General features: G+C 69.2%; 50 protein-coding genes and 2 pseudogenes (1 of these 52 cut by a window edge). 21 read left to right on the forward strand and 31 right to left on the reverse strand.

Annotation, left to right across the window (positions count from 1 at the left end; translation table 11 throughout):
* Positions 1-22: 22 nt before the first annotated feature.
* The 3 genes and pseudogenes from NOCJ54_RS30285 to NOCJ54_RS24965 all read left to right on the forward strand — a co-directional run.
* Positions 23-295 (forward strand): annotated as a pseudogene (locus tag NOCJ54_RS30285) (leucine zipper domain-containing protein); the annotation flags it as partial.
* A 141-nt stretch (positions 296-436) separates the two neighbouring features.
* Positions 437-1753 carry an IS256 family transposase gene (locus NOCJ54_RS0109995; RefSeq protein WP_028655392.1) on the forward strand — a complete coding sequence of 439 codons (1317 nt, stop codon included), beginning with the start codon at positions 437-439 and terminating at the stop codon, positions 1751-1753.
* Positions 1754-1806: 53 nt separating this feature from the next.
* Positions 1807-2528, forward strand: a pseudogene (locus NOCJ54_RS24965) (IS481 family transposase); the annotation flags it as partial.
* Here NOCJ54_RS24965 and NOCJ54_RS24970 read toward each other — a convergent pair.
* The 12 genes from NOCJ54_RS24970 to NOCJ54_RS24980 all read right to left on the reverse strand — a co-directional run bounded on the left by NOCJ54_RS24970 (position 2525) and on the right by NOCJ54_RS24980 (position 13272).
* Positions 2525-5551 (reverse strand): LysM peptidoglycan-binding domain-containing protein, encoded by a 3027-nt coding sequence (locus NOCJ54_RS24970; RefSeq protein ID WP_036517449.1) that lies wholly within the window; start codon positions 5549-5551, stop codon positions 2525-2527. The pseudogene NOCJ54_RS24965 and the gene NOCJ54_RS24970 sit on opposite strands and share 4 nt — an antisense overlap.
* Positions 5548-5970, reverse strand: coding sequence for a TadE/TadG family type IV pilus assembly protein (locus tag NOCJ54_RS0110010; RefSeq protein ID WP_028655393.1), 423 nt, complete (start codon positions 5968-5970; stop codon positions 5548-5550). The genes NOCJ54_RS24970 and NOCJ54_RS0110010 overlap by 4 nt, the downstream gene beginning before the upstream one ends.
* On the reverse strand, positions 5967-6389 hold the full coding sequence (locus NOCJ54_RS0110015; RefSeq protein WP_028655394.1) for a TadE/TadG family type IV pilus assembly protein: 423 nt from the start codon (positions 6387-6389) through the stop codon (positions 5967-5969). The genes NOCJ54_RS0110010 and NOCJ54_RS0110015 overlap by 4 nt, the downstream gene beginning before the upstream one ends.
* Entirely contained in the window at positions 6386-6820 is a 435-nt protein-coding gene (locus NOCJ54_RS0110020) for a TadE family protein (RefSeq protein WP_028655395.1), read from the reverse strand. The genes NOCJ54_RS0110015 and NOCJ54_RS0110020 overlap by 4 nt, the downstream gene beginning before the upstream one ends.
* Complete coding sequence (locus NOCJ54_RS0110025) at positions 6789-6983, reverse strand: hypothetical protein (protein ID WP_028655396.1); 195 nt, start codon at positions 6981-6983, stop codon at positions 6789-6791. Before NOCJ54_RS0110025 ends, NOCJ54_RS0110020 begins: the two co-directional genes overlap by 32 nt.
* A 29-nt stretch (positions 6984-7012) precedes the next feature.
* Positions 7013-7915 carry a type II secretion system F family protein gene (locus NOCJ54_RS0110030; RefSeq protein ID WP_036517451.1) on the reverse strand — a complete coding sequence of 301 codons (903 nt, stop codon included), beginning with the start codon at positions 7913-7915 and terminating at the stop codon, positions 7013-7015.
* Entirely contained in the window at positions 7912-8772 is an 861-nt protein-coding gene (locus NOCJ54_RS0110035) for a type II secretion system F family protein (protein WP_028655398.1), read from the reverse strand. Before NOCJ54_RS0110035 ends, NOCJ54_RS0110030 begins: the two co-directional genes overlap by 4 nt.
* On the reverse strand, positions 8769-10241 hold the full coding sequence (locus tag NOCJ54_RS0110040) for a CpaF family protein (RefSeq protein WP_036517453.1): 1473 nt from the start codon (positions 10239-10241) through the stop codon (positions 8769-8771). Before NOCJ54_RS0110040 ends, NOCJ54_RS0110035 begins: the two co-directional genes overlap by 4 nt.
* On the reverse strand, positions 10234-10452 hold the full coding sequence (locus NOCJ54_RS30690; protein ID WP_157514862.1) for a hypothetical protein: 219 nt from the start codon (positions 10450-10452) through the stop codon (positions 10234-10236). Before NOCJ54_RS30690 ends, NOCJ54_RS0110040 begins: the two co-directional genes overlap by 8 nt.
* Before the next feature lie 549 nt (positions 10453-11001).
* Positions 11002-11568, reverse strand: a complete 567-nt coding sequence (locus tag NOCJ54_RS24975) for an SAF domain-containing protein (RefSeq protein ID WP_036517455.1) — start codon at positions 11566-11568, stop codon at positions 11002-11004.
* 136 nt (positions 11569-11704) lie between these two features.
* Positions 11705-12664, reverse strand: a complete 960-nt coding sequence (locus tag NOCJ54_RS0110055) for a hypothetical protein (protein WP_028655401.1) — start codon at positions 12662-12664, stop codon at positions 11705-11707.
* Positions 12649-13272: a hypothetical protein gene (locus NOCJ54_RS24980; protein ID WP_084255034.1), complete on the reverse strand. Its 624-nt coding sequence runs from the start codon at positions 13270-13272 to the stop codon at positions 12649-12651. Before NOCJ54_RS24980 ends, NOCJ54_RS0110055 begins: the two co-directional genes overlap by 16 nt.
* Positions 13273-13632: 360 nt before the next feature.
* Here NOCJ54_RS24980 and mobF point away from each other — a divergent pair, with 360 nt between their 5' ends.
* Positions 13633-17154: a MobF family relaxase gene (gene mobF / locus NOCJ54_RS0110065; protein ID WP_028655402.1), complete on the forward strand. Its 3522-nt coding sequence runs from the start codon at positions 13633-13635 to the stop codon at positions 17152-17154.
* A gap of 482 nt (positions 17155-17636) precedes the next feature.
* Positions 17637-17963 (forward strand): hypothetical protein, encoded by a 327-nt coding sequence (locus tag NOCJ54_RS0110075; RefSeq protein WP_028655404.1) that lies wholly within the window; start codon positions 17637-17639, stop codon positions 17961-17963.
* 15 nt (positions 17964-17978) lie between these two features.
* Here NOCJ54_RS0110075 and NOCJ54_RS0110080 read toward each other — a convergent pair whose 3' ends face one another.
* From NOCJ54_RS0110080 to NOCJ54_RS0110100, 5 genes are read right to left on the reverse strand one after another with little or no spacing between them, the layout of a single operon-like run.
* Positions 17979-19148, reverse strand: coding sequence for a DNA cytosine methyltransferase (locus NOCJ54_RS0110080; RefSeq protein ID WP_157514852.1), 1170 nt, complete (start codon positions 19146-19148; stop codon positions 17979-17981).
* On the reverse strand, positions 19145-19588 hold the full coding sequence (locus NOCJ54_RS0110085) for a very short patch repair endonuclease (protein WP_028655406.1): 444 nt from the start codon (positions 19586-19588) through the stop codon (positions 19145-19147). The genes NOCJ54_RS0110080 and NOCJ54_RS0110085 overlap by 4 nt, the downstream gene beginning before the upstream one ends.
* Positions 19585-20187, reverse strand: coding sequence for a hypothetical protein (locus tag NOCJ54_RS28185; RefSeq protein ID WP_157514853.1), 603 nt, complete (start codon positions 20185-20187; stop codon positions 19585-19587). Before NOCJ54_RS28185 ends, NOCJ54_RS0110085 begins: the two co-directional genes overlap by 4 nt.
* A 20-nt stretch (positions 20188-20207) precedes the next feature.
* Positions 20208-21869, reverse strand: coding sequence for a DEAD/DEAH box helicase family protein (locus NOCJ54_RS0110095; RefSeq protein ID WP_036517457.1), 1662 nt, complete (start codon positions 21867-21869; stop codon positions 20208-20210).
* Positions 21866-24196: an ATP-binding protein gene (locus tag NOCJ54_RS0110100; RefSeq protein ID WP_051485682.1), complete on the reverse strand. Its 2331-nt coding sequence runs from the start codon at positions 24194-24196 to the stop codon at positions 21866-21868. Before NOCJ54_RS0110100 ends, NOCJ54_RS0110095 begins: the two co-directional genes overlap by 4 nt.
* Before the next feature lie 267 nt (positions 24197-24463).
* Here NOCJ54_RS0110100 and NOCJ54_RS0110105 point away from each other — a divergent pair, with 267 nt between their 5' ends.
* The 3 genes from NOCJ54_RS0110105 (at position 24464) to NOCJ54_RS0110115 (ending at position 28574) form a co-directional block, all read left to right on the forward strand.
* Positions 24464-25255: an FRG domain-containing protein gene (locus NOCJ54_RS0110105; protein WP_157514854.1), complete on the forward strand. Its 792-nt coding sequence runs from the start codon at positions 24464-24466 to the stop codon at positions 25253-25255.
* Positions 25252-26406 (forward strand): DUF262 domain-containing protein, encoded by a 1155-nt coding sequence (locus NOCJ54_RS0110110; RefSeq protein ID WP_028655411.1) that lies wholly within the window; start codon positions 25252-25254, stop codon positions 26404-26406. Before NOCJ54_RS0110105 ends, NOCJ54_RS0110110 begins: the two co-directional genes overlap by 4 nt.
* A gap of 404 nt (positions 26407-26810) precedes the next feature.
* Positions 26811-28574, forward strand: coding sequence for a hypothetical protein (locus NOCJ54_RS0110115; RefSeq protein ID WP_028655412.1), 1764 nt, complete (start codon positions 26811-26813; stop codon positions 28572-28574).
* Positions 28575-28743: 169 nt separating this feature from the next.
* On the opposite strand, the gene glnA is transcribed toward NOCJ54_RS0110115, so the two are convergent.
* Together glnA and NOCJ54_RS0110125 are read right to left on the reverse strand one after the other, a co-directional pair.
* Positions 28744-30165 carry a type I glutamate--ammonia ligase gene (gene glnA / locus NOCJ54_RS0110120; protein ID WP_028655413.1) on the reverse strand — a complete coding sequence of 474 codons (1422 nt, stop codon included), beginning with the start codon at positions 30163-30165 and terminating at the stop codon, positions 28744-28746.
* A 228-nt stretch (positions 30166-30393) separates the two neighbouring features.
* Positions 30394-32574, reverse strand: a complete 2181-nt coding sequence (locus NOCJ54_RS0110125) for a glutamine synthetase III family protein (RefSeq protein WP_028655414.1) — start codon at positions 32572-32574, stop codon at positions 30394-30396.
* 167 nt (positions 32575-32741) lie between these two features.
* Between NOCJ54_RS0110125 and NOCJ54_RS24990 the strand changes: the two genes are divergently transcribed.
* Positions 32742-33170 carry an RDD family protein gene (locus tag NOCJ54_RS24990; RefSeq protein ID WP_036517459.1) on the forward strand — a complete coding sequence of 143 codons (429 nt, stop codon included), beginning with the start codon at positions 32742-32744 and terminating at the stop codon, positions 33168-33170.
* A gap of 76 nt (positions 33171-33246) precedes the next feature.
* On the opposite strand, the gene NOCJ54_RS24995 is transcribed toward NOCJ54_RS24990, so the two are convergent.
* The 8 genes from NOCJ54_RS24995 to lipB all read right to left on the reverse strand — a co-directional run bounded on the left by NOCJ54_RS24995 (position 33247) and on the right by lipB (position 40382).
* On the reverse strand, positions 33247-34203 hold the full coding sequence (locus NOCJ54_RS24995) for a DUF559 domain-containing protein (protein ID WP_051485684.1): 957 nt from the start codon (positions 34201-34203) through the stop codon (positions 33247-33249).
* Between the two features lie 188 nt (positions 34204-34391).
* Entirely contained in the window at positions 34392-35120 is a 729-nt protein-coding gene (locus NOCJ54_RS30695; protein ID WP_157514855.1) for a PKD domain-containing protein, read from the reverse strand.
* Positions 35117-35692 carry a DUF6318 family protein gene (locus tag NOCJ54_RS0110145; protein ID WP_157514856.1) on the reverse strand — a complete coding sequence of 192 codons (576 nt, stop codon included), beginning with the start codon at positions 35690-35692 and terminating at the stop codon, positions 35117-35119. Before NOCJ54_RS0110145 ends, NOCJ54_RS30695 begins: the two co-directional genes overlap by 4 nt.
* Before the next feature lie 108 nt (positions 35693-35800).
* Entirely contained in the window at positions 35801-36517 is a 717-nt protein-coding gene (locus NOCJ54_RS0110150) for a DUF4191 domain-containing protein (protein WP_028655416.1), read from the reverse strand.
* Between the two features lie 28 nt (positions 36518-36545).
* Positions 36546-37490 (reverse strand): lipoyl synthase, encoded by a 945-nt coding sequence (gene lipA / locus NOCJ54_RS0110155; protein WP_028655417.1) that lies wholly within the window; start codon positions 37488-37490, stop codon positions 36546-36548.
* A gap of 89 nt (positions 37491-37579) precedes the next feature.
* Positions 37580-38575 carry a hypothetical protein gene (locus NOCJ54_RS0110160; RefSeq protein WP_028655418.1) on the reverse strand — a complete coding sequence of 332 codons (996 nt, stop codon included), beginning with the start codon at positions 38573-38575 and terminating at the stop codon, positions 37580-37582.
* The gene (locus NOCJ54_RS25005; protein WP_084255036.1) at positions 38572-39585 is read right to left on the reverse strand and encodes an ABC transporter ATP-binding protein; all 1014 of its coding nucleotides are present in this window, start codon (positions 39583-39585) and stop codon (positions 38572-38574) included. Before NOCJ54_RS25005 ends, NOCJ54_RS0110160 begins: the two co-directional genes overlap by 4 nt.
* 56 nt (positions 39586-39641) lie before the next feature.
* A complete protein-coding gene (gene lipB / locus NOCJ54_RS0110170) occupies positions 39642-40382 on the reverse strand; it encodes a lipoyl(octanoyl) transferase LipB (RefSeq protein ID WP_198020179.1) in 741 nt (246 codons plus the stop codon).
* Between the two features lie 71 nt (positions 40383-40453).
* Between lipB and NOCJ54_RS0110175 the strand changes: the two genes are divergently transcribed.
* On the forward strand, positions 40454-41008 hold the full coding sequence (locus NOCJ54_RS0110175) for a hypothetical protein (protein WP_028655420.1): 555 nt from the start codon (positions 40454-40456) through the stop codon (positions 41006-41008).
* A 9-nt stretch (positions 41009-41017) separates the two neighbouring features.
* Here NOCJ54_RS0110175 and NOCJ54_RS29860 read toward each other — a convergent pair whose 3' ends face one another.
* The gene (locus tag NOCJ54_RS29860) at positions 41018-41923 is read right to left on the reverse strand and encodes a TIGR01777 family oxidoreductase (protein WP_051485686.1); all 906 of its coding nucleotides are present in this window, start codon (positions 41921-41923) and stop codon (positions 41018-41020) included.
* Positions 41924-41986: 63 nt separating this feature from the next.
* Here NOCJ54_RS29860 and NOCJ54_RS29865 point away from each other — a divergent pair, with 63 nt between their 5' ends.
* Complete coding sequence (locus NOCJ54_RS29865) at positions 41987-42958, forward strand: hypothetical protein (RefSeq protein ID WP_028655422.1); 972 nt, start codon at positions 41987-41989, stop codon at positions 42956-42958.
* A 430-nt stretch (positions 42959-43388) separates the two neighbouring features.
* On the opposite strand, the gene sucB is transcribed toward NOCJ54_RS29865, so the two are convergent.
* Complete coding sequence (gene sucB, locus NOCJ54_RS0110190; RefSeq protein ID WP_028655423.1) at positions 43389-45263, reverse strand: 2-oxoglutarate dehydrogenase, E2 component, dihydrolipoamide succinyltransferase; 1875 nt, start codon at positions 45261-45263, stop codon at positions 43389-43391.
* 112 nt (positions 45264-45375) lie between these two features.
* Between sucB and NOCJ54_RS0110195 the strand changes: the two genes are divergently transcribed.
* On the forward strand, positions 45376-45720 hold the full coding sequence (locus NOCJ54_RS0110195; protein ID WP_157514858.1) for a hypothetical protein: 345 nt from the start codon (positions 45376-45378) through the stop codon (positions 45718-45720).
* Positions 45721-45750: 30 nt separating this feature from the next.
* Here NOCJ54_RS0110195 and NOCJ54_RS0110200 read toward each other — a convergent pair whose 3' ends face one another.
* A complete protein-coding gene (locus NOCJ54_RS0110200) occupies positions 45751-47265 on the reverse strand; it encodes a leucyl aminopeptidase (protein ID WP_028655425.1) in 1515 nt (504 codons plus the stop codon).
* A gap of 42 nt (positions 47266-47307) precedes the next feature.
* On the opposite strand from NOCJ54_RS0110200, the gene gcvT reads away from it, so the two are divergent.
* From gcvT to NOCJ54_RS0110215, 3 genes are read left to right on the forward strand one after another with little or no spacing between them, the layout of a single operon-like run.
* Complete coding sequence (gcvT, locus tag NOCJ54_RS0110205) at positions 47308-48441, forward strand: glycine cleavage system aminomethyltransferase GcvT (protein ID WP_028655426.1); 1134 nt, start codon at positions 47308-47310, stop codon at positions 48439-48441.
* A 3-nt stretch (positions 48442-48444) separates the two neighbouring features.
* A complete protein-coding gene (locus NOCJ54_RS0110210; protein WP_051485687.1) occupies positions 48445-48702 on the forward strand; it encodes a hypothetical protein in 258 nt (85 codons plus the stop codon).
* Positions 48703-48720: 18 nt separating this feature from the next.
* The gene (locus NOCJ54_RS0110215) at positions 48721-49566 is read left to right on the forward strand and encodes a PhzF family phenazine biosynthesis protein (RefSeq protein WP_036517462.1); all 846 of its coding nucleotides are present in this window, start codon (positions 48721-48723) and stop codon (positions 49564-49566) included.
* A 99-nt stretch (positions 49567-49665) separates the two neighbouring features.
* Here the strand turns inward: NOCJ54_RS0110215 and NOCJ54_RS25010 are convergent, their stop codons facing one another.
* On the reverse strand, positions 49666-50259 hold the full coding sequence (locus NOCJ54_RS25010) for a hypothetical protein (RefSeq protein WP_157514860.1): 594 nt from the start codon (positions 50257-50259) through the stop codon (positions 49666-49668).
* Between the two features lie 269 nt (positions 50260-50528).
* Here NOCJ54_RS25010 and NOCJ54_RS0110225 point away from each other — a divergent pair, with 269 nt between their 5' ends.
* The 6 genes from NOCJ54_RS0110225 to NOCJ54_RS0110250 form a co-directional block, all read left to right on the forward strand.
* Positions 50529-51332 (forward strand): thymidylate synthase, encoded by an 804-nt coding sequence (locus tag NOCJ54_RS0110225; RefSeq protein WP_028655430.1) that lies wholly within the window; start codon positions 50529-50531, stop codon positions 51330-51332.
* A gap of 22 nt (positions 51333-51354) precedes the next feature.
* Complete coding sequence (locus NOCJ54_RS25015; protein ID WP_036517464.1) at positions 51355-51879, forward strand: dihydrofolate reductase; 525 nt, start codon at positions 51355-51357, stop codon at positions 51877-51879.
* A gap of 88 nt (positions 51880-51967) precedes the next feature.
* Positions 51968-52906 carry an LLM class F420-dependent oxidoreductase gene (locus tag NOCJ54_RS0110235; protein ID WP_028655431.1) on the forward strand — a complete coding sequence of 313 codons (939 nt, stop codon included), beginning with the start codon at positions 51968-51970 and terminating at the stop codon, positions 52904-52906.
* A 138-nt stretch (positions 52907-53044) separates the two neighbouring features.
* A complete protein-coding gene (gene dapA, locus NOCJ54_RS0110240; protein WP_028655432.1) occupies positions 53045-53932 on the forward strand; it encodes a 4-hydroxy-tetrahydrodipicolinate synthase in 888 nt (295 codons plus the stop codon).
* Positions 53932-55617, forward strand: a complete 1686-nt coding sequence (locus tag NOCJ54_RS0110245; RefSeq protein ID WP_028655433.1) for a ribonuclease J — start codon at positions 53932-53934, stop codon at positions 55615-55617. The genes dapA and NOCJ54_RS0110245 overlap by 1 nt, the downstream gene beginning before the upstream one ends.
* A gap of 165 nt (positions 55618-55782) precedes the next feature.
* Positions 55783-57114, forward strand: the 5' portion of a protein-coding gene (locus NOCJ54_RS0110250) for a DNA translocase FtsK (RefSeq protein WP_028655434.1). Its footprint extends 1293 nt past the window's final position; the window shows 1332 of its 2625 coding nt (coding positions 1-1332); the start codon lies at positions 55783-55785; the stop codon falls past the right edge of the window.

The following is a 57114-nucleotide window of genomic DNA, read 5'->3' on the forward strand; positions in this document are numbered from 1 at the left end:
GCTTCACCGACCGGAGGCCCTCGTGTCCCACGCTAACGCTGCCCTGACCCCGCGCGCCCGTTTGCGGCTCGCCCAGCTCGTCGTCGACCGCGGCTGGACCTACGCCGCGGCAGCCAAGATGTTCATGGTCGCCCCGCGCACCGCGAAGAAATGGGCGGACCGCTACCGGGCTGACGGGCCGGCCGGGATGGCTGACCGAAGCTCGCGGCCGCACTCGAGTCCGACGAGAACCGGTCCAGATCAGGTCCGTCAGATCGTGCGGCTGCGATGGCGTCAACGGCTCGGTCCAGCGCAGATCGCCGGCCGGGGGTGTCAGATGGTCTGTGTAAGGGGTCGGTCTCAGCAAAGGAACGAAGATGAGTGCTGTGACCGAGGGAACCGGGCGACCGGACTACAAGAGAAGGCGGCCGCCGCTCGGCGGGCTGACCGCGCTGATATGCCGGGCGCGAAGGCTGCTGCCGAGCTCGCTGCGTCGGGAGCGTTGGACGGGCTGTTCGCGAAGATCGATGCTGGTGAGATCGAGCTGACCGGCGACGGTGGCTTCATCCCCGGGCTGATCAAGGCCACCCTCGAGCGCGGGCTCCAGGCCGAGCTCACGGGCCATCTGGGCTACGAGAAGGGCGCTCCGGAGGCATCGGCGGTGTCGAACAGTCGGAACGGGACGACGCCGAAGACGGTCGCCACGACGGCCGGTGATGTCGAGCTGGCGATCCCGCGCGATCGTGACGGGAGCTTCACCCCGCTTCTGGTGCCGAAGGGCAGCCGGCGGCTGAACGGGCTGGACGAGATGATCATCAGCCTCTACGCCGGCGGGATGACGGTCCGCGACATCGCCCACCACCTTGCCTCGACGATCGGGACCGAGCTCTCCCACGAGACGATCTCGAACATCATCAATGCGATCACCGAGGAGATCCTGGAGTGGCAGGCCAGGCCGCTGGACGCGTTCTACCCGGTGGTCTACCTCGACGCGATCGTGGTCAAGGTCCGCGACGGCGGGCACGTGATCAACAAGTCCGCCCACATCGCCGTCGGCGTCGACATGGACGGCGTCAAGCACGTCCTGGGGATCTGGATCCAGGACAACGAGGGCGCGAAGTTCTGGGCCGGTGTGTGCGCCGAGCTGGCCAACCGCGGCGTCCGCGATGTCCTCATCGTGTGCTGCGACGGCCTGACCGGGCTCCCGGAGGCGATCGAGGCGACCTGGCAGCAGGCAACCGTGCAGACCTGCGTGGTCCACCTGATCCGTGCGTCGATGCGGTTCGTGTCCTACAGCGACCGCAAGGCCGTGGCGAAGGCCCTGCGCCCGATCTACACCGCGTCGAATGACAAGACCGCCCGGGAGGCGTTCGCGGACTTCGCGAACTCCAACTGGGGCAAGAAGTACCCCCACGCCGTGGCGACGTGGGAGGCGGCCTGGGAGCGGTTCATCCCGTTCCTGGCGTTCCCGCCCGAGCTGCGGCGGGTGATCTACACGACCAACAGCATCGAGTCGCTGAACTACCAGCTACGCAAGGTCACCAAGAACCGCGGTCACTTCCCCAACGACGAGGCCGTCGTGAAGCTGCTGTGGCTGGCGATCTGCAACATCGAGGACAAACGGGCCCGCGAGCGAGCCAAGGAACGCGGCAAGCCGGCTGCGCAGCGGAAGGCCAAGCCCCGACTCGTCCAGGGGCAGGTCGTGACGAACTGGAAGCAGGCACTGGGCCAGCTCGCCATCGCCTACCCCGACCGCATCAACCCCTACCTGTAAGAGAAACCCACCACGAGGGACCGATCGCTTACACAGAAATCTTGACAAGCTCCGCCGGCCGGCTCGGCATGCAGGCCTCGACCGTGCACGCAGTGCTCGTGCGCTGCCGGATCAACCGGCTCTCCCACATCGACCGGGTCACCGGCGAACCACTACGCCGCTACGAACACCCCACCCCGGCTCACTGATCCATGTCGACGTCACCAAGTTCGCCAACATCCCCGACGGCAGCGGCCATCGGTTCTTGAGCAGGCAGCAGAGCAAACTCAACGCCCGCGCGACGGCTCGAAGGACCGGTGAACGCGGCAAGCGCTCCCGCCCCGCGATCGGGACCGCGTTCGTGCACACCGTGATCGATGACCACTCCCGGGCCGCCTATGCCGAGATCTGCCCCGACGAGAAGGCCGCCACCGCGATCGGAGTGCTGCAACGAGCGACCGCCTGGTTCGCCGACCACGGCGTCACCATCGAGGGAGTGCTCTCCGACAACGGCTCGGCCTACCGCTCCTACGCCTGGCGCGACGCCTGCGTTGACCTCGGGATCACCCCCAAGCGGACCCGGCCCTACCGACCGCAGACCAACGGCAAGATCGAACGCTTCCACCGCACCCTGGCCGACGGCTGGACCTACGCCCGGCTCTACGACTCAACCGCGCAACGCGACGACGCGCTGCCGGGATGGCTCCACTTCTACAATCACCACCGCGCCCACTCAGCAATCGGAGGCAAACCGCCGATCACCCGGCTGACCAACCTCCCTGGACATCACAACTAGCCGGTCTGCCGAGGGCGCGGTGGGCGTCTTCCCCAGTCCTTGCCGTGGACGATCTGCGCAGTCCGCCCCGGGAGTTCGATCGGCGGCAGCTCGTCGTCGCGGCGATTGATGACCTTGTCGTTCAGGTCCCGGTCTGCCTCCCCGTCATGACCGTTGGCCCTCTCCGCCTGGATCATGTCGAGTTGCGCGACCTCGTCGTACGGCGCCGCGGTGTAGGCGACCTGAGCAGCCCACATCGCGAGTGCAGGCTCGCCGGCGGCAAGCGCGTGGGTGGTGACGATGTGTCCGACATCGACGATGGCGCTGGTCATGATGTGGTCCCACCGGTCACCGTCGAGAAGCCAGTTCCAGTGGTCCTTGCGCAGTTCCGTGAACGGTTCACCGGTGACCAGTCGAAGCGCCGCGATCAGATCGTCAATGCCGTCGGCCCCGCGACTCTGGCCTCGCGCGCGGAGACGCCGGAAGAGATCCAGGTCGCACAGGACGCCGTCGAGCCTGTAGAGGGCCGGCGCCTCGGTACCACCGGCAGAAGCGGCCTTCGGCAGGTACGGCTCGCCGGTTCGCGGGTTCGTACCCAGCCATCGGCGCAGTTGGCTCATGTCGACCCGGACCCGCTCCGGGCGGATCCCGAACGCGTCGGCGACGTCATGCGCGGTGACCCCGTTGGGGTGGAGGGCGAGGTACGCCAACAGTTCGACGTAGAACGGCCGTCGGTGTGCCGTTGCCTTTGTGTCCCCGGTCGTCCGGGCCCCGACTGGTCCGAGGAGCACCAGCTTGGGCGATGACAGCGCGGGCGACTCCCAGCGGGCGAGATCCTCGTCCAGGCCCGGGTCCGCGGTCTCAACAGCCGTGCGAGCCTCACGCGTTGCCTTCGGCGCGAGCACCTCGACGTCCTCCACGGTCGTCGCGGCGGACTCGGCGTAGACGAGTGCATCGAGAGGCAGCAGGGACGCCTCGCCGACCGCCCCCTCGGAGCGTGGCTCGGTCAGTTGGTCAACCAGCGCACCCCCGAGGTCCGAGACCACGTTGTCCTCCTCGCGGTCTGGGACGGGAACGACGGTCTCGTCGAGCGTGAGGTCGAGGAGTAGGGCACACGCGCGGGCCTCGTCCGCACTCAATTCCGCCGCGAGAACATCGACTCCGAGGTTGGGCGACTGGAGGCGCCCGTCGCCGGTGAGCTGCAGGTGAGCGCTCGAGGAGCGAGGCTCGCCGTCGAGATCCACCAGCACTGCCGCCGAGCGACCGGGGACCGCCTCGATCGCCTCTGCGAGCGCATCGAGACCCGATGTGGTGGCGTCCGCCGAAGCAATGATCACCGCGTGGAAGTCGTCGGGGTCGACCGGCTCGTTGCTGGACGACAAGTTGCGCGTGAGCTCGGCGATGAAGCCAGTGTCTCCGGGAGAGTGCGTGCGTAGGCGTCCGAGGTTGAAAGATGCCAGGTCGGCGCCGAGGCCGAGGAGGTCGACCGTCGTGACGATCGACCACGGGTTGACGGCCAGTTCAGCCGCCACGTGGCGTGCGAACGAGGCCTTCCGGTCGGTGTCGCCCGTGACGGTGACCGTGCGGAGCTCCTCGAGGTTGAGGAACAGGAAGGAGCCGTCGTTGCCTTGCCCGACGCTCACCAGGAGTGGGTAGGGCGGGAACGAGTTCTCGGGGCGCTCGGGCACCGCGGCCAGACCGATTCGCCACTCGGTGCCTGCCCCCGACCATGGCTCTGGCAGCTGGGCTGGCTCGCCAAGAACGAGGGAGATCTCGTCGGCAGAGAGCGTCGCGGTGACCAGGCGCAGCGCCGGCAGAGATCGCATTGCGGCGTCGAGTGCGTCGATCCGGGGCGCGACCACCGATGCGGTGGCCCGTGCCGTCTTCTCGGCTGGAACTAGCTCGGCGGGCGGGGGAGGGATGACCCTCCCCGGACGTCGATGGCGCAGTTGGGTTCGTCGTTGCGCGCGCAGCGCGATCCAGAGCGCGCCGCCGAGGACCGCTCCCGCCCCGGCGAGGCCGGGAACGAGCCAGCTGGGCACGACGCTGTCATCCGAACTCTTGCCTGGCGCGTCGGAGTCAGCCTCCGCTTCGCCGACCGGTTCAGAAGGCGTCACCTCGGGCGGGGGTGGGCTTGTATCGGGAGCCTTCTCGGGCGGCGTGGCGTGCTTCGGTTCCCGTGAGTCCGGCGGCGGCTGGCCGGGGATGGTCAGCTTCCACCCGGGCAGGATCAGGTCGGGATCTGTGAGGCGGTCTCCGTTGGGCTGGACGGTGTTCCGGGAGGCCTCGTAGATCGTGGGGTAGGCGTCGGCGTCGCCGAGCTCGTGCTCTGAGATCTCCGAGAGGGTGTCGCCGGGCTGCACGATGTAGGCGTCCGCCGGAGCGGTCTCGGCGACAGGCACTCGCAGGATGGTGCCCGGCAGGAGGAAGTCGGGACGACCGTCGAGGACGGCCCGGTTGAGCGCGACGAGCTCGACGTACCGTGTGCCGTCGCCGAGGCGCTCTTCGGCGATCTTCCAGAGGCTGTCGCCACGCTTGACCGTGTATCGCTCGACCTCTGGCTCTCTCTCCTGGTCGTGCTCGACCGTTGGCGCCGGTGCAGCGGCAGCGGCGGGCGCGACCGTGACTCGGGAGTCATCGCGCAATGGTGTGGCTGTCGCGGCGGCCTCGGCCCTCGGCTGGGGCAGGAGCGTGGTCGCCGTCGGCAAGGCGACGAAGAGCAGGGCAGCTGCCGCGACGAGTCGATCGGCCGCGACCTGCGGCACGGCCAGTCCAGGCAACCGTGGCGTGCGGATGCCCCTAACCTGCGCGACGATCGATGCGACGACCTGGCAGGTGAACACTGCCCAGGCGATCCAGCAGACCGCGGCGATCAGCTCGACCACGAGCGTGCCGTCGTCCGGTGCGGTGAGTCGCGACCACGCGAACTGCGCCAGGTCCGGAACCGCGTCGATCGCGACCAAGACGGCCGGTACACCGAGCACGAAAGCGACAAGGGCCAGCGTGGCTGCCAGGCCACGCATGCGGGAGTTGAGAGTGCTCATCGCTGGCTACCTCCGAGGGTGCGGATCAGGCGAGCCGTCGCGGTGCCCGACACGTCAAGACGATGGATGCCGATCAAGCCCAGGAACCGCGGGTCATACGAGTCCTGCACTGTGACCGTGATCGTGTCGCCATTGGTGATCTCGACCGTCCCGGTGACGCCCGCGGAGTCGAGATAGCGCTGGGCGGCGGCACGAGCGGCAGCAGGGCTGATGGTGAGCTCCCGCCCTTGGATGGCCGCACTACCCTCGACCTCCTCGCCGCCGGCGCGTGCCGCTTGGGCTGCCACATCGTGGGCTCGTTCGTGGGCGTGCACCTGGCCGCCGAGGTCGACGGCGAGTCCGACGAGGAACATCATTACGAAACTGGCCAGGGCCAGCCAGACGGTGATCGAGCCGCGCTCGTCGCGCCGCCGGCTCATCGTTCCCGCCAGGTGTCGATCGGGCTGGACATGGTCGCCTGCATGACCCGCGAGCCGGGGACGCCCGGGACCGCCAGGTCGGAGAGGTTCAGGCGGCAGGAGACCGTGACGTCGACTGAGCCGGGGACACCGGGCTGCTTGTTGAAGTCGTTGGTGTCGACGCTGACGTCCACGTCGGAGCAGCCGATCTTCTGGTTCGCGATACTCGCTATAGCTGCCGCGTGAGCGTCGGCGCGTGCGGTCTGCGCGTCCCGCGCCAGCGAGGCCGATCTGGCGCCGTCCGCGGCGGCCGACTGCAGCGCCTCGTGGGTGGTCGCCGTGCGGCCGCCGAAGATGATCAGGCCGACAAACAGCGCGAAGGCAGGTACGCCGATCGCCGACTCGATGGCCGCCGACCCGCGCTCGTCTCGCCGCTTCATGGTGTCCCCGCCGCGTTGGGAGCAGTGAGCCGCTCAACGGGGACCGACGCGCTCTGTGTGATCCGAACGTTCCATCCGGGGATCACGCTCAGGCTGAACCCCGTGACCGTGACTGTCGCGGTCGTGGTCGTGCGATTGGCGGTGGTCGAGGTCCCGGTGATCACGTCGTCGCCACCAGCTTCAGCGAGGAAGTCGTTGGCCGCTCCGACGCCGTCAGCCTCCCGGCCGTGTTCAGCACCGGCCGCTCGTGCGCCCTCCTGCGCCGCGGCGATGGCGACCGTCCGTGCGTGGTAGAAGAGCGCCGCCTGCATCCCAAGGAACATGACCGCGAATAGCGCGGGCAGCAGGATGACGAGCTCGATGGAGACCGAGCCCCGGTCGTCGCGCCGCCGGCGGCGGCTACTTGATGTTGCCGGCCTGAGTTTTGACATAGGTCGTCACGGCCGCGACCACAATCCCGACGATGGCGATCACGGCGACAGCCCAGAGGACGTGCTCCGTGGTCACCGAGCCACGCTCGTCTCGCCGGGCGGCTCGCAGGTCGTCGTACGCGGTCAGGACCGCCAGCTGAAGCAGGATCAGGACTTTCAACATGAGTTCCTCCTTGGATCTGTCCTTCCGTGTCACGAGGTCGTGAACATGCGAAGCAATGAGGGGGCAACGAGCAGGGCCATGAATATGACGCCCAGCAGCGAGCCGGGGATGGTCATCCGCTCGCCGACGGCGTTCGCCTGGGCGATCTCTTCGTTGAGCATCGCCGTGCGCATGGCGGCGGACCGGGCACGCAGGGTGGCGTACACGCTCGCTCCCTCCTCGCCGGAGAGCCGCATGATGTCGGCGAAGTCGTCGAGCTCGGGCAGTCCGAGCTCCTCTGCCAAGGTGTGCAATGCGTCCCAAGGCGGGAGGCCCGACCAGCGCGACCGGGTCAGCTCCTCCGAGAGGCGGGTGAAGACCCAGGAGTCGCCGACCTCCGCCGCTGCCTCCATGGCCTGTCGGACACCTATGCCGTTGTGCCTTTCGAGTGCGACCAGGTCGATGTAGGCGCCGAGGGCGCGCGCGAACTCGACGCGCGCCTTCCGCGCCTCATCGAGCGCGTTGTAGTTCGGGATGAAGAACATGACGGCCGCGAGGGCGATCGACGCGAGCGCCGGGATCTGAAGTGGAAGGCCGAGGCCGAGGGAGTTGAAGAGCAGAGTGAGCCCGGGTGGGATGAGGAGACCGAGGCCCGCGAAGGTGAGCTTTTCGCCGTAGAACTGCGCGACGGATATCCGGAGCAGGGCAAGCTCGCGGGTCGGCGTCCGCACCCACACTCCCGAAGGCAACACCCGCATGCCCCAGAGCCCGAGTCGTTCCTTACCGGTCCGGGCGGCTGCGGCACCGCCTGTGATGCGGTGGCGCGTGGACGAGACCCTCTCCAACGCGTCCGCGAGGTCCGGCTCCGCGGGCAGGAGTCGCGCGACGACCAGAGCGAGTCCGAGGCCGATCAGGCCGCCGGACAGGACCGCCAACTGGAGACCCGTGATCATGGCGTCGCCACCGCATCGGGTCGGGCTTCGAGGAAGCGCGGCAGCGGTTTGCCGGTGGCCATGCGCCGCATCCAGATCAGGGTGCCGACGTACGCCGAGAGAAGCACGACGAGGATCACTTGGCCGATGGCGGTCGCGTACGGCTCGACGTACTGGCCGGACAGGGCCAGGACGACCAGGACGCTGGCGCTGATGAGTGTCACCCAGCGAGCGGTCGCGCGAGGCTTTGCTCGGTCGGCCTCCACCTGGCGGCGGGCCCGTACGTCGGCCGCGACCGACTCCGCGAGACCTTCGAGAACGCTCGCGAGCCCGGCGCCGCGGCGGCGTGCTCCGAGGATGAGGTTCGCGGCGATCAGGTCGCCGGTCGCATCGTCGAGCTCGTCCGCGAAGGCCCTGAGCGCCGTCTCGGTGTCCCACCGGGCACGAAGGCGAGCGACGAGCCGACTGACTTCAGGGCTGATCGGCGCCGGCGTGGAACGCAGCGTCGCGACCAGCGCCTGCTCGAGCCCGATACCAACGGTGAGGACGCCGGAGAGCGAACGCGTCCATTCCTCCATCGCCTCGAGACGGTTGATCTGGGTGGCGGCGGGCGGAGCGCCCAGCAGAGCCGGCAGTCCGATGACCGCCACCGGCGCAATGACCAGCGCAAGTACCCATCCGGTGATGATCCAGCCGAGGATGCCCAGCCCGACGCCGGCCAGGAGAAGCATCCGGGTGCGCGAGGTCAAGGCCACACGGCGGGATTGGGCCAACCGCTTCTGGCGAGGTGGTTCGGCCGTTGGCCGCAGGCCGAGGACGATGCCGAGGAATCCGGCGGCGATCAGTCCACCCGCGAGGGCGGGAAGCAAGGGAGTCACGGCTGGCCTCCGTACGGCTGGGTCGAGAGGTACGCCGCAAGGTCGAAGCCGTAGTGGGCCAGTGCGCGGTACTCGTCGGGAAGCACGTCCGGTACGGCGACACCTGACGCATCGGCACGGAAGACGTGTGTGGTCGCGTACCCCACCTCCTTCTCGCCGGGGGTGAGGGCGATGATCTCGGCGACCCTCCTCGTCCGCTGTGCGCCCCCGGGAACGGCCGTGGTCTTCATGCTCAGCTGGACGATCAGATCCACCGTGGCCGCGAGTTTGCTTGTGGCGAGCCCCTGGGTGACGTGTGGCCCGGCCTCCATCGCACAGGTGACGAGCTTGCGGACGGCCGACACGGCATCAGCCGCGTGGGTCGTCGAGATGGAGCCGGTGCCGGACTCCATCGCCTTGATCATCGCCCAGATCTCCTTGCCTCGTACCTCGCCGACGATCTGACGGGAGAGGTTGAACCGGAAGGAGTCGACGAGGGCCTCGTCGAGAGTGAACTCGCCGGCCTGGCGGCCATCAGGCCCGCGCTCTCCGGACCCCGGCCGTGCCTCCCAGGCGTGGACGACCTTGTGGCGGCCCAACTCGTGGAGGTGGAGCTCATACTCGGTCTCGAAGGTGCCGATCGCCTCCATGGCGTCGATCTCGGCACAGAGCGCGCGGACGAGGGTTGTCTTGCCCGCTCCCTGGGCGCCAGCCACGACGATCGAGCGTCGTGCTCGGACAGCGGCGCGCAGGAACGATGCCGCGGTTGGCGTCATCATCTCTCTGGCGACGAGGTCGTCGAGGGTGACCTGCATCAGCCGGTGTCGACGGATCACGACTGAGGGACGGGGCGTGACCCAGGCCGCGGCGGCCAGGCGGGATCCGCCGTCCAATCGCAGATGCAGCCTCGGCTGGGCCTCGGAGAAGGACCGAGCGTTGACCTCGCTGCGCGAGGCAAGGAAGACCAGGAAGTCAATGAGCTCCTGGTCGGAGTCAGCGACTGATGGGCCATCGACCAAGGTGCCGTCGACCAGTTCCAGGAGGACGTTGTCGTGGCCGACGATGACGATGTTCTCGATGTCGTCGTTGTCGACCAGAGGCTGCAGTCGACCCAGGCGGAAGAGCGAGTCGAAGACCGCCTGCGCCGTAGCCTGCTGGCGCGCCGGGCTCCAAGCGCCGCGGCCGGCGTCGACGTCGTCGGCCATCGCTGACTCGATGAGGTCGAGGACGATCGAACGCCCGAGCTCCTGCTGAGCTGCTCTGTCGAGTCGGCTTCGGTCTGAGGCGACGGCCTGGCTCAGCTGCTCGGACGCTCGAGCGCGCAGCTCCGCGACGATCGGCCAGTCGACATCAGGGCCCGACGGCGGAGGAGCGGTGACTGGAGCGCCGAGCTTCGCGGCTACTGGCGTCGACCCGTTGCTCGGCTGGGTAAACAGCGGCAGGCGCGACAGCTCGCCGTACTCGCTCATGTAGCGGGAGGCCTCAGTCATCGCCTGGCCTCCTCGGCGATGGCGAACCGACCACGTGCGACGTGTGCCTGGACCGACTGAGCTGCTGCCTGGAGCCCCCGGATGTAGGGGCCTGTCTCGAAGTGACGGGGCGGGTGCGCGCCGCGGTGGTAGACGGCGGCCGCCGCCGGATCGTCGGGGAGGTCGGCCACCACGGGCATGCCGAGCACCTTGGAGACCTCGCTGTCTCGATAGGGCTGACCTTCGCCGATCAGGAGCAGGCCCGGGTGCCTCCATCCGGTCCCGGGTTCGCGGACGGTGTCGGCCCATGAGCGTGCCGCGGAGATTGCCGGCAGGTTGGCGCGAGTGACCAGCAGGGTTGCGTCAGCCGAGTCCAGGAGCTGCTGGGGCGACCCCGCCAGCCCGAGCCTGCCCGCATCGACGATGACGTCCTGCCCGCTTGCTTCGAGTTCCCGCAAGGCCGAGCCGAGTGGTTCCCACACGTCGCGGAGTGCCGCCGCCTGGGCGTGTGTCCGGGTTCCCGCGACGAGGGAGACGTTCGGGCTCAATGGCCGAACGACGTCCCGCAGCGCATCCGCCGTGCTCAGCGGCGAGAGCGCCAGTTCGACGAGTCCAGCGTCGTACGGCGTCGTGCCCCTCATGAACCCGGCGAGGATGCCGGAGCCTCCGGTGGGGTCCGCCTCGACGAGAAGCACAGGGCGCGGCCAACAAATCGCGAGCCCGACGGCCGTCGTGGTGACGCCGGGCGAGCCGGATGCAGAGGTCAGGCAGATGACGGCCATCATTCGGCTCCGGAGTCCAGCACCAAGGCGACGTTCCCGGTGGCGGCTCGCGCGGCAAGGAGTCCGGCATCGGCATGAGGCACCAAGACGTTGACGACGGTGTTGCCGGTCGTCTCGTCCAGGTAGGTGTCGACGACCTCGGCGACCGTGAACTGCGGGGAGTTGGCGGGTGCCCCTCCGTTGTCGCCCGGCGTGACGATGATGCGGACCTTGTCGCCGCCGTACAGAGGCATTCCGGGCACCTGTGCGGGTGTCAGGGAGATTCCGACGATCGACTGGCCCTGCGGAGGTAGCGGCTCGTCGGCCGTCGACTCGCTGGTGAGCAGGCCGCCAGCCGCGATGTCGAGCGCTGCGCGCTGCCCGACGACATGGTCGAACGCCGAAGCGGGCAGCGGCGACAGCGCCGGGTCGGCGCTGATCCGGATCCGCTGGATGTCCTCGGCCTCGATCACCTCGCCGCGGTGAATGGTGTCGCGGGCGGCGAGCACTTCCTGCGTGTTGGTCGTCGCGCTCCAGGCCCACGCGCCGAGCAGGCAGCCGAGCGCGGTCACGACGACCGCGGCCACGACGAGCGCAGGGCGTCTCCGTAGCTTGGGCGGAGGAGTGATGGTGGCGGCGGTCTCCGGCGTGGTGGGGCGCGGGCCGGTCCGCCGGTCCTCTCGGGCAGTTGTGGACACTTCGTCGTACCTCCCGCGCAGCTCGTCAGTTCACGAGCACCTGCGCCTCGCCGATCCGGATCTGTGTCGAGCGGTTGAGGCCGTCGAGCCGGATCGTTCCCGTCTGGCCGGCGCCCGACCACGTGATGACCCAGCTCGACGTGGCCGTGACGGTGTAGGCGTCGTCGGCCTCGTGCGCGCTCGACTTCGTGTAGGTGTGGCCGCAGTCGGGGGAGTCCTTCCTCCCGTACGACGGCTTGTACGGCGTGCCCGCCGTGTCGCAGACGACTTCGGTGCCGTCTCCCATGTCCCAGGTGATGTGGAGGACCTTCGCGGTGGCCGTGACTGTGATGCCGCCGGCGGAGGCGCTCTCAGTGATGGGCCCGACGGTGTGGGCGTTCGGATCCTTGGCCCACATCCAGACTGGCATTCCGACCAGGCCGACGCTGTCCGGACCCGGCTCCGGCGCGATGCCGATGTTGATGGCCGACAGATGCATCTCCTCGATCGCGATCTGCGCCACCTCGCGCGGAGTTGGTCCGGTGCCGGAGTTCGGCGGCGGGTCCTGGGACCAGATCGTGATGAGCAGACCCGTCTGCGGCTGGTCGCAGTAGTACACAGCGCCGTCGCCGGGCTCATGACCCTGCCAGCTCGGGTCGCCTGCAGGCGGCGGAGGCTCGACCGGGCTGATATAGCAGTGGTACGTGTTCGACCAGTAGGCGCCGTCCTTCGTGCAGGGGACGGGCCCTGGCGGTGGCTTCGTGACGCCCTGGCTCGTGCCGTCCCAGTAGCAGGCGGCTCCGCTGCCGGTGTCCTGTGGTCCGTCGTCGCCTGGCTCACCTGGGGTACCCGGCGTGCCCGGCACCTCGATCCAGATGAGGCACTCGCCCGTCGCGGGGTCGGTCTGCGAGCACACGGTGTCCGCATGCGACGGAGTCTGGGCGAGGATGGAGAGGCCGGCGGCGGTGAGCGCAGTCAGGAGGAGGCGAGTCAGGATGCCGCGCATGGCGTCTGCTTGAGGTCCTGGCCCGTCGCCACGCGCCAGCCGCCGGTCGGGTCGGCGGCGTACTTGTAGTTAGCGACGGTGTAACGCGTCCACCCGGTGTCCGGGCGGTCGGGGGAGACGATCGACTTGCCGCTCTTGTCGAGCACGTCGACCTTGCTGACGTCCCAGCAGACGTCGATGACGACCGTGGGTACCTTGCCGGCCTTCGGGTCGGAGTTGTCGAGATTGACCGACTGGACCTGCAGCTCGTTGATGGCTGTCGTGCCGGTCTGCCGCTGGCCCTCGTCGCGCGACCGGTCGATCAAGGTCGTGACGGCGTTGAGCTGCGCGCTAGTCGCGACGGTCTTCAGCTTCTTGAGGTCGGCCCCAGGATCGCTGCGGAGCTGATCGACCACCATAAAGTAGCTCCGAACCGCGTCGGTTGCACCGGCGCTCGCCTCGTCCGACGGGGAGCTCGGCGAAGCGCTCGGCGTTGCCGCTGAGCTCGACGGTGTCGACGACGGCTCGGCGGTCGCCGGGGGATCAGGATCGCTGCCGCCACAGGCGGAGACCGCGGCCAACATCAGCATGCCGGTCGCCCAGGAGATCAACCCGAGTCGAATCTTCATGGCGTTTGCTCGCATCCTCTCGCCGCTCGGCTCGAGGCGCAGACGACACCCAGCGGGCGGTGCGTGCATCGTCTGGGCCTCATCGTAAGCCCGTTTCTCGGTTTCGGCCCGTCCGTTCTTTGCCTTCCCGGGCCACCGCTCAGGTGCTCCCTACCTTCCAACCTCTCGGACAACTCCACCTCTCCCTGGTCCTTCTTCACCTCCTCCCGCCACCTTCCGTTCCCGCCCTCGCTCCGTCCCTGCTCTTCGCCTTCCGGCTCCACCTCGTTCACCCCAGCCCCTCTCGCCTTCACACGGTTTGCAGATCGAGGGGTCTGTGGATGGAGAAGCGCACCTGAAGGCTGTGGAACGGAAACGGCCGTGACGGTGTCGCTGCGGCGGATGTCCGCTGGCAGCGGCTACCAGTACCTGCTGCGCAGCGTCGCCGTCGGTGACGGCAGCAGGGCCCTGTCGACGCCGCTCACCCGGTACTACTCCGAGGTCGGTACGCCGCCAGGCCGCTGGCTCGGCTCCGGAGTCCGTGCGCTGGGGAGCGGTCAGCTGGCTGCGGGGATGCAGGTGACCGAGGAGCAGCTCGCGCTGCTGATCGGCATGGGGCGGGATCCGATCACGGGAGAGCAGCTCGGGCGCGCGTATCCGACGTACAAGCGCCTGGTGGACCGCATCGACGAGCGCGTGGCGGCTCTCGATCCGGAGATGACGCAGGAGGACTGCGCGGCCGAAACGAGCCGAATCGAGGCCGAGGAGACCGCTGCCGGCACGCGCCAGGCCGTGGCGGGTTTCGATCTCACCTTCAGCGTCCCCAAGTCGGTGTCGGTGCTATGGGCAGTCGCCGATGCGGCCACCCAGGAGCGGATCGCAGAAGCACATCATGCGGCTGTCGCCGACGTCATCGCCTTCTTCGAGCGAGAGGTGGCCGCGACGCGGGCCGGAATCTCCGACAGCGACGGCGCCGTGGCCCAGGTCAGCGTGGCAGGGGTCGCCGCCGTCGCCTACGACCACTTCGACTCCCGCGCCGGAGACCCACAGCTCCACACGCACGTGGTGGTATCCAACAAGGTGCTGACCGTGATGGACGGACGGTGGCGCAGCCTCGACGGCCGCCCGGTGTTCTCCTCCGTCACGGGACTGTCAGCGCACTACAACGCCCTGCTGGCCGACCGACTCAGCCGAGACATCGGCGTCGAGTGGGAGCTGCGCCAACGCAGTGCCGACCGCAACCCGCAATGGGAGATCGCCGGCATCAGCGATGAGCTCATCGCCGAGTTCTCGAGCCGGACCCGCGAGATCGAACTCAAGAAGGACGAGCTCATCGCCGAGTACGTGACACGGCACGGTCGGATGCCGTCGGCCAGGACCATCGTGGAGCTGCGCGCCCATGCGACCCTGGCGACTCGGCCACCAAAGGAGCTCCGGTCGCTCCTTGACCTGACAGCCGAGTGGCGACGCCGCGCATCCGAGCGACTGGGCGCGGATGCGACCGCGTGGGCAGCAACGCTCCTTGGTGCTGGGGCACCGCTCACCGTCGACGACGTTCCCTTGGCAGCGATCGAGGCGATCGCCGCTGACGTCGTGGCTGCGGTCGAGGTCAAGAGGGCGGTGTGGACCCACTGGAACCTCATGGCCGAGGCGTCGAAGCAGACGATGGACCTACGGTTCGCGACTAGTGCGGACCGCGAGGCGGTGGTTGCCATGGTGGTCGACGCAGCTCAGGGTCAGTCGGTGTCGCTGACTCCGCCGGAGCTCGCGAGCAGTCCGATCCGCTTCCAGCGCGAGGACGGCACGAGCCTCTTCCGGCCGCGGCACTCGGCCAAGTACTCCTCGACCGCGATCATCGATGCAGAAGCACGTCTCCTGGACCGCTCGGAAGCCACGACCGCGCCGACCGTGCGGGGCAGCACGCTGGCGCGGGTGGTGAGGCATTCGAGGGGTCGCCTCAGCACCCAACAGCGGACCGCGCTCGAGAGCATCACCTCGTCCGGCCGGAAGCTGGACCTGCTGGTTGGCCCCGCGGGCGCCGGCAAGACGACAACGATGCGCGCCCTTCGCTCCGCGTGGATCGACGAGCATGGGCAGGGGAGTGTCATCGGGCTCGCGCCATCGGCGACAGCTGCACAGGCGCTGGCCGACGACCTGGGGGTCGCCTGTGACAACACGGCGAAGTGGCTGCATGAGTACGACCAAGGGCGCACGGATCTGCGCGCCGGGCAACTGGTGATCATCGACGAGGCCACGCTCGCGGGAACGGCCACGCTCGACCGGATCAGCAGCATCGCAGAGCCCGCGGGAGCCAAGGTCCTGCTCGTCGGTGATCCGTATCAACTTCAGTCCGTCGAGGCCGGGGGCGCCTTCGCGCTCCTGGTCGATCGCCGCACCGATGCCCCGGAGCTGACCGACATCCATCGCTTCGTGAACGAGTGGGAGAAGCACGCTTCCCTCGCCCTTCGCCGGGGTGAGGTCGAGGTCCTCTCGACGTACATCCGCCAGAAGCGAATCCGCGAGGGACTGACCGACGAGATGCTCGATCGGGCGTACGAGGCGTGGCGTGCGGACTGCAGCGCCGGGAAGGCCAGCATCCTCGTGACCGAGTCGTCGCATGCCGTACGAACCCTGAACGAGCGGGCCCGCGCCGAACGGCTGCTGCTCGAGGGCGCCGTCGACGGTCGCGAGATGCCGCTGGCCGCCGGCAATACCGCCTCGGTTGGGGATGTCGTCATCACCCGGCGGAACGAGCGCACCCTGCGGACCTCTCGCGGTGGCTGGGTCAAGAACGGCGACCGCTGGCGGGTGGTCGACATACGCTGCGACGGCTCGATGCTCGTTGACCGGCTCGATCCACGACGTCGAGGCAAGACGGTGCTGCCGCCCGACTACGTCAGCGAGTACGTAGACCTCGGGTATGCCGTCACCGCACATCGGGCCCAGGGCATCACGGTCGACACCTCCCACGTCGTCGTCACACCCTCGACGACCAGAGAGAACCTCTACGTCTCCATGAGTCGCGGTCGGGAGTCGAACATCGCGTACGTCGCGCTCGACCAGCCCGACGACAGCCACTCGACTCCCGAGCCTGACGACGTCACGGCCCGCACCGTGCTCTTCGGCGTGCTCCAACACAGCGGCGCCAGCATGTCGGCGCACCAGACGATGGAGGCCGAGTACGCGATCCACGGCGGCATCGACCGTCTCGCCGCTGAACTCGAGACGATCGCGGGACACGCCCAGCGCGACCGGTTCGTGGAACTCCTGCGGCGGTCCGGTCTCACGCCTGAGCAGCACGAAGCGGTCGTCCAGTCGAGCGCCTTCGGTCCGCTCACCGCGTCCCTCCGCAGAGCGGAGGCCTACCACCACGATCTCGAGAAGCTGGTTCCGCGCGTGATTGCGCAGCACGCGCTGGACGATGCTGACGACATCGCCGCGGTGCTTCGCTACCGGGTCGAGCAGGCAACCGCGTCCCTGCCTCGAGGCTGCGGACTCCGCCCACGCCTGATCGCAGGCCTCGTCCCGGAGCCGCTGGGGGAGATGTCCGCCGAGGACCGCCAGGCGATCGACGAACGCACCGAGCTCATCGAGGCCCGGGCCCTCGCCCTCGCGACGGCAGCTGTGGACGCCGGTGCGCCCTGGACTCGCCGACTGGGGAGGCCGCCGGCCGATCCGAACGACCACGCGTCCTGGATGCTCGCCGCAGCCACAGTCGCGGCGTACCGCGACCGCTACAAGGTTGTGTCTGATCTGCCCGTCGGGGGAGGAGCCGCGCACGACGCACAGCGGGCCGACCGTAGGCGGGCCCAGTGGGCTGCCCGGGAGGCACAACGCCTGGCGGCCGCGTCCGCGACCGAGCGCACAGTCGGGACAACTGCGAATGCCATCTCAATCCCATAGGTCTGTCCAGTGATCCGGTTTTCCACAGGCAGACGTCAGGTTCGTAGACCCGGCGGCGGTCTGGCCTATGACGGGCGTGTCCACCAATCCACGGGAGGTCCCGATGCTCATCCTGCTTGCGATACCGGTCATCGCGGCGGTCGCGTTCGTGCAACGATTCCTGCAGGCGGTCGCCCCGTCGAACGTGCTGATCACACGCGTCCGCCGAGCGGGGCCTAGCTGTAGGGGATGCGCGACTCTCGTTGTGCTTGCGCTCTTCTTGCTCATGGCGATTCAAGGTCTGACGTTGGCAATCTCCAGTGGCGCGCCGGGCTGGTTGAACCTGCTCGTCTTGGTCCTCGCGTGGGACACGATCAAGTTCGCGGTGGCTTCCTGCCTCGAGGCCACTGGCTGCGTGCGAAGGTTTGCAATCACTATCGCGTCAAGCAGACGGCTTTCTCAGATCGGTGGCACATGTGCTTGACGAAGTCGACAATCGTCGGGTGACCATCGTCTACCTCGACAGCGCCCCTGAGAACCACGTCCCTGAGCTGGGGTTGAGGGTCGTCTCGGTCCTCAACGAGCGTTGGAACGGATGGCTCCGGCCCCTTGCGACCGCAGACGCCTTCGGCAGCTTCCTTGACGCGTGGAGACGGAATGATCCGAACGGGATCTGGGGCTGGGCCACTGAGGTGGGAGACACCCTAGTTTGCAGCCGGTCCGACGACGACGAGCCTGCGGACGAGTTTCCGAAGGTGGGCACGCTTCCCGACGGACGGGCGATCTTCGACTTAACCGGGTGGACCTGGGTAGAGGGCGCCGAGGCGTAAACCGCTGCCCGGGCGTCAGAGTCCCACGTGGTTCCGGAGGCGTCGGGCGAGCAACTCCGCGATCGGCACGGCGACAGCGTTTCCGATTGCACCCATGCTGCGGGAACGGGCAACCGGAAACTCATAGGAATCAGGGAAACCCTGGATCCGAGCCGACTCGCGCACGGTCAAGTAGCGCAGCGAGTTGTCGTCGAACCGAATCATTGCCTCGCCACCGCTGACTCCATGGACTCCGGCCTTGATCGTCTTGGCCGGCCAGTCGAAGGGACTTCCCGAGTGCTTCGGGTAGGCACGAGCACCGGGAATCCCTCGATGGTTCGTGAAGCCCTCGGCATCTATGCCGTCAACGGGCTCCGGTAGCCCGACAACTGCGTCGCGGATGGTCTGCCAGCGCGCCTTTTCCGGCCGACCTAGCTCCTTTAGTACGCGCTTGCGCTCCTCCATGCCGTCAGGCAGTACAGGCATTGCCATGCCGTGTGAGGTCCAGTAGTCGCCCGTGACCCATTGGTCGTAGAGCAGCGCATCACGGCTGAACTCGCCGTCGATCTGGTCCGGCCAGGTATCAGCGTTTGGAAGATCAGTTCGGATCCCGATCAGAAAGACACGGCGCCGGTTCTGGGGGAGACCGAAGTCAGCAGCGTCGATGAGGTGCTGCGTGACGTGGTAGCGCAACGACCGTGGGCGGGCCTTCTGGATCCGAGCATCATGCTCTACCCACAGTTCGTCCGCGTTGGGGGTAACCGTCGGCTTCTCAAGCTGATGCCGGATGTAGGAGAAGTACGGAGAGAAGGACGGGCGCGTGAGCCCTGGGACGTTTTCGAAGATCACGAACTTCGGACGAAGCTTGCGGACGACGTCCAGTGCAGCCGGAAACATGTTTCGATCGTCCTCGTCACCAGCGTGCACACCCGCCAGCGAGAACGGCTGGCACGGGGGCCCGCCCGCTACTAGGTCGACCTGCCCTTCCTTGAGGTCCGTCTGATTTAGCCAGATGCGGACGTCCTTCTCGTGCACATCGTCCATGTTCCAGAGGCTCGGGTGCAGCTCTGCGTTGTGTCGAAGGATCGCGGCGGCGGGCTTGTACCACTCGACCAGCGCAAGGTGCTCGAACCCGGCATTCCGCGTCCCGAGGGCCATTCCGCCTCCGCCCGCGAACAACTCCACTGAGGTCAACGAGTTGCTCATCGGCCGACGGCCTTCCGCCGACTGCGAACGGCACGCTCGACCTGATCAGCCGCCGATTCGACATCACGCTCGACTTCGGATGCCCAGACACGCATCACCAACCAGCCGTCGTCGGAGAGCGTCTGGGTGACCTGCTCGTCTCGCCGCATGTTGCGGCTGATCTTGGTCTTCCAGAAGTCAGAGTTTGCGTGGCGGAATTCGTCCTCGAAGGACTTGTAGCCACGGATCCGCCATCCGTTGCCGTGCCAACGGTCGCCATCCACAAAGCAGGCGACCCGGGCTGGCCCGAACACGATGTCGGGCTTGCCCACCAGATTCGTTGACACGCGGAAGCGGAGTCCTCTCTTGTGCAGCTCACGGCGCAGAGCCATTTCGGGTCGGGTCCCGGTATGCCTGACTGCAGACATGATCCGGGAGGTCACTTCGGGATCGCGCGTCACGCCTGCTCACCGCCTTTCGGCTGGCGAGAAGCCACGCGGTAGTACTTAATCGCGATAGAACAGCGCTCAGCGATCCGCTTGTGGTGTGCCTTCTCTCCCCGAGTGACCGGGTGATCCAAGGTCTCTAAGATCACGACGCACCCCTCGTGGCTCGGGTTGCCCGCGAGGTGGTTGATTGTCGCCCACACCAGGTGACGGAGGTTCTTGGCCGCGTCCCACACCACGTAGGTCGTCGTGCCGTCGACTCTGGCGAGGCAGTGGAACGGCTTGACCCCCGTGCTGTTGTCGAGGACGACGGAGTCGGAGCCTAGAACGTGCTGGACGAGTTGCTCAGCGGTGGGTCCGACGGTGGAGCCGAACCTCGCATACCTCCCAGCTCCCAGTCGAGCCCGTCCGTACTCCTTCATCGGGCCGTCTTTGATCCACGAGCGGGCGTTCTCGGCGCTCATGTATTTGGTGAGGACGCCGCCGATCTCAGGATCGGTCACCCAATCGTCGTACTGCGCGGTCCGATTGCTGGCGGGCAGGTGCTCCCAGTCGAGCCGATCTGCTGCGTCGTAGAGAGCCTTGACCACACCGTCGATCTGATCCTTCGGCACGCGGCGCGATTCTGCGGCACTCATGATGCGGGGAGGTCCGGGTCGAGGAACTGGAGACGTGCGTCATCGTTCGCGGTCTCAAGGTCAGCAGCGTCAAGAATCCACTGCTCGAGTAGAGACTCGGCCCGAGCGTCGTTGAAGCTGATCTCCGGTTGCGGCACGTCGGGGACGACCTCAATCTCATCCGCATTGGTCTGCCGACGCAGGTTGAGGAGGGCAGCAACACGACGCAGGTCACTGACGAAGTCGAGTGCGATCACCTTGTGCTTGCCCTCGCGGAGCCGCAGGCCACGCCCCAGTTGCTGGACAAAGATCCGACGACTGTGGGTGACGCGGGCGAAGCAGATGATGTTCACATCGGGCACGTCTACGCCCTCGTTCAGGATGTCGACGGCAGTCAGAATCGGAACCCGGCCGGAACGAAAGTCGAGAAGGCGAAGTTGTCGATCGCGAACCTTCAGCCCCTCATGGATGGCCTGGGCGTTCGACCACTCCGGCGAGCGGCGGATCAGTTCCGCCATGCGCTCTGCGTGTTCCTTGGTCTGGCAGAACACGATGGCCCGCGGATCGAGTGTCGACCGCCAGGCAGCGCTCAGTTCGTCAAGGATCGCCTCGTCTCGCTGCGGCAAGAACAACTTCGAGTTGAGCTCCTTCATCGAGTACGAGCGCCGTGACACGTCCTTGACGACATCCCAATCGATGTTGTCCAGGAACAACCGGTAGTCAACTTGGGCGAGATAGCCGAGGCGCATCCCCTCGCCGATGCCCAACTTGTACGAAGCGGGCCCGAAATGGCTCTCGATGTCGTACTTGTCACCACGCCACGGGGTCGCGGTGACCCCGAACTGGCTTGAGTCGCTCAACTCGGCCAGCAGCTGTCCGTACTGGCCGTCCTCTCCCACATGGTGAGTCTCATCGACCATGACCAAGGACGGTCGGTATCCAGCGAGCGCCACGTTGAGGGCACTCGCAACGGTCGCGAACGTGACCCCGCGCAAGTCCTTCGGCTTCTCGTCTCCCGTCAGAACCTGGGTCCTCACGGTCTTCGGCAGGTGTCGCCAGAGTGCGCGCTCTAGTTGCGCGACCAGGTCCTTGGTATGAGCCGTGACCAGGATGTCCGCCTTCGGGTCCAGTGAGAGGTGGTGAGCGATGACCTCGCCGCCGACGACGGTCTTCCCCAAGCCCGTGGCGAGCACGAGGAGCGCGCGGCCCTCGGTGTCGAGGTCTTCTATCAACGAGGCGACGGCTTCGCTCTGGTAGTCCCGAAGTCGGATTCGAACCGGCTGGTCCGCAGCCTGCTCCCAGAGCTGCAGCAGGTCGGCGCCGGTCCAGAAGTCGATGCGCTGACCCGTGCGAGCCAGGACCTGAGCGCGCGCAATAGCGTCTCGGCTGGGCCGAACGTTGGTGACGACAACGCCGCGGTTGGCGCGGTAGTGGTCCATCGCGTTGGAGACCTCATCGACCGCACTCTTCGGAACGCTGCCCTGCTTCTGCCACTTGGCCTGGAACACCCACGTCTGCCCGGCAATCGTGGCGAGCAGGTCGCCGCCCTCGTCGCCGGCGCCGTCGATATTCGATATGTCGCTGTACCTCAGGAGGCCAAGGAGTCGTTCGACCTGCGTCGTGAACCGACGCTCACCCCCAAGAATCAGGTGCCGTGGATCGACGAAGGAATCGTTCACGACGAGTCCTCGGGTGCATCAACCAGCTCGGCTTCAAGCAGGCGGCAACTCAACCGACCGCGGTTGAGCTCATCGGGCCGCCGACGTGTCTGGTGCTCCGCCAACTGGCCGGCATCGTTCAAGTACCCAATCAGACGGTTGACCGTGAGCGCACGGGCGTGGCTGTCCGTGAACGTCTGGTAGGGGGCACGGAACACTCGGCCATCGAGGAATTCTCCAGGACGCTGCTGGATGAGGCGGGAGAGCGCGGCGGACGACGCGTACAGGATCCAGGCGCCGCTCTCACGAGCGTCCTGCCAGTCGGCGTCCATCCCCTCCTGAGCGAAACGCTGCTCGGCGGCTGCCTGCTCAGGCTCCATCACGTAGCCCCAGAAACCCTCCGAGTTGCCCGAGATCACTGGTCGCATCGTGCTCCGGACGCGATCGAGCAAGGCGTGCGCCGCGCCGCCGAGCGCCGTCGGTGTCACCTTCTGGTCGGGAAGGCAACGATCCATCAGGTCAGCGATGATTGAGCTGAGCGCCTGTGTGCTGCCTCGACGATCTCGGATGTGCTCAGCCACGCCGAGGACGGCGTACTCACGCGGGTCTGCGCCAAAGTCAGTGAAGAGACTGTGGCCGAAGTCCACGAACACGTGAACGTCGGTTCCGCGCTGCTGCTGAACGTAGACGGGGACCCGCTGACCGTTCGTGTCCGAGACCTCGGTGCCGTTCAGGCCGTAGACAGTCACCTTCAGAGCATTCCCGAATCCGGGCAGCGAATACTCGCCCGAGATGTCGTGGAGGACCTCTCCCTGCTGGCGGTACCGCTCCTGCTTCTGATCCTCGGTCTCACGTGGTGGGGTCGGGTCCTCGGGCTGCGGCTGTGAGTCAGTTGGATCGGGGATGTCAAGCCGGGATCGAGCGTCGTCGTCGCCGTCTCCGGGACCGGTTGATTCGGGAGGCACGATGACCTTCGGCTCGTCGTGCTGCTTCGCCTGCTCGTACCAGATGTGATCGTCCTGGTACTCGGGGTCGCCCTTGCGGAACAGCTTCGCCCACTCACGGGCCTTCTCATGGATCGCGTGATCACCGTCTCCGGGGACCAGGTACTTAAGGCCGGGGTCGAGCCGTCGGTAACCGGTGAAGAGACGACCGATCGGTGATTCGTTGGGCGGGTAACCGGCGTCGCGTGCGATGTTCGGCCGGAGAGGACCGTCCCCGCGCAGCGTGCGCACAACCTGCTTCCACTCGATTGTGTTGTACTCAAAGGCGTTCTTCTGATAGTTGACGCGCACGTGATCGATGTGGATCTCGCCCACGATCCTGCCTTCGTTGGGCACCTCGATCGGATACTCGCTCTCAGGGCGAGCTCCGAGTTCGTTGGGGTCCTCCCACGCGAAGATCCGCACGTCACGAACGAGAATCTTGCGACCGTTACGCAAGAAGTCGATGCCGAAGTCAGACTTGTGGGAGTAGCGCTGGATGCCCAGCCATCCCCTGATCCGGCGCTCGCGTTCCTCGAGCTCCGGACTGCCGCACTCCTCACACTCGCGGACCGTGAGGTCCTGCCAACGGCCGCAGTCGTGGCAGGCTTTCAGCGACGGCAACTCCTTATCGATTTCGATATATGCCGGGTACTTGACTCCCCGCTGGACCACGAACCGGTCCTTGTTCCAGACGCATGGCAACAACGGCTGCACGGCCTTGCCGTCGACCCGGAGCGAGAAGTCACGCTCGCGCAGGAGATAGGAGTACACATCGCCGAGTAGATCCCGGATCTTGGTCTGCTGGCGCGACAGCAGGTCGTGCTGCTCCTGCTTCAGATCGCTGACGATGACCTGGGTTCCGTGCTCAGCCGGATCATCCTTGGGCTCACGGATGACGGGAACGACGAAGTTGTCCTGGGTAGCCATCTTCCGGAGGTCCAGAGTGACGCTCACCCACTCGGAGTCCCCGGCGCGGGTCGTGCGTACCTGGGTCGTATTGCCGAGTCGAGCCGTGGCGATGTTGAAGCCCATGCCGAACAATCCGAGCTTGCCGTAGCGCGCATTGCTCGACCATCCGGCCGACAGCGCCATGTTGAGATGATCGAGGCTCATACCCCGGCCGTTGTCGCTGATCCACACCTGCGCGTCCCGGTGGTCAGAGTTGCGGCTGGGAAGGCTGATGGTGACCGTCGGCGTGTCGTCCTCCGGCGGGTCCGACAGGAAGTCGTCGAAGGCGTTGTCGATCAGCTCGGCCAGACACTGCCACGGCGCGAACTCGATGTCACCGAGCACCGCCAACAGCCGTGGATGCGGCGTTACATCGATGCTCTCCCCGCCGATGGAGACCTCCTCATCGACCACAGTTGACCCTTCCCTCGACCCTCGTCTGCTCTGTCTGGATGCGACTGTCCGACCCTAACCGCCGCGTCCGACACAGCTGACCAAAACGGCCCGTAACGACCGAAGGATGCGCTCGCGTGGGAGCCGCCGCCGCGCCCCACTCGTTGTGCCCAGTGCAGGAACCCCGGTCGCCACTCTCGCTGCCTCGTTCGACCACGCGTCGAGCGCTTCGCACTGGCGCGAGTGATCGACCCTCGCGGCCAAGATCCGGCTGCTAACTTGACGGCCGTGATTGATGTGGCCGCCGATGACGAACCTGCCATTCCGACGATCGGTTCGGTGGAGGACCTCATGCGGGTGCTGGCACCGATCACGGCGGACGGCCGCGAAGTGTGGTACCGAGGTCATCGCGACCTCAGTTGGCGGCTTGAAGCATCCGCCTACCGAGTGGAGCGCCACCGAACCGGTGAGCGAGCCATGCTCGCCAGATTTCGCCAAGAAGCTGCCGCCGCCGGATTGCAGTACGCATTCGACGAATGGGGCTGGATCACCTTCGCCCAACACCACGCTCTGCCAACTCGACTCCTTGACTGGTCGCAGGGGCCACTCGTGGCGCTGTTCTTCGCGTGCGAGGTGGGACCAGACTCCGATAAGACCGGCGTCGAGACCGACGGAGAGTTCTTCGTCCTCCATCCCAACGATCTGAACGTCGAAGCGGGGGACAGCGACGGCGGGCATCCCCGACTGTTGTCGGACGCAGATGGCAAGCTCCGGGACTACCTGCCTGGAAGAGATGCTGAGAACCCTTCGAAGCCCCGCGCCGTGATCGCGCCCCTGGTATTCGACAGGATTCGCTTCCAGACCGGAACCTTCACCGTGGCGCAGCTTCCGGCGGCTACCGCCGATCCCGAACCCTTGAGAAAGGCGCGCGCGTTGCAGTCCTTCACCATTCCCGGGGATACCAAGGCACACCTCCGTGAGCAGCTCGATGCCCTCGGCTTTAACGAGGTCTCGATCTACCGAGACCTCGATCGCATAGCGATCCGCATCAAGGACGGTCATGGGCGGGGCGTGGCATGAAAATCAGGACCGAACTCCTGCCGGAGATCAGCGTCTCGCGGTTCCTGCGTATGAAGAACGTGGTGGACCTGGACCCGCCCTATCAACGTGAGGGCGACGTCTGGAAACCCACCGCTCGGAGCGTCCTGATTGACTCGATCATCAACGGTCTAGACGTGCCGAAGCTGTACTTTGAGGCCGCGACCGCGCGAAGAGTTGGGCCTGATGGCCTCGCGTATCAATATGCTGTCATCGACGGGAAGCAGCGCCTGGGAGCCATCCTTGCGTTTCTCGCGGGTCAACTCGCGTTGGCGGAGGACTTTCTTTATTTCGAAGACGAAACCGTCAGAGCTGCAGGCATGACGCTTCCGGACCTAGAAGAGCAGTATCCACAGCTCGCGCGTCGGTTTCTGGATTACGAGTTGCCAATCGTCAGGGTCAGCAGCGACAGCGGCGACCTGATTGAAGAAATGTTCCAGCGCCTAAACGCGTCGACTTCTCTCAACGCCGCAGAACGCCGGAACGCACTGACCGGACCGACTAGGGATGCCGCGAACGCGCTTGCTGAACATCAGCTGTTGATCGCCCACTCGCCCATCCGCAGCGCCCGGTACAAGTACCGCGAACTAGGCGCGAAGTTCTTGGCCATCGAGCATCAGCTGGCGACACGCGGGAAGATCGTCGATACGAAGGCGGACACCCTCTACGACCTCTTCGTGGCGACGCGGGGTGCGTCGCCTCGAATCGCCGCCGCAGACATGGACGGCTACAAGGCGAACGCCGAGCGGACTCTCGATCGAATGGTCAAGATCTTCGAGCGAGACGATCGACTTCTCGCCTCGATCGGCACCGTCGTCGTCTATTACATCGCGTTCCTTACTAAGACCTTTGCTGATCAGGTCAATCGCGGAATGCTGGCTGAATTCGAGGATCTCAGACGCAAGGCAGCGCAGATGGCCGAGGATGATCCGGAATACACCAGACCCGCCAACGCGAGGCTCCGCGAGTACAACGTTTTCGTCCAGTCGACGAACGACGGGCGCGCGCTCGCGCGGCGGGCGGAGATCCTTGTGGCCTACGTTGGCGGGCACACTGCGGGCGACCCGTTGCCTGGCCTCGACGGACTCGGCGACGGCGAACTGCCGGACCGGGACGAGACAGAGGAATCCTGAGTACGCCCACCGTGCACATGCCACCCAAGCGCGCGTGGATCCAGATTCGCGTCCACCGCCAACTCGGGCCCACCCGTATCGAGCCGACGATGTGAGGAGACCTAGATGCGGACAGCATCGGCGGTACCTGAGTCGCCATTGACCGAAACGGCTGTAGCCACATGCAGGCCGTTCATAGTGGGACGGTGACATTGCCGTCGAGTGCGCGTGAGCGACTCGTAGATCCGCTAATGGCGCGTTCGTACTCGACCGTCGAACTACGAACGACGCACTCGCTGCCGATTCCCTCGGGCGCCTGGGCGACACGCATCGGTGCCCTGACCTCCGCGATCGTAGACCTCGCATCGGTTGCGCCGTCACTCTCCGCAGGCTTTGATGCGTGCCGGCAGGGCGTGGAGCATGTCATGAGCGAGGCGACCGCGGTGGTTTCCCACTTCCTCGCGCTCCAGCCGTTCGCGCCCTTCGACCACGAGGCAGCCGAGCGGCTGCTCACCCTCGTGGATCGTCGCTTGAATGATGTAGCGGAGCGCCTGCTCGCTGGGGATGAGGTCGAGGTCGATCTCGTCCTCCGTGATGAGGCTGAGCGGTGGACTGCCGTAGGAGGCTGCGCGGGTGTGAGGGCTGCGCTCTGCGAGGCGTTCGCGATGCCGGATCCTCCCATCGATGAGACAGGCGAGTTTCGAGCGGAGTGGGTGCTTGCGCACTATGCGTATAGGGGCAATGACCTGCTGCCACGCCTGTTGCCGCACCTGGCCTCACTGGGTGTGCCCGCTCTGACAGATGTCCTTGCCGCCGTCACGGTCGTTGGGGAGATCGTGTCGCGTGTAGACCCTGCGACCGCGTACGTTGAAATGGACGAGTTGATCGGTCGTTTCCTCTCGGCCGATCACGAGACCGGCATTGCTGTTCGCAGCCACCTCACGCTCATGGAGCCAGCCATGCGGCGCGCGACGAGCGCCGCCGCTCGCGCCTCTCAACTGGTCAGGGATGCGGGGGAGTCGGACGAGACGCGGGCAAATGCGCTCGCGGACAGCTACAAGCGGCTTGTAGAGGGTCCCTTCAGACAGTTCTCTTGGGCGATGTTCTGCCTTGGCGAAGGGACGTGGAGCGACCCGCCGACCTTGGGCGTGCTCCGTGATCGGCTCGTTGCTGCTGGGGGCCGGCTGGGCCACGTCACCGCCCGAGTCGTGATTCCAGAGCTAAGGAACGGCGAGGCTCACGAGACGTTGGTGTGGGACGGCTTCGCAGAACACTTCGTGACCGAAGGCGTCCAGATTTCCGCGCAGCAGGTCGTGGACAGCGCCGAGCTTGCCCAGTGCTTTGTAGCGGGCTGTGAGGCGGGACTGGCTGCCATCCGATTTCTTGATCTCTCGGGCCCGGTGCCGCCGCTGCCCGAACACGACGAGCCGGGCAGAATGCCCACGTGGCGGCGGGTTCAGGCGTTCTTCGGGACGAACCGTCTTCGCCTCCTCGACGCGAGCCTGAACACACGCCACGCGTCGCTGAGCGTTGAGCGGCTCGGGCTCACCGATGTAAATCCCTGCATCCAGGCACTCGTGCTTTCGCGCCGGCTCTTGCCCAGCGTCGAGAGCTTCTCTGTCCGGGACTCGGGGGGTGAGGTCATGATCTCCGTGTCTGCCGACGCGCTCGCTGCGACCATGCCGGCCTGGGAGTTCGCGGTTGCCAACCTCGACCAGATCCCCCTGGCGACCTTCTTGCCAGCCAACCTCGACGCCCGCATGCGTATCGAGCAACACAACGTTGCCATCCGCTCCGCCGCGTGGATTGCGGTCGATGACGCGGTCGGCATCATCGATGGCAGCCCCGAAGTCTGGGAGGAGGAGGATCGCTCCCTTATCGATACGAGGCTTCACGTTGTGGAGCTTGCCGTTCGAGCTACGAGGCAGCATCTCGGCACCCCGGCGCCACGTCTCGACAGCGTCGCCGGTTCCGTCGCAGCCCTTCGCACCTGGATCACCCAGCAGCGTCCGACCCGTGCGCGCCTCGCAGAGCACCGCAGCGAGTTCGCACGCCTTCGCATGCAGTGGGAGAACTGGGGTCCAGTCCCTAGGCACCCGCTCGTTTCCGAGGACGACACCCGAGATCCAAACGAACGTCAGCCCAGACTGCGGAAGGCTCCCAAAGACTTGGCGTTCCGCACCCTGTGACACCCGATCACGTGGCCCGAACAGCGCTGCAGTTGACCAGTCACGTGGGCCGCACTGGGGCCGCAGAAGAACGAGAAACGACCCCTGACGCTGGAAGACGTTGGAAGGTGTCTTCGCAGGTCAGGGGCCGTTTTCAGGCACCTAGCCGGTGGGCATTACCCACGCCGGACTAAATGTCGTAGTACAGCTCGAACTCGTGCGGGTGCGGGCGCAGCTGGACCGGGGCGATCTCGTTGGCCCGCTTGTAGTCCACCCAGGTCTCGATGAGGTCGGGGGTGAACACGTTGCCGACGGTGAGGAAGTCGTGGTCGGCCTCCAGCGCGTCGAGCACGGCACCGAGCGAGGTCGGCACCTGGGCGATCTCGGCCATCTCGTCCGGCGGGAGCTCGTAGATGTCCTTGTCGATCGGGGCGGCCGGCTCGATCTTGTTCTGGATGCCGTCGAGGCCGGCGAGCATCAGGGCCGAGAAGGCGAGGTACGGGTTCGCCGACGGGTCGGGGAAGCGGGTCTCGATGCGCTTGGCCTTCGGGTTCGTGCCCGTGATCGGGATGCGGACCGAGGCGGAGCGGTTGCGCGAGGAGTAGACCAGCGAGATCGGGGCCTCGTAGCCCGGCACCAGGCGGTGGTAGGAGTTCACCGTAGGGTTGGTGAAGGCGAGCAGCGCCGGGGCGTGCTCGAGGATGCCGCCGATGTACCAGCGCGCGAGGTCCGAGAGGCCGCCGTAGCCGGTCTCGTCGTAGAAGAGCGGCTCGCCGTCCTTCCAGAGGGACTGGTGGACGTGCATGCCGGAGCCGTTGTCACCGAAGATCGGCTTCGGCATGAAGGTGACCGACTTGCCCTGCTCCCACGCGGTGTTCTTGATGAGGTACTTGAACTTCATCACGTCGTCGGCGGCGCGCAGCAGCGTGTCGAACTTGTAGTTGATCTCGGCCTGGCCCGCGGTGCCGACCTCGTGGTGGGCGCGCTCGACCTGGAGGCCGCAGAGCTCGAGGTTCTTGACCATGTCGCCGCGGAGGTCGCTGTAGTGGTCGTACGGCTCGACGGGGAAGTAGCCACCCTTGAGCCGGGTCTTGTAGCCGCGGTTGTGCTCGTCGTTCTTGCCCGAGTTCCACCAGCCCTCGACGGAGTCGATGTGGTAGTAGCCCTCGTTGACGCCCGTGGAGTAGCGGACGTTGTCGAAGATGTAGAACTCGGCCTCGGGGGCGAAGAACGCGGTGTCCGCGATGCCGGTGCTGGAGAGGTACGCCAGCGCCTTCTTCGCGATGTTGCGCGGGTCGCGTGAGTACGCCTCGCCCGTGATCGGGTCGTGGATGAAGAAGTTGACGTTGAGCGTCTTCGCCTTGCGGAACGGGTCGACGTACGCCGTCGTCGGGTCCGGGAACAGCGACATGTCCGACTCGTTGATCGCCTGGAAGCCACGGATCGAGGAGCCGTCGAAGCCGAGACCGTCGTCGAAGACGGACTGGTCGAAGGACGAGGCGGGCACGGTGAAGTGCTGCATCACGCCCGGCAGGTCGCAGAAGCGGACGTCGATCATCTCGACGCCCTCGTCCTTGATGAACTTGAGCAGCTCTTCGCTGTTGTTGAACATTCGTTCCTCCTTGGCTGCGCTCCGCGGCGAGCCATTCGGTCAGCCGGTGTCGGTTCTGGACCGGCGGCGCTCCGTCGCGTCGCTTCTCCTGCCCAGCAACCTACCGAACAGGCAGTTTCCCGACCGTCACTGAAATGTTTCTGCCGTGTAACAGATTCTCAAATGACCCGACGGCCACGCCAGCAGGGGGCGTGGCCGTCGGGCCGAGGCGGTGCAGGTGGTGCAGGGTCAGCGGATGTAGAGCATCTCCTGGTAGGTCGGCAGCGGCCACAGGTCGTCGGCCACCAGGCCCTCGAGCTCGTCGGCGGCCGCGCGGACGTCACCCATGGCGGCGAGCACCACGTCGCGCAGGTACGCCGCCTCCGCGATGCCCTCGTGCTCGTGGGCGCCCTCGATGGCCGCGTCGAGCGCGTCGACGGCCGTGGTCAGGCGGGCCAGGGGAGCGGAGACCTTCTGCAGCGTGCCGAGGTCGGGCTCGACGCCAGCTGCCTTGAGGGCGGCCACGTTCTGGGCGAGCTCGGTCTGGTAGCGCAGCGCCGCCGGGAGCACGACCGTCCGCGCGATCTCGGAGGTCAGGTTGGCCTCGACGCCGACGGTCATCACGTACTGCTCGACGCCGACCTCGTAGCGCGACTCGAGCTCGGCGTCGTTGAAGACGCCGTACTTCGAGAAGAGCTCCTTCGACTCCGGGGTCAGCCACTCGGGGAGCGCGTCGACCGTCGTACGGAGGCTCTTCAGGCCACGCTGCTCTGCCTCGGCGTGCCACTCCTCGGAGTAGCCGTTGCCGTTGAAGATGACCGCGCCGTGCTCCTCGACGATCGTCTTGAGCAGGGCGGCGACGGCGTCGTTGAACTCCGCGCCGGCGGCCATCGCGGCCTCGATCTCGGTCGCGGCGAAGTCCAGCGCCTCGGCCATGATCGTGTTGATGATGACCATCGGGGAGGCGACGGTCTGGTTGGAGCCGGCGGCGCGGAACTCGAAGCGGTTGCCGGTGAAAGCGAACGGCGAGGTGCGGTTGCGGTCGCCGGCGTCGCGGGTGAGGTCGGGCAGGGTGTCGACGCCGACGGACAGCACGCCCTTCTGCATCGAGCTGGTGGCCTCGCCACCCTTGGCGATCTGGTCGAACACGTCGGCCAGCTGGTCGCCGAGGAAGATCGAGATGATCGCCGGGGGAGCCTCGTTGGCGCCCAGCCGGTGGTCGTTGCCGGCGGAGGCGACGGTGAGCCGCAGCAGGCCGCCGTGCAGGTGGACGGCGCGGATGATCGCGGCGCAGAAGACCAGGAACTGCGCGTTGTCGTGCGGGTTGTCGCCCGGGTTGAGGAAATTGCCCTGGTTGCCGTTGCCGAAGGAGAAGTTCACGTGCTTGCCGGAGCCGTTGACGCCGGCGAACGGCTTCTCGTGGAAGAGGCACTCCATGCCGTGCTGCTTGGCGATCGACCGGAAGGTGCTCATCAGCAGCTGCTGGTGGTCCGAGGCGAGGTTGGCGCGCTCGAAGACCGGGGCGATCTCGAACTGGCCGGGCGCGACCTCGTTGTGGCGGGTCTTGGCCGGGATGCCGAGCTTGAGCAGCGCGCGCTCGGTGTCGTGCATGAACGCCAGCACGCGCTCGGGGATCGCGCCGAAGTAGTGGTCGTCGAACTCCTGGCCCTTCGGCGGCTTCGCGCCGAACAGGGTCCGGCCCGCGTTGAGCAGGTCGGGGCGGGAGTTCACGAACGCGCGGTCGACCAGGAAGTACTCCTGCTCCGGGCCGCAGTAGGACACCACGTTGTCGATGTCCTCGTGGCCGAAGAGGGCCAGCACCCGGCGCGCCTGCTCGGCCATCGCGGCCTGCGAGCGCAGCAGCGGGGTCTTGTGGTCGAGCGCCTCGCCGGTCATCGACACGAAGATGGTCGGGATGCACAGCGTGTTGCCGTTGGCGTTCTCGAGGATGTACGCCGGCGACTGGACGTCCCAGCCGGTGTAGCCGCGCGCCTCGAAGGTCGCCCGGATGCCACCGTTGGGGAAGGACGAGGCGTCGGGCTCGCCCTGGATCAGCGTCTTGCCGGAGAACTCCCAGATCGCCGTACCGTCGCCGACCGGCTCGAGGAAGGAGTCGTGCTTCTCGGCGGTGAGGCCGGTCAGCGGGTAGAACACGTGGGCGTAGTGGGTGACGCCGCGCTCCATCGCCCAGTCCTTCATCGCGGTGGCGACGAGGTCGGCGACGGCCGGGTCGAGCCGCTCACCCTTCTGGATCGTGGCCGCGACCGACTTGAAGACGGCCTTCGGGAGCCGCTTCTGCATGACTGCCAGCGAGAAGACGTTCTCGCCGAAGATCTCGCCCGTCTTCTCGGCGACGTCGAAGAAGGGGGCCGGGCCCTCGAAGGACTGCGCGTCCTTGATGGCACCCAGGCGGACGGGGTTGGCGGTCATCTCTGCTCCTCGCGTGGACGCGGCTCGGCGGCGTCACTGGTCGGTCGTCGTCCCGGACGCTACGGACGGGGCGGGTCCCTGCCGTGTCCCGAATGTTTCGGGGAGGTAACAGGTCTGCCGGGGAGCGTGGCGACCGTCACACCTGGCACTCGCCTACGCTTGCCGCCGTGCCCTCGCCGACCTACCGGACCCCCGCGCCGACCTTCGAGACCGCTTCGTGGGGTCGCCGGATCCTCGCGCTGCTCGTCGACTGGCTGATCTGCACGCTCGCCGTGGTCGCGGTGTTCGGGCTCGAGGAGTACACGACGACCGGCTCCGTGGCCTCCGTTGTGGTGCTGCCCGTGTACGTCGTCGAGTCGGCCCTGCTGACCTGGCTGGCCGGGGGATCGGTCGGCAAGCTGCTCACCGGCCTGTGCGTCGTCCCCGCCGACGGCCGGCTCCGCCGCCTCAACCCGGTCAAGGCCTTCGGCCGCCAGGTGCTGGTCGCCCTCGTCGTCCCGCCCCTGGTCTTCCGCTCCGACGGCCGCGGCCTGCACGACCTCTTTGCCGGCACCTCGACCGTCACCTTCGCCACCCTGCGCACCCTGGTGAAGTGACGTCCGGCTGCTCTCGTGCGGCAGGACGTCATACGAAGAGTGGGCTCTAGCCCACGGAGCGCATGACGTCCCGCGGTCACGCGACCTGTCGGCCAGCGATCCCGAGCGCGACGGCGATCTGTGCGAAGAACTCGTCGGGCTGGAGGCGGAGGCCGAGCAAGGGCAGCCGGAGCACGCGATCGCCGTCGAGGACGAGCGCGTTCTGGCGCAGGGCGTCGCCGACGACGTTCTCGACCCAGGTGTGGTGGATGCCGTCGATCTCGACGACCAGGCCGTGCTCCGGCCAGTAGAGGTCGAGGTAGTAGCGCCCCCGCCGGTCCTTCCGGAGGGCCTGTCGCTCTGGTGCCGGGAGGCCTCGGCGCCGAAGCTCCCGGACGATGTCGAGCTCGCCCAGGGCACGGGCGCCGTCGAGGAGGTCGTTGACGACCGCGTGGACGAGCGGACGCCGCCTGTCGCGCCGGACCCGCAGGGCCTCGGCCCCGATCTGGTCGGGCGTCGCCAGGCCCTGCTGGACGGCGAGCGTCAGCAGGTAGGCCGCCTGCCTGTCGCTGCGTGCCCAGAGCGCCCCTCGGACCGCGGCCACCGCGGCCCGGGTGCGCGGGATGCCACCCGGTGCGAGGTCGGCGGCCGACCAGCGGCGGGTCTGCCGGATGTCGTAGGCGGTCGTCCGTCGCACCCGGGCTCCGCGCGGCACGGACACGCGGATCCGGTCCAGCTCGAATCGCTTCAGGCCGGAAGCGACGAGCGACGCCGCTCCGTCGAGCTGTGCGCGCGGACCACCCTGGAGGACGGCAGCCCAGAGGTGCCCCTGCAACGACAACGGGCCGGTGTGGACCGCGACCGTCTGGTCGCCGATCGGCTGCCAGCGCTCTGCCCGCACGTGCGCCCTGACCTCCCAGCGCGTGACGCCGAGCTCGTACAGCTGACGACGTGACAGCACGCCTCCCTGCTCCTGGGCGAGGCCGGCGATCCAGTGGCTGCGAGGGTCGGAGGCGTCGGCCAGGCGGCGACGCGCTGTGTTGGGCGTGGTCATCGCCTGAGGATCACGCGTGAGGGTGACGACGGAGCCGTGCCGGAGTGTGACCTGTGGACAGCCGTGCCGCGTTTCGGTGCCTGTGGATCACGACTGGCCGGGTCGGAGCGGGCCGACCTGCGGACGTCATTCGTTCCGAGGGCTACAGCCCACCCTTCGCATGACGTCTCGCCTACCAGCCGTTTCGGTCAGTAGCTGACGAGCTTGGGTTCGGCCTCGATGGCGCGGAGCGGTTGGCCGGTGCCGTCGATGGTGACGGTGCCGGGGATCTGGCGCCAGGGGACGTTGCCGACACGGAAGCGGCCGGTGTAGGTGGTGGCCAGTGTGGGGCGGTAGGTGCCGGTGCGCAGGTAGTTGTGGGTGATGGTGAGGCGGGGGTACGGCGCGCCGGGGTCGGTNGTGGTGAGTGATTGCCCGTCNCCGAAGGTCCAGGTGTAGCGGCTCGGTGTGGCCTCGAGGGTGACCCGGCGNCCGAGGAGCCTGACGGTGCGGGTGATCGGCTCGATTGTCGTCGTGTAGAAGTTCGTGTCGAAGTTGACCAGGGTCAGGCCGTCGGGCGGCTGGACCACCATCTCGCCGGCGGGGAGCTTCAGCTCGGCGAAGGCGCGGCGGACGTGTCCGGTGGTGAGGGCCGGGGTACCTGGCTCGCGGTATTGCTGGCAGAACGTCGCATTGAGGAACTCGCCCTCCACCACCTCAGCGCCGGCGCAAGCGCCGTCTCCGAGTGCGATTGGAGCGGGCGAGTCGGGCTCTTCCCCGACCGGTGACGCTTTGGCGCCGGACTGCGTGCTCTGCTCGTCATGGATACGGTCCGACCAGAAGCCAGTGTCAGTCGTGCCGGCATTGGAGTCATCGGCGGATGCGGGCGAAACCACTGCGAGCAGCGATACGGCCAGCAGCATCGACCAGCGTTTCATTGGATCTCCATCGCCTCGAGCCGCCAGCCCTTGTCGGTCCACAGCACGGCTACAAGCGCGGTCGATTGCCCGGCTTTGTGCCGCTCCTCGGCTCCGTCTCCGTGCGTGATGACCTGTGGCTCATTGCGGGCTCTCAACTTCGCCTCGAAGGCGAGCGCCTCCAGATTCGGATCTTTCAGCTGGTTGATCTTGACGATCGAGACCGCATAGTCGCCGCCTTCGATGTGTCCACCTCTGGCGTAATGGTCCGACACCGCGGAGATGCCGATATCGCAGCCGTTGCAACCTGGCCCCGATACCCGCTTCAGCGCCTTCACGTCCCCGGTGACCTGCGCGTAGTTGATCAGGTCCCAGTAGTACGTGATGAACGCCCGCGCTCCGGCCTCGGTCGCCCTGGTCGCCGCGTCGGGCAGCGTGGGCTCCTCGGGAGTCTTTGGGGTGGGGGAGGCGGTGGGCGAGTGGCTCTCGGTGGGCGTCGACGAGGGCTTGGTGGGGGCGGGGTCGTCGTCGGAGCAGCCCGCCAGCAGGGCGAGGGCGACGGCGGTCGCTGCCAGGGCGCGGAGCGGGCGCATGGGGTCCTCCCGAGAAAACGACTGCGCCCGGACCGGGGACGCGTGCACGACGCTAACCCGATCCGGGCGAGTGCCGCCACCGGGAGGCGGCAGGCTGTGGAGAAGTGCTCAGCGGCCGCGGAGGTTGCCGCGCATGCCCTTCATCGAGGTCGGCACCGGGCCCCGCGGGATGGGGGCCTTGGGGCGCTGGGCGTCGAGGGCGCGCAGGCGCTGGCGGATCTCGGTGACGTCGGCGGGCTTGACCTGGCGGCCGAGCTTGCGGACGTGCTTGACGAGGCTCTTGATCGGCACCTGGCCCTCGTCGTTGCCGACGAGCACGTCGTGGACGGGGTACTCACCGACGACCCGCTCGTGCTTCTTGTGCTCGCTGATGAGGAGCTGGCGGACGCGGCTGGCGTTGCCCTCGGCGACCAGGACGATGCCGGGCGGGCCGACGACCCGGTGGACCATGTCCTGCTGCTTGGTGAAGCCGACGACCTCGTCGATGACCCAGCCGCGGCGCAGCAGGGTGAGCGCGCGGGCGGCGGCGCCGAGCTGGCCCTCGAGGCGGGCGAACGCCGCCTTCTGGGCGCGACGACCGAAGACGATGAGCAGCGCGAACAGGCCGATGAGGAAGCTGGCGATGCTGGAGAGGATCCAGGAGAAGACGCCGTCGTTGGCCGGCAGCACGAACCGGAACAGCGCCATGCCGAGGCCGGCGGCGAGGACGAAGGTGCCGAGCAGCCACCAGCGGATCGACGGGTCGACCTCCCGCGTCATCCGGTAGGTCTCGAGGATCTGCCGGCGACGGCTCATCTTGGAGGGGTCGAGGGGCGTGTTCGACATGGGGTGCTGCGTTCTCCTCGGGCGGGACTCAGGCGGTGGCTTCGGCGCGCGCGTCGCGCGCGGCCATCGCCTGACGATACAGACGACCGGCGCGGTACGACGAACGGACCAGCGGTCCCGAGAGGACACCCGCGAATCCGATCTCCTCCGCCTCGGTGGCGAGCTCGACGAACTCCTCGGGCTTGACCCACCGCTCGACGGGGTGGTGCCGGGGGGAGGGGCGCAGGTACTGGGTGATGGTCACCAGCTCGCAACCCGCTTCGTGCAGGTCGCGCAGGGCCTGGGAGACCTCCTCGCGGGTCTCGCCCATGCCCAGGATCAGGTTCGACTTCGTGACCAGACCGAACGCGCGGGCCTGGGTGAGCACGTCGAGGGAGCGCTCGTAGCGGAACGCCGGACGGATCCGCTTGAAGATCCGCGGGACGGTCTCGACGTTGTGCGCGAGCACCTCGGGCCGCGACTCGAAGACCTCCTGCAGCAGCTCGGGGCGGCCGTTGAAGTCGGGGATGAGGTTCTCGACGCCGGTGCCGGGGTTGAGCTCGTGGATCGCGCGGACGGTCTCGGCGTACAGCCAGGCGCCACCGTCGGGCAGGTCGTCACGGGCGACGCCGGTGATGGTGGCGTACTTCAGCTCCATCTGCTGCACGGACTCGGCGACGCGGCGCGGCTCGTCGCGGTCGAGCGGCTGCGGCTTGCCGGTGTCGATCTGGCAGAAGTCGCAGCGGCGGGTGCACTGGTCGCCGCCGATGAGGAAGGTCGCCTCGCGGTCCTCCCAGCACTCGAAGATGTTCGGGCAGCCGGCCTCCTGGCACACCGTGTGCAGGCCCTCGGACTTCACCAGCTTCTGCAGCGCGGTGTACTCCGGGCCCATCTTGGCGCGGGTCTTGATCCAGGAAGGCTTCCGCTCGATCGGGGTCTCCGCGTTGCGGACCTCCAGCCGGAGAAGCTTGCGTCCCTCGGGTGCAGCAGTCACCCGGTCAGCCTACTCCGGGGGCCATGTGCCCCCGGCATCGCGGAGCGACCGGCCAGTAGCCCCTCGGCGGCCCAGGTCCAGGCGCCGGTTCAGGGGACGTCGCGGCGCCGGAAGGAGGCGAAGGACGCCACCCCGGAGAGCAGGAGGAACGAGCCCGTGTAGAGCGAGGCGTCGGTGAAGGTCACCTCTGCCTCGCACGGACCGTAGTCGACGTACGCCCCCTCCTCGCTCACTGCCTCGCAGGCCTCGTCGGAGTAGTAGGTGGCGCCGTTGTCGATCAGCGCAGCGATGTTGATGCCGGGGTTCCACCGCTCGTCGAACCCGAGCGCCAGCAGCACCAGGCTGCCGGCGACGGAGGCGCCGAGCAGGACGCCGATCGTCGCGACGGTGCTGCGGAAGAGCATGGTCAGCGCATAGCCGAGCAGGGCGGCGGTCGCCGCGACCCCGGCGCTGCGCCAGCCCATCTGGAAGGCGTCGGCCAGCTGCCCTGCCCGGAGCACCCCACGGGCCTCGGCGACGGCGGCGAGGCCGGACCAGTACGCCGTCATGACCACGGCTGCGACGACGAGGGCGACACCCGTGACGACGACCGCCTTGGCGGTCCAGACACGGGGCCGGCGCGGCTCGAAGAGCAGCTGGTTGCTCACCGACCCGCTGTTCCAGTCGTGCCCGGTGAAGGTCGTGCCGGCGAGCAGCAGCAGGATCGCCAGGAGCGAGGCCACCGCGACCCCGGACTGGCTCTGCTGCTCGTCGAGGTCCAGCTCGGGGCTGTAGAGGAACCAGTCCAGCTGCGGCTCGTTCTGGGCCCGGCACTCCTCACGCACGGCGTTCTCGTCGCGCGCGGTGATGCCCCAGTCCATGGGATTGGCGACGCAGTCGTCGACCGCCTGGCGGTACTCGCCGTCGGCCTTCGCGCGCTCGACCTCGGCCTGTGCGGACGCGATCTCGGCGTCGGAGGCCGGTCGGGTGTCGAACCAGGTGGACACCCCGATCAGCACGGGTGCGGCGAGGCACCCCGCCAGCAGCAGTACGACGGCGCGCCGGTGCAGGTAGCGACGGAGCTCGACGCGGAGCAGCCGGGTCATGCGGCACCTCCCGCCGGGCCGTCGGGACGGACGGCAGGGGCCGGTCCCGGTGGTGGCGCGGGTGGTGCCGTGGGCGGGACGCCTGCCGGGCCGCCGCCGAGCTGCTCGGACCGGGTGAGCTCGAGGAAGACGGTCTCGAGGTCGGGCCGCTCGTTGGCCAGTACGCTCAACCAGATGCCGGCCTCGCCGAGCACCCGGGTGACCTGCGCGGCGTCCTCGGTCTCGACGCGGACGCCGTCGCCGTCGACCGACGCGGCCAGCCCGGCGCGCCCGAGCACCTCGGCGGCGCGGGCCGGGTCGGGCACCACGGCGCGGTGCACGGTGGTCGTGCCGAGCAGGTCGTCGACGCGGCCGGAGGCGAGCATGCGGCCGTTGCCGATGATCGTCGCCGACGTGCACACCTGCTGGACCTCGGCGAGGATGTGCGAGCTCAGCAGCACGGTCACCCCGGCCTGCCCGAGGCCGCGGATGGTCTCGCGGATCTCGCGGATGCCCGCCGGGTCGAGGCCGTTGGTCGGCTCGTCGAGGATCAGCAGGGCCGGGTCCTTGAGCAGGGTCGCCGCGATCGCGATCCGCTGCTTCATGCCGAGCGAGTAGGACTTGTAGCGGTCCTTGTCGCGCCCGGTCAGCTGCACCGTCTCGATGGCCTGGTCCACCCGAGAGCGCGGGGCGCCGATCGCGTCGGCGAGCAGCTCGAGGTTGAGCCGGCCGCTGAAGTTGGGGGAGAACTTGGGGGACTCCACGACGGCGCCGACCCGGCCGATCACGTGCGGCAGCCGCTCCGGCACGGCCTCGCCGAACAGCCGCATGGTGCCGCCGGAGGGCCGGGACAGGCCGAGCAGCATCCGGATGGTGGTGGTCTTGCCGGAGCCGTTGGGCCCCAGGAAGCCGTGGACCCCGCCGCCCGCGGGCACCGCGAGGTCGAGGTCCTGGACCGCGACCCGCACGCCGCCGCGCAGGCTGCGGAACTCCTTGCGCAGGCCGCGCGTCTCGATGACGAGGTCGCTCATCCGGTACTCCACTCTCGGTCACACCGGCCCACGACCGATGGATACCGAGTATGGGGTCAGCGGGCGGGGTAGGACAGCACCGCCACGCCGGAAGAGGCGTGCGACTTCGCGGGGTCCGGACGCGGCTCGTAGTCCGGCGTCGCGACGTACGGCCCCCACGCCAGGAGGTCGGCGAGGTGGTGGCGCACCGGGGCGAGCACCTCGGTGACGGGGACGTCGCGGCCGAGCTCGTGGGAGAGCGAGGTGACGCCGGCGTCGGAGATGCCGCACGGCACGAACCGGTCGAACCAGCCGAGGTCGACGTCGCAGTTGAGCGAGAAGCCGTGCATGGTCACGCCGCGGCGCACCCGGATGCCGATCGCGGCGATCTTGCGCTCGGGGCCGCGGTCGTCGGCCCTGAGCCACACGCCGCTGCGGCCCGGGACGCGGGCGCTGGTGACGCCGAAGTCGGCGCAGACCGCGATCAGGGCCTCCTCGACGCGGCGCACGTAGTCGACGACCTTGACGTGGTCGGGCAGGCGGACGATGGGGTAGCCCACGAGCTGCCCGGGTCCGTGGAAGGTGATCTCCCCGCCCCGGTCGACGTCGATGACGGGCGCGCCGCCGGGGTCGACCGGCCGGTCCTGCGGCTTGGTGCGCCGTCCGGCCGTGAACACCGGCGGGTGCTCGAGCAGCAGCACGGGCTGGGTCTCCGAGCCGTCGACGACCTCCTGGTGCAGCTCGCGCTGCAGGTCCCACGCCGCCATGTAGTCGATCGCCTCGGGCCCGAACCCGATCTCCCGGAAGTCCAGCGTCACGTCCGTCACCCTACTCCGGGGCCTGTGGACGACCGGACGCACGTCGACGCCGGAAGGCGCAGGATCGGGGCATGCGGATCCGGGGCGCACGCGCGGTCATCGTCGGTACGACGGTCGTCCTGCTGCTCGCTGCCGGGCTGGTCGTGCTCGCGACCCGCCCCCAGCCCGGCCGTACGACGGCCGCGGGACCCGTCGCGGTGGTGGCGCCGGGCGCGCGCGACGTCAGCGTGGTGCGCGCCGTGGGCTCGCTGGCCGTGCTGCGCGAGTGGGACCGGGCCCGGGCAGCGGCGTGGGCGGCGGGGGACCCGGGCGCGCTGCGCCGGCTCTACACGCGTGACTCGGCGGCGGGCCGGGCGGACGTCGGCATGCTCCGGCGCTGGGCCGCCCGGGGGCTGCGGGTCGAGGGCATGGCGATGCAGGTGCTCGCGGTGGAGCTGCACCGGCGAACCGACCGGAGGCTGGTGCTGGTCGTCACCGACCGGCTCGTGGGGGCCGAGGCGGTCGGCCCGGACCGGCAGCGCCGGGTGCTGCCGCGCGACTCGGCGAGCCGGCGCCGCCTGGACTTCCGCCGGGTCGGCGGGGAGTGGCGACTGGCGTCGGTGGTGGAGCTGGCGGGACCGGACTAGGGCCAGCGCTCAGTGCCCGAGGCCGGTGCGCAGCACGGCCTCGACGTCGCGGTCCGCGAACTCGAAGCCGAGGTCGAGCAACGCCTGCGGACGGAGGTTGAGCGAGCCGAGCACCTCGGGCGCCATCTTGCCGGCGGCGACCCTGATCGCGGCCGCGGGGACCGGGAGGAGCGCGGGGCGGTGCAGCAGGCGCGCGAGGGTGGCGGTGAACTCGACGTTGGTCGGGGTCGACGGGGCGCACAGGTTCGCCGGGCCCGACGCGGTCGGGTGCTCGACCAGGAAGCTCGCCGCACCGACCCAGTCGCGCAGCGAGACCAGCGGGTAGTACTGCTTCCCGCTGCCGATCCGCCCGCCGAGCCCGGCGAGGAACTGCAACCGCTGGGCCTGCAACGGCGGGTTGCTCCGGTCCTGCACCGGGGAGGTGCGCAGCAGGACGACGCGGGCCCCGGCGTCCGCGGCGGGCCGGGTGGCGGCCTCCCACTCGCGGCTCACCCGGGTGAGGAACGCGTGGCCGCGGGTGTCAGAGGCCTCGGTGAGCTCGGCGGACCCGTGGTCGCCGTACCACGCGACGCCGGAGGCGTTGACCAGCGCGGGCGGCGAGGGGGCCGCAGCGATGGTCGCGCCCAGCAGGCTGGTGGTGGCGACCCGGCTGGAGCGCACGTCCTTCGCCCACTGCTTCGAGTGCACGTTGCCCACCAGCGGCGCGCCGGCGAGGTTGACCACCACGTCCGCGCCCTGGACCAGGTCGGTGTCGACCTCGCCGCCCTGCGGGTCCCAGGTCGACTCGCCCGCCTCCGCGGGACGACGCACCAGCGCGGTGACGCGGTGGCCGCGCTCGCGCAGCTCGGCAACGAGGTGGCGGCCCAGGAAGCCGGACGAACCGGCCACGACGACGGACAGGCGCTCGGAGGTCACGGGCACAGCGTGCCAGCCGGGGGAAGGGCATGACACCCTGTGGCCCCCCGAGGAGGAGAACCCGTGACCGACCCCCGCCGTCGTACCGCCAGGACCGCCAGGTTCGCCGTCGCCGCCGTTGCCGCGCTCGCACTCGCGGGCTGCAGCGACGACCCCGAGCCGGAGCAGGGCTCCCGCCCGGTGGGTGCAGACGGTTCGCCCACGGCGAGCGCCACCGCCACGCCGGGGGACGACGCCAGCGCGGACTCCCCGGCGCCGGCCGGGTCGGGCGTCGAGCTGCTCGCCCCCGGCAGCGAGCCCCGGCGGGTGCTCGAGCTGACGGTCGGGCAGGGCCACTCGGAGAAGTCCTCCGCGCAGCTGCGGCTGACGATGGACCTCGGGTCCGGGAGGACGACCGTCCCGGTGGCCATCCCGTGGACGACCACCGTCACGGCGGCCGACGGCACGACGGTCACCGCCGACGTCGTCTACGGCAAGCCCACCCTCGGACCGGGCGACGTGCCGCCGGGCGCGGAGGCGGTGGTGGGACCGGCCCTCGACCTGGTCGCCGGTACGACCGCCCACGTCGTCTACGGACGCGACGGCGTCCCCCGCTCCACCGCCCTCGATCTCGGGGACGACGCGCCCGCCCTGGTCGCGCGGCTCCTCGACAACATCGCCTCGCAGGCCTTCGCCACCTCCGTGCCGTTCCCCGGCGAGGAGGTCGGCGCCGGCGCCCGCTGGCGCGCCGAGACCACCGTGCAGGTCGGCGGCGCGACGATGATCGTCACCTCCACCTACGACCTCACCCGTCTGACCGACGACGGCTACACCGTCGAGGTCGAGGTCGAGCAGGGAGCCACCCCCGGCCCCGCTGCCGGCGGCGGCGAGATCGTGGAGTCCACCGCGCGCGGCAGCGGCACGATCACGGGACGTCCCGACCGGATCTCCCCGGTGGACGCCGACACCAGGCTGAGGGGCAGCTCGACGGTCAGCATCGGTGGCCAGGAGGTCACAGTGTCCTACCGCGGGACGATGCGGCTGCTCGGCCACTGACCGGGGGTGGGAATCGCCTCTTCAGCGGTGATTCCCTCGCTTCCTGACCGGTGCAACGGTCAGGAAGTGCGAGGAACGGTCAGGAAGTCCGGCGGGTGGTGGGTCGGGTGGGGAGTCCCACGCGTCACAGGAATCACCGCTCCAGTGGTGATTCCCGAACTCGTTGGCTCTTGCATCGGCCACGAAGTCCAGGAAGCGGCCACCAAGTCCCGGTGGAGAGCCGGCTGCCGGCTCGCGTCGGCCGGGCACGTCCCATCCGTCCCACGGGTCGCAGGAATCACCGCCTCGGAGGTGATTCCCGAGCTTGTTGACCTCTGCAGCAGCCACCAGGTCCAGGAACCGGCCACGGAGTACGACGCCCGCCCGCTCGCCCCGGAAAAGCGAGACGCCCCCGCCGCAGACTGCGGCGGGGGCGTCGTCGACCGGTGGGTCAGACCTCGAACTGGCCGGACTCCAGGCGGGCCTTCAGGTCCCGCAGGAAGCGGCCGGCGTCCGCGCCGTCGACCACGCGGTGGTCGTAGGTGAGCGCGAAGTAGACCATGTGGCGCACGGCGATGGTCTCGCCGAGGTCCTCGTCGTCGATCACCACGGGACGCTTGACCACGGCACCGGGGCCGAGGATGGCGACCTGCGGCTGGTTGATGATCGGGGTGTCCCACAGGGCGCCGAAGCTGCCCAGGTTGGTGATCGTGAAGGTGCCGCCGGACAGCTCGTCGGGGCCGATCTTGTTGGTGCGGGTCCGCTCGGCGACGTCGGCGATCTTGCGGGCCAGGCCCGAGATCGACAGGTCACCGGCGTCCTTGACGACCGGCGTGAGCAGGCCCTTCTCGGTGTCGACCGCGAAGGCGACGTTCTCGCGGTCGTTGTAGGTGATCGTGCCCTCGTCGAGGTCGAGGGTCGCGTTCAGGGCCGGGTGCTGCTTGAGCGTGTCGATCGCGGCCTTGGTGAAGAACGGCAGGTAGGTGAGCTTGACGCCCTCACGCGCCAGGAACTCCTCCTTGATGTTCTCCCGCAGCCGGGCGATGTTCGTGACGTCGATCTCGACCACCTGGGTGAGCTGGGCGGAGACCTGCAGGGACTCCACCATCCGCTCGGCGATGATCTTGCGCAGGCGGGTGACCTTCACGGTCTGGCCGCGCAGCGGCGACGGGCTCGAGCTCGCGGCGGGGGCCGGCGCCTTCGAGCCGGACGAGGCCGGGGCGGCGGGGGCCGATCCGGCCGGGGCGCTCGACTTGGCGGCGGCCGCGGCGTCGAGGACGTCCTGCTTGCGGATCCGGCCACCGACGCCGGAGCCCTTCACGGTCGACAGGTCGACGCCGTGCTGGGCGGCGAGCTTGCGGACCAGCGGGGTCACGTAGCCGGGGCCCTCCTCGCCGGTCGAGGCGGCAGCGGCCTGTGCGACGGCGGGCGAGGGGCTGGACGACGGCTCGGCCGATGCGGTCTGGGCGGGGGCGGCCTGGTCGTCGGCCGGGGCCGGGGCGTTGTCGACCGGCTCGGGCTTCTCCTCGGCCGGCTCCTCGGCGGGCTCGGGCTCCTCCTCGGCCTGCGGCTCCGGGGCGGCCTCCTGCTTCGCCTCCTCGGCCGGGGCCGAGTCGGACGAGCCGGAGTCGGACGAGCCGGACGACGCGGGGGAGCCGGAGCCGATGATGGCGAGCTCGGCACCGACCTCGACGGTCTCGTCCTCCTCGGCCTTGATCTCGAGCAGCGTGCCGGCGACCGGCGACGGGATCTCGGTGTCGACCTTGTCGGTGCTCACCTCGAGCAGCGGCTCGTCCATGGCGACCTCGTCACCGACCTGCTTGAGCCAGCGGGTGACCGTGCCCTCGGTGACCGACTCGCCCAGCGCGGGCAGCGTGACCGGCGTACCGGAACCGCCACCCGAGCCACCCGAGCCGCCCGAGCCACCCGAGCCACCCGAGCCACCAGAGTCACCGGACGCCGCCGGCTGCTCGGGCTCGGCCTGGGCCGGCTCCTCCTGGGCGGGCTCCTCCTGGGCGGGCTCCTCAGCAGGCTCCTCCGCCGCCTCCTCCGCAGGGGCCTCGTCGGACGAGCCGCCGGAGCCCTCGTCGGCGTCGCCGACGACCGCGAGCACGGCGCCGATCTCGACCGTGTCGTCCTCGTTCGCGCGGATCTCGATCAGCGTGCCGGCAACGGGGGACGGGATCTCCGTGTCCACCTTGTCGGTGCTGACCTCGAGCAGTGGCTCGTCGACAGCGATCTGGTCGCCGACTTGCTTGAGCCAGCGGGTGACGGTGCCTTCGGTGACGGACTCACCGAGCGCGGGGAGAGTGACTTCGGTCGCCATGGGAGCCATCCTTGCACTTCGGTGGAGGCAACTCGCAACGGGTCACCCGTGGTTCGGGCAAACTAGTCGCATGGGTTTGTTCGACCGCTTCCGGCGCCGATCCGGGGTACGCATGAGTAACCCCGCGCCGGACGCGGCGCGCACGGGATCGACCCGGGTGCGTGCCTCCGACCGCACCGACGAGGACCACCTGCGCACGTGGGTGCAGGAGCGACGCGGCGTCGAGGGCTTCGTGGAGCCGCGTACGGCGGTCAGCGAGGTCACCCTGCTGCTCGTCGCCCACGACGGGGAGTGGACCCGCCGGCGGGTGCCGTCGGTGAAGTGGGCCCACGACTTCTGCAACCGCCACCAGGTGCCGTCGTACGACGCCGCGGTGGTCGGCGTGCCGCAGCGGATGCGCGACTACAACTCCCGGGTGCGCAAGGCGCAGAAGGAGCAGCTCCGCCGCGACCTCTGAGCCTGCCGCGCCGGGCGGACCGGTCGAGGCTCAGGCCTCGGCGCGCGCCCGCAGCAGCTCGACGAGCGTCGCCACGCCGTAGCCGGTCGCGCCGGGGACGAGGTGGCCGTTCGCGCCGCCCTTGTTGAAGGTCGGTCCGGCGATGTCGAGGTGCGCCCAGGGCAGCCCGCCGGTGAACTCGCGCAGGAAGGCCGCGGCGAAGATGCCACCACCCCAGCGGATGCCGTCGTACTGCGCCAGGTCGGCGACCGTGCTGCTGCGGATGCGGGAGTCGAAGAAGTCCGGGATCGGCATCGGCCAGGCGTCCTCGCCCGCGGCGCGGCCCGCGGACAGCACCTCCTCGACCACGGCGTCGTCGCCGAGCACCCCGGCCATCCGGTCGCCCAGCGCGAGCACCATGTGGCCGGTGAGCGTGGCGATGTCGACCACCACGTCGGGGCCGGCCTCCACCGCGCGGCCGAGGGCGTCGGCCAGCACCAGCCGGCCCTCGGCGTCGGTGTTGGAGACCTCGACGGTGGTGCCGTCGTAGGTGGTCAGCACGTCGCCGGGACGCATCGCGGCCTCGCCGATCATGTTCTCGGCGAGTGCGGCGTAGGCGGAGACCCGCACCGGGAGGCCGAGCCGGGCGGCGGCGAGGGTGGCCTGCACGACGGCGGCGGCGCCGGCCATGTCCTCCTTCATCGTGCCCATGCTGGCGGCCGGCTTGATCCACAGGCCGCCGGAGTCGAAGGTGATGCCCTTGCCGACGAGCGCGACGTGGGCGACCGCGTCCTTGGGGCGGTACTCCAGCTCCACCAGCCGCGGGGGCTCGGCCGAACCCGAGCCGACGGCGAGGATGCCGCCGCAGCCGAGCTCGGCCAGACGCTTTTCGTCGAGGACGGTCGCCTTCACCCTGCCGCCGGCGGGCAGGCCCTTGTTGGCCGCCTTCACCGCGGCGGCGATCGCGTCTGCGAACTTCGGCGGGGTCAGGTCGGCGGGCGGCGTGTTGACCCAGTCGCGGGTGGCGACGACGGCGTCGACGACCACCTGCGCCGGCTCGAGTGCCGAGGCGACCTCGGAGCGCCGGGCGACGGGGGACAGCACCACGACCTCGGCGGGGTCCGTCGGCGTGCCCGGCTTGGACTTGTACGACGTGAACGAGTAGCCGCCGAGCCGGTAGCCCTCGACCACGGCGCGCACCAGCTCGGGCGTGTCCGCCGGCAGGGCCAGCGCGACCGAGGCGGCGTTGGTGATCGCCCGGGCGGCGTTGCCCGCCGCTCGTCGTACCGCGGCGGCGTCGACCGTGTCGTCGGGCCCGACCGGGTCGCCCAGCCCGACCAGCACCAGCAGCGGTGAGGAGATGGTCCCGTGCGTCGGCACCTTGGCGACGTCGCCGGGCCGGCCCTTGACCCCGAGCGTGGCGAGCAGGCCGCTCAGCTTGCGGCCGTACGCCGCTGCCACGTCCTCGGCGCCCGCGGCCAGGCCGCCGTCGGGGAGCACCCCGACCACGACGGCCTCCGCCCTGGTCTTGGCGGGGCTGGCCGAGCGGAGCGCGAAGGTCGTCACCGGCGCAGGATATCGACCGGGTCATGCAATAGATTCCGACGCATGGCCGACGCGACCCCCTTGCAGTCCCCGCTCCACGACCGTCACGAGGCGCTGGGCGCGAAGTTCTCGGAGTTCGGCGGCTGGCTGATGCCGCTGGAGTACCCCACCGGCGTGGTCAAGGAGCACACCGCGGTGCGCTCCGGCGTCGGCATCTTCGACGTCAGCCACCTCGGCAAGCTCGTGGTGCGCGGCCCGGGCGCCGTGGAGTTCCTCAACTCGACGCTGTCCAACGACCTGCACCGGATCGGACCCGGCCGGGCGCAGTACAGCCTCGTCCTCGACGACGAGACCGGCGGGATCGTCGACGACGTCTTCACCTACTACCGCGACGACGAGCACGTCCTGGTCGTCCCGAACGCCTCCAACAACGAGGAGGTACGACGCCGCCTGGTCGCCGCCGCGCCGGAAGGTGTCGAGGTCGTCGACCACCACCGCGACTACGTCGTGCTCGCGATCCAGGGCACGAAGGCCGACGAGGTCGTCGCCGCCGTCGGGCTGCCGGTCGGGCACGACTACCTCACCTTCGTCGAGGCGCCGTGGGAGGCCGGGGACGGTGACGCCGACCCCGACGCGCGGGTGATCGTCTGCCGCACCGGCTACACCGGCGAGCGCGGCTACGAGCTGATCGCGCCCTCCTCGTTCGCCCCGGCGCTCTGGGACGCCCTGATGGCCGCGGGGGAGCCGCACGGCCTGGTGCCCGCCGGCCTCGGCGCCCGGGACACGCTGCGCACCGAGATGGGCTACCCGCTGCACGGACAGGACATCTCGCCCGACATCACGCCCAACGAGGCGCGCCTGGGTTGGGCCGTGGGCTGGAAGAAGGAGGCCTTCTGGGGCCGCGACAAGGTCCTCGCCGAGCGCGAGTCCGGCCCGCGGCGCCGCCTGGTCGGCCTGGTCTCCACCGGTCGTGCCATCCCGCGCCCGCACATGAGCGTCCGGCTGCTGCGCGACGTGCCGCTCGGTGAGGTCACCTCGGGCACCTTCTCGCCCACGCTGCGCAAGGGCATCGCGCTCGCCCTCGTGGCGACGGCGGTCGACGACGGCGCCGAGGTGATGGTCGACGTCCGCGGCCGGCCCGAGGTCTTCCAGGTCACCAAGCCCCCGTTCGTCCAGCCGTCCGTCCGGCAGGATTGAGCAATGAACCTTCCCGACCAGCCCGGTGTGTCCCCGTTCCGCCCGCCTGCCGAGCAGCCGTGGCGCTGGCGCCTCGAGGACGCCTCCGGCGCCGAGGTGTCCGTCACCGGCGACCTCGCCGCCCAGACCTTCCCCAGCCAGGGCGACGCGGAGTCGTGGATCGGCGAGACCTGGCCCGAGCTGGCGGACGCCGGCGTCGCCCAGGTGACCCTCTTCGAGGCCGACCGCGAGGTCTACGGCCCGATGTCGCTCTCGGCGTGAGCTGATGGGCGTGAGCTGATGGGCAGCGACGCAGGAGCCAGGCCGTTCCGGCAGGTCGACGTCTTCACCGCCGAGCCGATGCTCGGCAACCCGGTCGCCGTGGTGCACGACGCGCAGGGGCTCACCGACGAGCAGATGGCGGCGTTCGCGCGCTGGACCAACCTCTCGGAGACGACCTTCCTGCTGCCGCCGACGGACCCGTCGGCCGACTACCGCCTGCGGATCTTCACCCCGAGCGAGGAGCTGCCTTTCGCCGGCCACCCGACCCTCGGCTCCGCCCACGCGTGGCGCGAGGCCGGTGGCGTTCCCTCGGGGGAGCACGTCGTCCAGGAGTGCGGCGTCGGGCTGGTGCGACTGCGCACCGAGGGCGGACGCCTCGCCTTCGCTGCCCCGGACCTGCTGCGCTCCGGGCCGGTCGAGGAGGAGCGGGTCGTCGCAGCCGCCGCCGCGCTGGGCCTGGACCGCTCCGACGTCCTCGACGTCGCGTGGTGCGACAACGGGCCGGGCTGGATCGGGATGCGGCTGGCCTCCGCCGAGGCCGTGCTCGCGCTGCGCCCCGACTTCGTCGCGCTGCGCGAGCGCATCGGCGTCGTCGGTCCCTACGACGACGGCGGCCCGGCCGCTGTCGAGGTGCGCGCCTTCCTGCCCCACGACACCGGGATCACCGAGGACCCGGTCACCGGCTCGCTCAACGCGGCGCTGGCGCAGTGGCTGGCCGGCGAGGCCCTCCCGTCGTCGTACGTCGCGTCCCAGGGGACCGTCCTGGGGCGTCGCGGCCGCGTGCACGTCGAGACCGCGGACGACGGCACCATCTGGGTCGGCGGCGACACCCTCACCACGATCAGCGGCTCCGTGCGTCTCTGAGGACGCACCGCGCGCCCGGGCCGGGGCGATGACACGGGAAGAGCCCGCACCCGGGGTGGGTGCGGGCTCCTCCGCTGTGGTCCGGCGTGACCGGTGGGGTCAGGCGACGCCCGTGACCTGGCAGAACTGGTGAGCGAGGTCCACCGGCTGGTTGCCGTGGTTCCAGCAGCCGGTCCGCTCCGTGGTGGTCTCCGACGACTCGTCGTGCGTCACGGTGACGTCCCAGTGGCCGGCCGCCACGATCGTGAAGCCGGGGGTGCCGGGCTGGGTGCCACCGTTCTGGTAGGCCTCGACGCAGTTCGGGTTGCCCGTCCCGGGCGTCTCCGGGTTCCACGCGTCGTGGGGGAGGTTCTGGCCGCCGGGGTTCTGGCAGAAGGTGCCGTCCTCGACCCACACCTCGGTGACGGTGGTCGTGTAGACGGTCGTGGTGGTGTCGGTGAGCTCGACGGTCCACTTCCGGGTCGGGTGGAGCCCGTCGACGTCCCGGGTCGCGGTGGTGACCACCGTGCAGGTCGTCACGCCGTCGCCGAGGTCGGCGAAGCTGCCGCCGGCCTCGGCGCAGCTCGCGGTGCTGTCCGACGGGGACGCGCCGTGGTCGGCGAAGGCGGGGGCGGCGGTCATGCTGAGGGCGGCGCCGGCGAGGGCGAGCGCTCCTGCACCTGCGGTGACTCGGGAACGGATGGAGGGAGCCATGGATGTCCTTCTCGTTGCGTCGGGGGCTGTGGGCCGGCAGATCGTGGCACGCGAGCCCCCCCCCCCCCCCCGGTCACGCGCGGTTTTCGTCCTCGGATCCGATGGGTGGCCGGTGCCTCCCGCGGGGGCGGTAGCGGACGTCACAGGGCCTGCGGGGCGGCCGACGACGGCGCGCCCCGGGGCGGCGGCGCCGCTGTCGTCGCGCACCCTCGTCACGGTCCGCGGGACGGGTGTCCCCGGGGCGCACGGAGGCCGACTAGCCTGAGCCCGTGCGCGCGTACCTCGACCTCGTCCAGCGGATCCTCGACGAGGGCACGCAGAAGGGCGACCGGACCGGCACCGGGACGCTCAGCGTGTTCGGCCACCAGATGCGGTTCGACCTCACCGCCGGCTTCCCGCTGGTCACCACGAAGAAGATCCACACGCGCTCGGTGTTCGGCGAGCTGCTGTGGTTCCTGCGCGGTGACACCAACGTGCGCTGGCTGCAGGAGCGCGGCATCACGATCTGGGACGAGTGGGCCGACGAGAACGGCGACCTCGGCCCGGTGTACGGCGCCCAGTGGCGCTCGTGGCCGACCCCCGACGGCGGGCACATCGACCAGCTCGCGCGGGTGATCGAGCAGGTCCGCACCAACCCCGACAGCCGCCGCCACATCGTCTCGGCGTGGAACCCCACCCAGGTCGACGACATGGCGCTGCCGCCGTGCCACAGCCTCTTCCAGTTCTACGTCGACCCGCGGGACGGAGGCCGGCTCAGCTGCCAGCTCTACCAGCGCTCGGCCGACGTCTTCCTCGGCGTGCCGTTCAACATCGCCTCCTACGCCCTGCTCACCCACATGGTCGCCCAGGTGACCGGGCTGCAGGTCGGCGAGCTCGTGCACACGCTCGGTGACGCGCACCTCTACGCCAACCACCTCGAGCAGGCGCGCCTCCAGCTGACCCGCGAGCCGCGGCCGCTGCCGAGGCTGCTGCTCAACCCCGACGTCACCGAGATCGACGCCTTCGAGCTCGAGGACATCAGCGTCGAGGGCTACGACCCCCACCCCGCCATCAAGGCCCCGATCGCGGTCTAGGTCGAGAGTCGGTCCAGCACAGATGAGCACCCCTGCCGGGCGGCGGGTCACGATGGTGGCCGCGGTCGCCGAGAACGGCGTGATCGGCGCCGACGCCGACATCCCGTGGAAGATCCCCGAGGACTTCCAGCACTTCAAGGCGACCACGATGGGGCACGTCCTCGTGCTCGGCCGCACCACCCACGAGGGCATCGGCCGGCCGCTGCCCGGGCGCACGACGATCGTGCTGACCCGCGACCCGTCGTACGCCGCCGAGGGGGTGGAGGTCGCCCACTCGATCACCGAGGCGCTCGAGCTCGCCGACCGGATCCTCGCCGACCAGCCGGCCGACCGGCAGGTGATGATCGGCGGGGGAGCAGCGGTCTACGACGCTGCGATGCCGTACGCCGACGAGCAGGTCATCTCCGAGGTCCCGCTCTCCCCGGAGGGCGACACCCACTACCCGGCCTTCAGCCCGAGGCGCTGGCGCGAGGTGCGCCGCGAGCCCCGCGACGGCTTCACCGTCGTGTGGTGGGAGCGGGTCTTCGCCTGCGGCGGCACGGCCTAGCGGCGGCGTCGCGACAGGCGTCACAGTCCGGCCCTTGTCCGGCCACCCCTTCTGGCGGCGCCTTGGTCGGTCCTGCCAAGGTGTCTCCATGGAGCTCCGCGTCTTCACCGAACCGCAGCAGGGTGCGACCTACGACGACCTCCTGGCCGTCGCGCTCGAGGCCGAGAAGCTGGGCTTCGGCGCCTTCTTCCGCAGCGACCACTACCTGCACATGGGCGGTGACGGGCTGCCCGGCTCCACCGACGCGTGGACGACGCTGGCCGGCCTGGCGCGCGACACCTCCACCATCCGGCTGGGCACGCTGATGACCAGCGCCACCTTCCGTTACCCGGGCGTGCTCGCCATCCAGGTCGCGCAGGTCGACCAGATGAGCGGCGGCCGCGTCGAGCTCGGCCTCGGCGCAGGCTGGTTCGAGGCCGAGCACACCGCCTACGGCATCCCCTTCCCGGACACCGGCGAGCGCTTCGAGCGCTACGCCGAGCAGCTCGAGCTGATCACCGGGCTGTGGACCACGCCGGTGGGGGAGCGCTACGAGTACGCCGGCAAGCACTACCAGCTCTCCGACAGCCCGGCCCTGCCGAAGCCGGCTCAGGACGGCGGCCACCGCGGCGGCGTACCGCTGCTCATCGGTGGCAAGGGGGCCCGCAAGACGCCGGCGCTGGCCGCGGCGTTCGCCGACGAGTTCAACCTGCCCTTCGTCGACGAGGAGTTCACCGGTCTGCAGTTCGGACGGGTGCGCCGCGCGGCGGAGGAGATCGGCCGCGACCCGCAGGACATCACCTGGTCGAACGCGCTGGTCCTCTGCGTCGGCGAGGACGAGGCGACCATCGCGCGCCGGGCCGCCGCGATCGGCCGTGAGGTCGACGAGCTGCGCCTCAACGGCCTCGCCGGCACGCCGGAGGAGGTCGTGGAAAAGATCAAGCGGTTCGAGGCGCTGGGCAGCCAGCGGATCTACCTGCAGGTCCTCGACCTGTCCGACCTCGACCACCTGCGGCTGGTGGCCGCGGAGGTCATGCCGCACGTCTGAGCAGGACGTGCCAGGTGCCGTGAGCGGTGCCGACGGGTGCCGTGGCCGGTGTCGTGACGGGTGCCGTGACCGGGACGTGACCGACTCGGCGGGGGCGGCGACGCGGTCATCCGGCGGCTTGGCGATAGGCTTGCCGACATGACTTCTGCACCCTTCGGCACCGTGCTGACAGCGATGGTCACGCCGTTCCAGGAGGACGGCTCCGTCGACCTGGACGGGGTGCAGAAGGTCGCCAAGTACCTCGTCGACAACGGCAACGACGGCATCGTCGTCACCGGCACCACCGGCGAGTCGCCGACCACCACGGGCGCCGAGGACGGCGAGACCCTCGCCGCGGTCAAGGACGCCGTGGGCGACCGGGCCAAGGTCGTGGCCGGCGTCGGCACCAACGACACCCGGCACTCCGTCGAGCTGGCCGAGCAGGCCGCGAAGGTCGGCGCCGACTGCCTGCTGCTGGTGACGCCCTACTACAACAAGCCGAGCCAGGCGGGCGTGCTCAACCACTTCCGCCAGGTCGTCGCGGCCTCCGACGTCCCGGTCATGCTCTACGACGTCCCGGGGCGTACCGGCACCAAGATCGACCTGTCGACCTACCGCGCCGTCGCCGACTGGGAGACCGTCGTGGCGGTCAAGGAGGCCACCGGCGACCTGGCGCGCACCGCGCAGCTGGTCGACCTCGGCTTCAGCGTCTACTCCGGTGACGACGTGAACACGCTCGGCTACCTCGCCTACGGCGCGGTCGGTGTCGTGTCGGTCGTCGGCCACGTCGCCGGCAAGCAACTGCGCGCGATGATCGAGGCCTTCCAGCGGGGCGACCACGCCGAGGCGTTGCGCATCCACACCTCGCTGGTCCCGGCCTTCGAGGCCGTGATGGCCGTGCCGAACTACGGCGCCACGACCGCCAAGGCCGCCATGCAGCTGCTCGGCGTGCTGGCCAACCGGCACGTCAGGTCGCCGTTGCTGGAGCTCGACGACGCGGAGGTCGCCGACCTCCGCGCAGGCCTCGAGGCGGCGGGCCTCCTCTGATGTCGCACCCGCACCCCGAGCTGTCCGCCCCGCCGGAGCTGCCCGCCAACGGCCTGCGGGTGATCCCGCTCGGTGGCCTCGGCGAGGTCGGCCGCAACATGACGGTCTTCGAGTACGACGGTCGGCTGCTCATCGTCGACTGCGGCGTGCTCTTCCCCGACGACCACCAGCCGGGCGTCGACCTGATCCTGCCGGACTTCGCTGCGATCCGGGACCGGCTCGACGCCGTCGAGGCGCTGGTGCTGACCCACGGCCACGAGGACCACATCGGCGCGACGCCGTACCTCCTGCGCGAGCGGCAGGACATCCCGCTGGTCGGCTCCGAGCTCACCCTCGCGCTGGTCAACTCCAAGCTGCGCGAGCACCGCCTGCGCCAGACGCCGTTCTACACGGTCAAGGAGGGCGACCGGATCTCCTTCGGTCCCTTCGACCTGGAGTTCGTCGCCGTCAACCACTCCATCCCGGACGCGCTCGCGGTCGCGATCCGCACCGGCGCCGGCCTCGTGCTGCACACCGGTGACTTCAAGATGGACCAGCTGCCGCTCGACGGCCGGATCACCGACCTGCGCGCGTTCGCGCGGCTGGGGGAGGAGGGCGTCGACCTCTTCCTCACCGACTCCACCAACGCCGAGGTCCCCGGCTTCACCACCGCCGAGCGCAAGATCACCCCGGTGCTCGAGCAGGCCTTCGCCGAGTCGGACCAGCGGATCATCGTCGCCTGCTTCGCCTCCCACGTGCACCGCGTCCAGCAGGTCCTCGACGCCGCGGTCAAGCACAACCGCAAGGTGGCGTACGTCGGCCGCTCGATGGTGCGCAACATGGCGATCGCCCGCGACCTGGGCTACCTCAAGGTCCCGCCGGGCGTCATGGTCGAGGCCAAGGAGCTCGCCGAGCTCGCCCCCGAGCGCCAGGTGCTGATCTCCACCGGGTCACAGGGCGAGCCGCTGAGCGCGCTGGCCCGGATCGCGCAGCGCAACCACAACTTCGTGCACCTCGAGGAGGGCGACACCGTCGTCCTCGCCTCCAGCCTGATCCCGGGCAACGAGAACGCCGTCTACCGCGTGATCAACGGCCTGGCCCGCCTCGGCGCCCGCGTCGTGCACAAGGGCAACGCGCTCGTGCACGTCAGCGGCCATGCCAGCGCCGGCGAGCTGCTCTACTGCTACAACATCGTCCGCCCGCGCAACGTGCTCCCCGTGCACGGCGAGGTCCGGCACATGCTCGCCAACGGCGACCTCGCCCGCCAGACCGGCGTCGAGAACGTCGTCTACGCCGAGGACGGCGTGGTGGTCGACCTCGTCGACGGCGTCGCGAAGGTCGTCGGCAAGGTCGAGTGCGGCTACGTGTTCGTCGACGGCCAGTCCGTCGGCGACGTCACCGAGTCCGAGCTCAAGGACCGCCGGATCCTCGGCGAGGAGGGCTTCGTCTCGGTGATCGTGGTCGTCGACTCCGTCGCCGGCAAGGTCTCCGCCGGCCCCGAGATCCACGCCCGAGGCCACGCCTGGGCCGACTCGGACTTCGAGGCGATCAAGCAGCCGATCGTGGATGCCGTCAACCGCGCGCTCGACGAGGGCAGCACCGACACCTACCAGCTCCAGCAGGTCGTGCGCCGCACCATCGGCCGCTGGGTCAGCAACACCCACAAGCGGCGGCCGATGATCATCCCGGTGGTCGTCGAGGCGTGAGGCGGGTGGGGTTTCACCACCTGGGTGGTGAAACTACGACTGAGCACACGAAATCAGGGGCCTGATCCGGGGGGTTTCACCACCCAGGTGGTGAAACACCACACCCGCCGCACCCCCGCGCGTGTTGTCCCTGTGACACATGGGACTTGTGGGTAGGTTGTGAGCATGGCGACCCGTACGTCTTCCCCGACGGCGTCGCGCAGCAGGACCACCTCTTCCTCACGCTCGGGCGCGAAGAAGACGACCAGCTCGCGATCCCGTAGTACGACCTCCAAGAAGAAGCCACCGGCCAAGAAGTCGAGCTCGGCCCGGCGGCCGGCACCCCGTGCCGTCCGCAGTGGTCCCGGGCCGGTCTTCCGCACCTTCACGGCGCTCGGCCGGGGTGTGGTCGCCCTCTGGCTCGCCTTCGCCCACATGGTCGGCGCGGTCACGCGTGGCATCGGCCACGGCGCGCGCGAGATCGAGCCGGAGCAGCGCCGCGACGGCTTCGGCCTCCTGCTCTGCGGGGTCGCCCTCATCATCGCCGCCGCTGTCTGGTTCGAGGTCCCCGGCGGCGTCATGGACTTCACCCGCGCTGCGGTCTCCGGCACGGTCGGCAAGATCGGCTGGTTCGTCCCGCTGCTCGTCCTGCTCGCCGGTGGCCGGGTCATGCGCGACCCGATCGGCAACGGCCCGGTGGGTCGCCAGGTCATCGGCTGGACGGCGTTCTCGTTCGGCCTGCTCGGCATCGTCCACATCGCCAACGGCACCCCCGAGCCGGTCCAGGGTGACACCACCGCGCTCCGCGACGGCGGCGGCGCCGTCGGGTACGTCGTCTCGGCGCTCCTGCTCGACCTGCTCCGCTCGCCGGCGGTCGTGGTCGGGCTGCTCGCGCTGCTGGCGTTCTTCGGCGTGCTGGTGATCACCGCGACGCCTCTCTACCGGATCCCGGACCGGATGCGCGAGCTCGGCGACGTCCTGCTGGGCCGCCACCACGACTACGACGGCGACGACACCCAGGCCCTGCGCCTCGACGACGTGTTCGAGCGCGAGGGCGACCCGGCGTACGACTCGCCGGTGCTCACCGAGCCGAAGAAGCGTCGCCGCAAGAAGGCCGAGCCGGACCCGTCCGTCGAGGAGTCGATGGAGCTGCGCGAGCCCATCGACGTGCCGCTCGCCGACGACGAGCCGGTCGACCCCGAGGCCGGGTCCAACGCCCTCATCGGCCGCCGACTGGCCCAGGCCGCGGCGGCAGCCGCCACGCCGGACGAGACCGGCGACCTCGAGCCGCCGCCGCACGCCGACCTGCCGCAGCGCGTCGAGCAGCTCGCGCTGTCCGGCGACATCGTCTACACGCTCCCGGACCCCTCCGCCCTCAAGCCGGGCGACCCGCACCGCGCCCGCTCCAAGGCCAGCGACGAGGTCGTGGAACGGCTCCAGACCGTGCTCGACGAGTTCAACGTCGACGCCCAGGTCACCGGCTACACCCGTGGCCCGACGGTCACCCGCTACGAGATC

The sequence above is a fragment of the Nocardioides sp. J54 genome, assembly GCF_000519005.1.
Taxonomy (GTDB): domain Bacteria; phylum Actinomycetota; class Actinomycetes; order Propionibacteriales; family Nocardioidaceae; genus Nocardioides.

What these genes read in the sequence shown, in the direction of transcription:
- NOCJ54_RS0109995 (WP_028655392.1), top strand. Translation starts at nt 437, where the DNA reads ATGCCGGGCGCGAAGGCTGCTGCCGAGCTCGCTGCGTCGGGAGCGTTG.
- NOCJ54_RS24970 (WP_036517449.1), bottom strand. Translation starts at nt 5,551, where the DNA reads ATGAGCACTCTCAACTCCCGCATGCGTGGCCTGGCAGCCACGCTGGCC.
- NOCJ54_RS0110010 (WP_028655393.1), bottom strand. Translation starts at nt 5,970, where the DNA reads ATGAGCCGGCGGCGCGACGAGCGCGGCTCGATCACCGTCTGGCTGGCC.
- NOCJ54_RS0110015 (WP_028655394.1), bottom strand. Translation starts at nt 6,389, where the DNA reads ATGAAGCGGCGAGACGAGCGCGGGTCGGCGGCCATCGAGTCGGCGATC.
- NOCJ54_RS0110020 (WP_028655395.1), bottom strand. Translation starts at nt 6,820, where the DNA reads ATGTCAAAACTCAGGCCGGCAACATCAAGTAGCCGCCGCCGGCGGCGC.
- NOCJ54_RS0110025 (WP_028655396.1), bottom strand. Translation starts at nt 6,983, where the DNA reads ATGTTGAAAGTCCTGATCCTGCTTCAGCTGGCGGTCCTGACCGCGTAC.
- NOCJ54_RS0110030 (WP_036517451.1), bottom strand. Translation starts at nt 7,915, where the DNA reads ATGATCACGGGTCTCCAGTTGGCGGTCCTGTCCGGCGGCCTGATCGGC.
- NOCJ54_RS0110040 (WP_036517453.1), bottom strand. Translation starts at nt 10,241, where the DNA reads ATGACTGAGGCCTCCCGCTACATGAGCGAGTACGGCGAGCTGTCGCGC.
- NOCJ54_RS0110055 (WP_028655401.1), bottom strand. Translation starts at nt 12,664, where the DNA reads ATGCGCGGCATCCTGACTCGCCTCCTCCTGACTGCGCTCACCGCCGCC.
- NOCJ54_RS24980 (WP_084255034.1), bottom strand. Translation starts at nt 13,272, where the DNA reads ATGAAGATTCGACTCGGGTTGATCTCCTGGGCGACCGGCATGCTGATG.
- NOCJ54_RS0110080 (WP_157514852.1), bottom strand. Translation starts at nt 19,148, where the DNA reads ATGAGCAACTCGTTGACCTCAGTGGAGTTGTTCGCGGGCGGAGGCGGA.
- NOCJ54_RS0110110 (WP_028655411.1), top strand. Translation starts at nt 25,252, where the DNA reads ATGAAAATCAGGACCGAACTCCTGCCGGAGATCAGCGTCTCGCGGTTC.
- NOCJ54_RS0110115 (WP_028655412.1), top strand. Translation starts at nt 26,811, where the DNA reads ATGAGCGAGGCGACCGCGGTGGTTTCCCACTTCCTCGCGCTCCAGCCG.
- glnA (WP_028655413.1), bottom strand. Translation starts at nt 30,165, where the DNA reads ATGTTCAACAACAGCGAAGAGCTGCTCAAGTTCATCAAGGACGAGGGC.
- NOCJ54_RS0110125 (WP_028655414.1), bottom strand. Translation starts at nt 32,574, where the DNA reads ATGACCGCCAACCCCGTCCGCCTGGGTGCCATCAAGGACGCGCAGTCC.
- NOCJ54_RS24995 (WP_051485684.1), bottom strand. Translation starts at nt 34,203, where the DNA reads ATGACCACGCCCAACACAGCGCGTCGCCGCCTGGCCGACGCCTCCGAC.
- NOCJ54_RS0110145 (WP_157514856.1), bottom strand. Translation starts at nt 35,692, where the DNA reads ATGCGCCCGCTCCGCGCCCTGGCAGCGACCGCCGTCGCCCTCGCCCTG.
- NOCJ54_RS0110150 (WP_028655416.1), bottom strand. Translation starts at nt 36,517, where the DNA reads ATGTCGAACACGCCCCTCGACCCCTCCAAGATGAGCCGTCGCCGGCAG.
- NOCJ54_RS0110160 (WP_028655418.1), bottom strand. Translation starts at nt 38,575, where the DNA reads ATGACCCGGCTGCTCCGCGTCGAGCTCCGTCGCTACCTGCACCGGCGC.
- NOCJ54_RS25005 (WP_084255036.1), bottom strand. Translation starts at nt 39,585, where the DNA reads ATGAGCGACCTCGTCATCGAGACGCGCGGCCTGCGCAAGGAGTTCCGC.
- NOCJ54_RS0110175 (WP_028655420.1), top strand. Translation starts at nt 40,454, where the DNA reads ATGCGGATCCGGGGCGCACGCGCGGTCATCGTCGGTACGACGGTCGTC.
- sucB (WP_028655423.1), bottom strand. Translation starts at nt 45,263, where the DNA reads ATGGCGACCGAAGTCACTCTCCCCGCGCTCGGTGAGTCCGTCACCGAA.
- NOCJ54_RS0110195 (WP_157514858.1), top strand. Translation starts at nt 45,376, where the DNA reads ATGAGTAACCCCGCGCCGGACGCGGCGCGCACGGGATCGACCCGGGTG.
- gcvT (WP_028655426.1), top strand. Translation starts at nt 47,308, where the DNA reads ATGGCCGACGCGACCCCCTTGCAGTCCCCGCTCCACGACCGTCACGAG.
- NOCJ54_RS0110210 (WP_051485687.1), top strand. Translation starts at nt 48,445, where the DNA reads ATGAACCTTCCCGACCAGCCCGGTGTGTCCCCGTTCCGCCCGCCTGCC.
- NOCJ54_RS0110215 (WP_036517462.1), top strand. Translation starts at nt 48,721, where the DNA reads ATGGGCAGCGACGCAGGAGCCAGGCCGTTCCGGCAGGTCGACGTCTTC.
- NOCJ54_RS25010 (WP_157514860.1), bottom strand. Translation starts at nt 50,259, where the DNA reads ATGGCTCCCTCCATCCGTTCCCGAGTCACCGCAGGTGCAGGAGCGCTC.
- NOCJ54_RS25015 (WP_036517464.1), top strand. Translation starts at nt 51,355, where the DNA reads ATGAGCACCCCTGCCGGGCGGCGGGTCACGATGGTGGCCGCGGTCGCC.
- NOCJ54_RS0110235 (WP_028655431.1), top strand. Translation starts at nt 51,968, where the DNA reads ATGGAGCTCCGCGTCTTCACCGAACCGCAGCAGGGTGCGACCTACGAC.
- dapA (WP_028655432.1), top strand. Translation starts at nt 53,045, where the DNA reads ATGACTTCTGCACCCTTCGGCACCGTGCTGACAGCGATGGTCACGCCG.
- NOCJ54_RS0110245 (WP_028655433.1), top strand. Translation starts at nt 53,932, where the DNA reads ATGTCGCACCCGCACCCCGAGCTGTCCGCCCCGCCGGAGCTGCCCGCC.